The sequence below is a fragment of the Austwickia sp. genome, from assembly GCA_016699675.1.
In the GTDB taxonomy this organism is placed as follows: domain Bacteria; phylum Actinomycetota; class Actinomycetes; order Actinomycetales; family Dermatophilaceae; genus Austwickia.
Genome location: CP064985.1, coordinates 1,726,566 through 1,784,236, shown reverse-complemented (window position 1 = coordinate 1,784,236; position 57,671 = coordinate 1,726,566). Strand labels below are relative to the sequence as shown.

Sequence of the window (57,671 nt, the reverse complement as noted above, 5' to 3'; positions counted from 1 at the left end):
GCGGCGTACTACCCGCCCGTCGAGCCGGGCCGCCTCAGCGTCGACCTGCGGGCCGAGGCGGAGGGCCTTACGGTCCGCCTGCACCGGCTGTTCCCGCACGACCCCGAGACCTCGGCCACGGTCGCGCTCGCCCGCCTCGTCGAGGCCTGGGGCGACCCGGTCAGCCCCACCGCCGCCGACACGCCCCTCGCGGAGGAGGACCGGACCACCTGGGACCGGGGCGCGATCGAGCGCGCCCACGAACTGGTGATGGAGGCGCTCACGGCGGGCGGACGCGGTCGCCAGGTCCTGCGCGCCGCCATCCTGTCGCTGCTGAGCCGGCCCGAGGAGTGGTCGGGCGTGGACTGGGACGAGATCCTGCAGCTCCACGAGGTGCTCGTCTGCGTCGACCCCTCCCCGGGCGCGGCGCTCAGCCGGCTCATCGCGCTGGCGCAGGTCGAGGGCGCCCAGGTCGCCCTGACCGAGCTGGTCCAGATGGAGCGGGTCGGGACGATCCCGCAGTGCCGGCACTTCTACAGCACCAAGGCGGAGCTGCTGCGGCTCGCGGGTCGCGACCACGAGGCCATGTCGCGCCGGCTGCAGGCGGAGCGGTATCCGGCGACGCCGTACGACTGGGACCTCCTCGCGCATCGGATGCTCCCGGCGCCGTAACGCCGGCAACCATCCACGCGCCCACCCACCCGCCCGGGCCCACCCGAAACCCGGGGGCGTGCCCGCGCGCCTGACCCCGCCGGACCCGCCACGTCGCCATACTGGCGACGCCGGTATCTGGCGCTATCGGCCACTGCCACAACCCATTCGGTGAAGTGAAAGGGTCGTTCATGGCCAGCTCCCCAGCACGCGCCCGCACCCTCCTCGTCGGCTCCCTCGGGCTGGCCCTCACGCTCGGCTGCGCCGCACCCGCGGCGAACGCGTCCAGCGCTGCCAGCGCGGCGACCCGCGCCGCCAACCCGCCCGCCGCAGCGGCTCCCGTCGCCTACGGCAACCCCGCCACCATCCAACGGGCCGCCGACAACGCGGCGGCGTACGCCTCGGCCCGCGGCTACCTCTCGGGCGTGGCCGTCGTCGACATGGCCACCCGGCGGGCCTACACCGGCGGCCGGGGCACGGCGTACTTCCCCGCGGAGTCCACGGTCAAGGTCATGCTCGCCGCGAACCTGCTGGCCAACGGCAAGATGACCGGTTCCACCGCGGCCACCGCCCGACGGATGATCGTGGCCAGCAGCGACGCCGCGGCGAACCAGCTCTACTGGTCCGCGGGCGGCGACGGCGTCGTGTCCTGGGCGGCCGCCCGCTACGGAATCTCCGCCCTCGGCACCGGCCCGACGAAGGGGACCGGTTGGTGGGGCAGCTTCATCATCTCGCCGCTGGGCTTCGCCCAGTTCCTCGCCGCCGCCCGCCGCGACCCCGCCGTCGGCCCGTGGCTCGTCGACACGATGGCCGGGATGTGGGCCGAGGCCGCCGACGGTACCAACCAGGTCTTCGGGCTCTACGCAGCCGACCGCACCGCCGTGGTCAAGCAGGGCTGGGGGGGCACCTGGCCGAACGGCGGCATCACCATGACGGGATCGGTGGGCTGGGTGCGCAGCGGCCGGTACGCGGTCGCCCTGTTCGTCGGCCACGTGCCGCCGACGTCCCAGTCAGCCTGCATCGACGTCACCACCGGGGCGGCCAAGGTCCTCCTCGCCGGGCTCGCCTGACCCGCGGCGCTTGCGGATCCCGGCTCCGTCGGGAGCGGCCCGCCCTGTCGGAGCGGCCTGGCCCCTACCGGGGCGTCGGCAGCCAGTCGATGACCTTCGCCAGCATCGCGTCCCAGTAGTCCCAGCTATGCCCGCCGGGGCTGTCGTATGTGGTGGCCGGCACGCCGAGTTCCCGCGCCAACTCGGTGAACTCGACGTTCCACCGGTAGAGGTCGTCCTCGGTCCCGCACGCCAGGTAGAGGTCGGGCAGCGTCGTCCCGGCCGCGGCGGCGGTGCGCAACAGCTCCCGGACGTCGTCCGCCGTGCCCACCCCGCTCGCCGCCGGGCCGAACATCGCCGTCAGCTGCGCCGCGGTGAACCGGTCGCCGTGCTCGATCACCCCGATGTTCAGCACCCCCGAGAGGGAGGCCGCCGCGGCGTACCGCTCGGGCCGCCGCAGGGCGAGCTTCACCGCGCCGTACCCGCCCATCGACAACCCGGCCACGAACGTGTCCGCGCGCCGGCTCGACACCCGGAACGCCGCGCCCACCAACTCGGGCAGCTCGTCGGCGACGTAGCTGAAGTAGGGCAGGCCCCCGGGCGCATCGACGTACATGCTCCGGCCGACCTCCGGCATGACGACCGCGAGGCCGGCCGCGGCGGCGTACCGTTCCACGCTCGTGAAGCGCGTCCAGGCGGACGCGTCGTCGGACAGGCCGTGCAGGAGGTAGAGGACCGGCGGGCCGTCCGGGCCCGGCGAAGGCGCGCCCCAGTCGGCCCGGTCGCTGGCCTGCGGCAACAGCACGATCAGGCTGGTCGTCATCCCGAGCACGGCGGAGTCGACATCGATGGCGAGGCGCAGCACGCCCACAGGCTACGCGGTGGATCCGGCGCCGAAGGGCGTGACTAGCCTGGGGCGGTGCTCGGAGTGCTGCTGGGATTCGCGACCATCTCGCTGGTCATCGCCGTGGGGTGGCTCCTGGCGCACCTGCGGGTGGTCGACCTGCAGGCCCAGCGCGTGCTCTCGCTGGTGGCCTTCTACGTCTGCTCGCCGGCCCTGCTGCTCACCGTCCTGCAGCGCACGCCGCTGTCCCAGGTGCTCTCCCGCAACCTCGTCGGCTCCGCGACGGCGGTGGTCCTGACCATGGCGCTGGCCGTGCTCGTGGCCCGGGTGCGATCTCCCGGCCGCCGGTTGGGGGACCGCCTCATCGGGGCGCTCTGCGCCGCGTACGTCAACGCAGGCAACCTGGGCATCCCCATCGCGCTCTACGTCCTCGGCGACGTCGCCTGGGTGGCACCCACCCTGCTGCTGCAGCTCCTCGTCATCACGCCGCTGGTCATGGTGCTGTTCGACCGGGACGCGGCCGCCCGGCCGCCCTCGCTGCTGCGGGGCATCGCCTCGCTGGGCACCAACCCGATCTCCCTTGGCGCGCTGCTCGGGCTGATCCTCGCGGTCGCGCACGTGACACTGCCGGCCGTCGTCGCCGACCCGGTGCGCATGCTCGGCGACATGGCGGTCCCGGCGATGCTCATGGCGTTCGGGATCTCGCTGCGGCTGGGCCCGAAGCCCGCCGCCGGCGGCTCGCTGGGCGACGTCGCGTGGCTCGTCGGCCTCAAGACCGTCGGCATGCCGGTCGTCGCCGCCCTGGCGGGGATGCTCGCGCTGGGGATGCGCGGCCGCGAGCTGTTCGCGCTCGTCGTCACCGCGGCACTGCCGACGGCGCAGAACATCTTCACGTACGCCGTGCGCTATGACCGCTCGATCCCGCTGGCCAGGGACGTCATCTTCTTCTCGACGTTCGCCTCGCTGCCGGTCATCCTCCTGATCGCGGCGGGTTTCCACGCGCTCGGCGCCGCCTGAGCCTCGCCGTACGGCTCCGATCGGTGCGTTGTCGCCTCAGGGCGCCGCAAAGTCACCGATCGGAGCGGGCCCGCGGGCCGACCGCGACTCGGAGCGGTCAGACCAGCCGGCCCACCGGCGGACCGTCCGGCAGGGCCAGCGCGTCGAGGCAGGCCCGGCCGGCGGCGTACAGCTGCCGGGCAAATGCGGGCAGGCCCATCTCCGACAGGCTCGGGTGGGGCACCTCCACGCTAACGGGCACGTCCGCGGGGAACGCGCCGAGGAAACCGGCGAGATCCGCCGCCCCGTCGCCCGGCAGCAGTCGGTGGGCCCGGGACTCCTCGATGAAGCCGGCAAGGTCCGCCGGCGGCGCAGCCGGGGCGTCGCAGATCTGCAGCATCTCGACGAGGTCGGCCACCGTCGCCGCCTCGGCCGGCGTCGTGCCCCGGCGGTGGTAATGCAGGGTGTCCGGCAGCACGAGGCACCCCGCCTCGCGGGCCAGGACCGCCGCCTGCGGAAGGCTGGCCACGGTCCGGTAGGCCATCGGCTCGAACGCCGGGACGATGCCGACGGCGAGGGCGTCCAGCGTGAAGGCGCACAGGTGGTCGGCGATCCGGTGCCGATCGGTGTCGGAACTGGCGACGGTGAACGTCCGCGCCCCTAACACGGCGCCCGCCTCCAGCGCCGGCCGCCACTGCTCCGGGCCGACCACGCCGTCGAGCACGAGGCACTCCACGTCGATCACGGCGAGTCCGGTTTCGGCCAGCGCCTTGGCGGTGCGCCGGGACTCCGCCGTGCCGGCAGCCACCCCCACGTGCGGTTCACTGTCGACGACGCGGTGCACGCGCAGCCCCACGAACTCGAAACCTGCGGCCGCGGCGGCCTCGACGATGCGGTGCGGCGCCTCCCCGAGCACCGACAACGGCGCCAGGCCGAGCGGGCGCGGCGGCCCGTCCGCGTCCCGACCGATGTGCCCGTGATTGGCCATGCCGTGCCCCCTGAGGTTCGTACGTCGACGCCTTCCCCTTTGGACGTCGATTTCCTACCGTAGAGGCTCTCTTGGGCGAGCGTCCAACAGCGCGCCGGGGTGCGCCGCGGCGGAGGCGGGTGCTCAGAGCCAGGAGACGTGGCCGCGCAGCGCGGCGTACCCGACGAAAGCCACGACGTCGAGCAGGGTGTGCGCCACGATCAGGGGACCGACGCGGGGCCGGCGCGTGTGGAGCCAGCCGAAGAGCAACCCCATGGCGAGATTGCCGAGAAAACCGCCGAAGCCCTGGTAGAGGTGGTAGGTCCCGCGGATGACCGCCGATCCCACCACGGCGGCGACGGCCGAGCAGCCGGCCTGGCGCCAGCGCGTGAGCAGGTACCCGATCATCACCACCTCCTCCAGCACCGCGTTCTGGGCGGCGGCGAGGATCAGCACGGGCACGGCCCACCAGACCGGCGCGAGGTTCGCCGCGGCCACCGTGGTGTTCGCCCCGAGCGCCCGGGCCGCGAGATAGAAGCCGAGCCCGGGGATCCCGACGAGCGCGGCCAGGGCCACACCCCGGACGACGTCCCGGGAGACGTTCCCGGCGGCGCCCTGGGCGGCCTCGCGGGCGACGTCGCCACCCGCGGTGCGCCGGCTCAGCCCGAGGGCGCCGGGCGGTACGCCGTCGCGGGCGAGCAGATGCAGCGCCAGCCCCACCGGCACGAGGGCGAGCCCGATCCCCGCGAGCTGGTAGGCGAGGTCAAGCCAGGGCCGGTCCGGCGTGACCGAGTTGTTCATCGTCGACGTCTGCGCCGACAGCGCGACCCGATCCGTCAGCCGGCGGACGATGCTCAGGATCGACCAGACGGCCGGGGCGCCCAGGCTCACGCCGAGCACCAGGGCCGTCTCGGTCAGCAGGGTGCGGCGGGCCAGGGAGCTCGGCGGCACGACGTACGTCGTCGCTGCGGCGCACCTCATACCGGCACGCTACCCGCCGACCCCGCCTCAGCCCTTGACCTCGGCGATCACCACCTCGCCGGTGCCGAGCACGGTGCCCTCGGAGTTGACCACCCGGAACTCCCCGAAGAGCCTGCGGCCCTCCGCGGGCCGCGCCGCGGCGGTGATCGTGCCGGTCATGGTCGTCTGCTCGCCCTTGCGCAGCGGCACGGTCTTGGGATCGACGCTCAGCGTGCCGAGCCCGGACCCGTAGAAGACGTCCAGGTAGTCGTAGGCGGTCTTCCCGGTCGGGCCCGCGTCGTACCCGTCGACCTCGATCGTGTACGCGTCGGCCTTCGGGTTCGGAATGCTCACCGCCTCCTCGGCGTCCCCGTCCGCGGACATCGCCACGACGTTGCCCGCGGAGTCCTTGAGGTAGAGGTCGAGATCGGCGGACTTGTCGCCGGGGTTGCCGATCTTCACGTCGAGGCGGGCCGTCCCGGCGGGCACGGCGACGACGGTGGTGCGCGTCTCACCCTGGGCGATCGTCGGGCGGTCCGAGCGGGCCGACCCGAGGGGTCCGCCCTTGCCCGTGACCGTGGCGTCGCCGAACCGGTTCTCGACGGTCCACTTCAGGAGCACCGGCGTGCCGATGGTCGCGGACTCCAGCGTCTGGGTGGCGGGCGTGACCACGACCCCCTGGACGGCGGCGGTCACCCGGAAGGGGTTGGCGGTCAGGGGCGTACGGCGGCTCGCGTCCACCTGGATCTCCCACACGCCGGGCAGCGGGTTGAGGTAGGCCCGCGAGTTCGGCGCGCAGATCGCCGCGTCGGCGACGTTGCTGAAGCAGGACTTGGCCCCCGCCCCGGAGTAGGCGTCCATGGGGACGCCGTACGGGTTGATGGCGAGGAAGCGGACCATCGAGCCGGACGCGAGGCCGCCGAGGTTCACCTGCAGCGCCTTGGCCCCCTTGGGCACGGTCACGAACATGCTCCGGGTGCGCACCCGCTCGACGGTTCCGGACATCGACGCCGTGTAGGGCGCCGCCTCGAGGGAATCGGCCACCACGACCGACGCCATCAGCTGCGCGCCGTGCACGATCGCGCCCGGCACGTCGACGTTGAGGATGGCGGAGTGGTCGCCGGTGGACTGCGGGGTGGCGGTGACCTTCACCGTGACCGGGGTCCCGAGCGGAAGGTCGACGGTGCGCGCGGAGCTGAACGTGCCGTCGTTGCCGACCCAGCGCAGCGCGTGGGTGACGTCGTTGGCGGGGCCGGCGGTGCGCGTGATCGTCACGTCGTACGTCTTGGCCTCGCCCACCTGGTGCCCGCCGGCCCCCGCCGGGCAGCGGTTGTAGACGCCCTGCCCCTTGTTCGGGGTCGCGAGCAGGTTGCCGAGCGCCGAGCACACGGGGGCGGCGACGGTGTAGGCGTTGTCCACCTTGGGGGAGCGCTTGAGCACCGGCCAGGCCCGGTCGACCCGCAGCAGCCCGTTGCCCTGGGCGTCGGCCGGCACGTCCGGGATGAAGTCCGCCGTCGCGTAGAGCGAGGCGCGCAGCAGGCGCGGGGTCACCGCGAGGTCGCTCTGCCGGGCCCCGGACAGCAGCAACGCCGCCCCGCCGGTCGCCTGCGGGCTGGCCATCGAGGTGCCGTTGAACATCGCGAAACCGGGCGCCACGGTGTAGCCGGCCTCCGCCAGCTGATCCGCCTTCCAGAACATCGGCACGAAGCTGATCGCGGAGCCGGGCGCCATGAGGTTGGGCTTGAACCCACCGTCCTCCCGCGGGCCGTGCGAGGAGTAGTTCTGCACCCAATAGGCGGCCGTCGCGGCGGCGCCGTAGTTGGCCAGCCAGGTGTCCTTGGAGGCGCCGGCGGCGACGCTGACGACGTCGGTGGCCACCGACGGATCGCCGATCGTGTTGCCGCCGGGCCCGCTGTTGCCCGCGGAGACGAAGAGCTGTACGCCGTATTCGTCGATGAGCCGGTTGTAGAGCGCCGAGCGGGCGTTGTTGCCGTCGTTGAGCGCCGGCAGGCCACCGATGGAGAGGTTCACGACGTCGACGTGCTGGTTCGCGACCAGCTCGATCATGCCCTCGGTCAGCGCGACGACGGTGCAGCCCCCCGCGAAGAGGCAGGCCTTGGCCGAGACGAGCTTGGCGCCCGGGGCCACCCCCTCCATGGCCCACCCCGGGATCTTGCCGCGGCGATCCCGGCCACGTGCGTCCCGTGCGCGCTCGACACGACGCCGATGTTGACGAAGTCGGCGGTCTCACCGGCACGCCCGGCGGGGGTGAGGTCGACGCCCTTGCGGAACTCCACGACGAAGGGGGCGGCCTCGTGCAGCGGGGTGGCCGGGTCGTCCGTGCCGAAGTGCCCCACGTCGTAGCGCTCCCGGTAGGGCCGCATCATCGTGTCGTCGGTGAAGTCGTGGTTGCCGTTGACGTCGACCCAGATGTCACCGGTGGCGTAGTCGTAGAGGATCCCCCACGCCCCGTTCGTCCGGCCGTCGCGGTCGATGTCGCCCTTGAATTCCTCGTTGGCCGCGGCGGTGGACTCGCGGAACATGCTGATCGCGAAGTCGGCGCCGGGCCGGTCGGGCAGGACCCAGTCGTACGTGCCGTACGCCGCGGTCCGGCCCTTGACCCGCGTGATCATGGCGCGCCAGGTGCCGTCGCCCTCCGTGAGCGGATCGGTGACCGTGATCCAGTTGGTGATCTTCCGCTCGCCGGTCGTCGTCTGCTGCAGGCCCGGATGGTCCAGGTCGACGCCCGAGTCGAGGACCCCGATCGTGACGCCCCGGCCGTCGTACGTCGGGTTGTCCCGCTTGAACTGCACCGCCCCCGTGTCGGCCGTGGGGAGGTAGGGGTTGACCGCCGGCGTGGTCGGCGACGGCCCGGTCCACGGGTGCGGGGCGCCGGCGGCCGCGCCCCCGGCGCCCTGCGGGTCGGGGGCGGGGTCGGGGACCTGCAGCATCTCGTCGAGGTCGACGTGCTGCACCTGGTCGATGCGCGTGATCTCGAGGGCCTTGCCGGTGGGCAGCGTCGCGCGGACGTAGCCGGTCCGGTCGTGGGTGTAGCCCACGGTGGCGCCGAGCTGCTTAAGCTGCTCCACCACGGGCGCCGTGCCCCCCTTGGCGGTCAGCACCATCACCGTCACCTTGGCCTTGCCGGCCGACTGCGCCTCGATGAGCAGCTCCTGGCTGTGGCTGCTCATCTTGTCCTTCGCGGCGGGGGTGTCCTTGCCCCCTTCGAACGCCTGCGCCCGGGCCTTGACCGGCGCGGGCAGCGGGGTGGGGTCGTTGTCCACGGCGCTGAGCGCGCCGGCCGGGCCGGAGCCGAGGCCGGCCAGCGCGACGGCGACCCCCGTGGCGAGGGCTGCGGCCAGGCCGGGCTTGCGGAAGTTCGCCATCACGGGACCTCTCTGTCGGAGGAGGGCGCCGCGGTGCCGACGGGCGTGAGCTCGTTGCCAGGCGTCCCTGCCGCGCCCTTCCTAGCGGTTAACCCGCTTGGCCCACACGGCAACTCGCCGAGGCCGCCAGGATTGCGCGGGGGAATTTACCCGCCGCTGAACGCGGCGCGGGTCCGGCCGGCCGGGCGTCGTCCGGCCGGGCGGGGGCCAAGGCCGGGGCGGCCCGCCCCGGAGCGGCTCAGCCCGCCCAGAAACCCCGCCCGCCGTACCAGTCCGAGAGGTGCGCGCCCCCGCCGTACATGCCCGTGCGCGCCCCCAGGTAGCTGCCCACCACCGCCGCGCCGAGGTCGTCCAGCTCCGGCGCGACCACCCGGCCGTCCACGCGCGCCGCCATCTGGTCGACGAACCGGGCCAGGCCGGGATCCTCGCCGAGCCGGAAGAACGTGGCCTGCGCGCCGAGGCGTCGGGCGTTCTCCAGCTCCCGCACCGTCGAGGTGATCGTCAGCGGGTGCGGCGGGTAGGAGAACCACGCCTGCCCGTCGCCGAGCAGGTGCGCGGTCGGCTCGCCGTCGGTCACCACCAGCAGCACCGGCTGCTCCCCCGGGTGCTTGCGGAAGTGTCGGTTCGCCAGGAGCAGGCCGTGGTGCAGGTTGGTGCCCTTGTCCCACATCGCATCGAGCGCGGTCAGTTCCTCGATGTCCATGACCTGGGCGTGCCGGGCGAAGGCGATCAGCTGCAGGTGGTCGCCCCGGAACCGGCTCGAGATCAGCTGGTGCAGGGCGAGCGCGGTGCGCTTCATGGGCACCCAGCGGCCGTCGAGGGCCATCGAGTACGACGTGTCCACGAGCAGCGCCACGCAGCTGCGCGTCCGGGCCTCGGTCTCGGTGACCTCGATGTCGCGCATGTCGATGCGCAGTCCGTCGCGGGGGTCGCGGCCTTCGGCGACCGTACGGCGTACGGCATTGCCCACCGTCCGCGTGACATCCCACGGTTCGGTGTCCCCGAACTGCCATTCCCGGGTGGCACCGCTGCGCTCCCCGGCGGCGCCCGCCAGGCGGGAGTCGCGCTGGCCCTGCCGCGCCGACAGGCGGCCCGCGGCGTCCTTCAACAGCTCCTTGCCGAGCCGCCGCATGGCCTTCGGGGACAGCCGCAGCGAGCCGTCGGAGGCCCGCTTGAGGTAGCCGGACTCGCGCAACTGGCGCTCCAGCTCGCGCAGGGTCCGCGCGTCGACCGCGGCGTCCTCGCCGAGTTGCCGCTCCAGCGCGTCCAGATCCAGGTCCGCGAGCCGGGAGCCGTCGTAGCTCTGCGAGAGCTGCTCTGAGAGCGCGTCGAGGTCGGCGAGATCCTGCAGCACGCCGGTGCCGTCGCCGAGGCCCAGGCCCTGCTCCCCGTCGAAGCGCTGGCTGCCGGTCCAGTCCTCGCCAGGGCGGAGCTGCTGCAGATTGCCGTCGAGGCGCTGCAGCGACTCCATCAGCTCGGGGCTGCCGAACGCCTGCGCCGACAGCTCCATCAGCTCGCGGCGCTGCTCCTCCGTCATCGAGTTGAGCATCCGCTGGGCCGCGGCCGAGCGTTCGGCGAGCTGGTCGACGAGCTCGTCGAGGTTCTGCGGGTTGTCCGGGAAGAAGTCGCCGTGCTTGGCCATGAAGTTCTGGAAATCGGCGTCGGTGTCCTCGCCCCGGTTGCGCTTCTCCAGCAGCTCGTTGAGGACGGCGAGCATGTCCTGGACGCGTTGGCGGTCGGCGTCGGTGGCGTTCTCCAGGGCCTGCTTCATGCCCTTGAACCGGGCGTCGAGCTGCTCGCGGCCGAGCAGGTCCTTGATCTGCTCGAAGCGCTCCCGGGCCTCCTGGCTGGCCCAGTCGTAGTCCGACAGCTCGCGCACCGCCGAGGCCGTCGACGGCGAGAGGTTGTTGATGCGCATCTCGCGGAACGTGCGGTCGTCGTCGTTCATCGTCACGTCGCGGGCGAGCTGGCCGCGCTCGGCGAGCACGGCCTGGTCGAGCAGCTCCTTGATGTCCTGGAGGGTCCCGTCGAGCTTGTTCTCCTTGAGCAGCTCCTTGCGCCGGGCGTTGACGCGCCGGGCCAGGTCGTCCAGGCCCGTGCGGTCCTTGCCGCCGCGGCGCAGGTACTCGCGCATGGCGCCCTCCGGCGAGCGCCCGCCCATGACGTCCTCGCCGATGGCGTCGAGCGCCTCGGACAGGTCCACCGGAGGCGCGAGCGGGTCGGGCCCGCCGTCGTAGCGGCCGTACCGCGCCCAGCCCTCCCCGCGTCGATCGGTCATCGCCAACTCCTCTCCGATCCGTGGGGTTCCGGCGCGGACCGCGTGCGTCCTACCGGTCTCGCGTGATGGCAACTGTCAGGGCAGGTTACGCGCTGTGATCACGACCAATAACCTGCCCTGACAGCTGCCCATTAGATGCCCGGAGGCGGGTGGTGCCAGCGCGCCGGGTCGGCTGGCGGCCGTGCACCAGCGCACCGTGTCGGCTGGCGGCGGTTGCACCAGCACGGCTCCCCGGCGGCATTCCTCACCCGTACACCGTCCTGCCGCCCTCGGTCTCCTTGGCGACCTTTCGGGCGAGGAACAGCGCCTCCAGGACCAGCTCCAGGGCGCTGGCGCGCTCGCCGTCGGTGCGGGCGCCGAGGCGCTCGCAGACCTCGTTGTAGAGCGGGGAGTCCGGCAGGTCGGGCAGCTCGTCGAGGAACGCCGCGGCGGTGATCTGCTCGCCGGTCACCACCATGACGCCGCCGTCGAGCGCCCCGATCAGCGGGGAGAGGTCGATGCCCGCCAGTCGCTCGCGGGCGGTGGCCGCCGTGGCCGTGCGGAGCATGTGGGTGAGGTGGTCCTTCTCCCGGCCCTCCTCGCCGGTCTCGAACTCGACCTTGCCGCCCAGCACCGCGACGGCCGTCTGCAGGTCGACCACGCGGGCCACCGCCTCCGGCTCGTTCTGCGCGGTCGCCCGGTGCAGCGCGGCCGCCGCGATCGTCTCGGCGCCCGCGATCGAGAACCGCGCGGAGACCCCGGAGCGCTGGTCGACCGCGCTGGACTCGCGCAGCGCGCGGGTGAACCGAGCGAGGATCTCGACCAGGTAGTCGGGCACGTCGGCGACGAGCGTCGCCTCCTGCCGGATCACCGCCACCTCGTCGGTGAGCTCCACCGGGTAGTGCGTGCGGATCTCGGCGCCGAAGCGGTCCTTCAGCGGCGTGATGATGCGGCCGCGGTTCGTGTAGTCCTCGGGGTTGGCGCTCGCCACGACCAGCACGTCGAGGGGCAGCCGCAGCACGTACCCGCGGATCTGGATGTCCCGCTCCTCCATGACGTTGAGCATGGCCACCTGAATCCGTTCGGCCAGGTCGGGCAGCTCGTTGATCGCGACGATGCCGCGGTGGCTGCGCGGGATCAGGCCGAAGTGGATGGTCTCCGGGTCGCCGAGGCGGCGCCCCTCCGCCACCCGCATCGGGTCGACGTCGCCGATCAGGTCGCCGACGCTGGTGTCCGGGGTGGCCAGTTTCTCGGCGTACCGCTCGTCCCGGTGCTTCCACGCGACCGGCAGCCGGTCGCCCGACCCCAGCGCGCGACGGCGGGATTCGTGGGTGATCGGGGCGTACGGGTGCTCGCCCAGCTCGGAGCCCTCGATGACCGGGGTCCACTCGTCGAGCAACCCCACGAGGCTCCGCAGCAACCGGGTCTTGCCCTGGCCGCGCTCGCCCAGCAGCACGATGTCGTGCCCGGCGAGCAGGGCCCGCTCGACCTGCGGGATGACCGTGGCCTCGAAGCCGTGCAGGCCCGGCCAGGGATCCCGACCCTCGCGCAGCATGGCCAGCAGGTTGTCGCGGATTTCTTCGCGCAGGTGCTTGTCGCGGTGGCCGCTCGCGCGCAGCTCGCCGACGGTACGGATGCCCGGTGTCTCGCTCACCTTGGTCACGCTAACCCCCCGGGGGATTGCCCGCGAGAGGACCCACCCTTCGACGGGCCGGCCTGGGCCGCAACGGGAGACGCTGGCCGGCGCGGAGGTGCGGCGGGCGCGCCCTGAGCGTGCATCGGCGGCTCCGTCGACGCTTTGTGTCGAGGCCCTGCATCGGCGAGTGCGTGGGCAGGGCCATCGGCGAGGTCACAGGAAGTGCCCGAATTCACAGGCTGCGCCTATGGACGCCAGGGAACGGCGACAGGGCCGGAGCCGACCGTGAAGGAGAGCCAAGAAGTTCGGTTCCCCGGCTCGTGGCTCCACCCGCACCACCCGATTTCTGTACCCATCTCTCGAGGAGTCTCATGTCCACCACCAAGCGCGCCCTCTCGACGGCCGGCGCGGTCGTCGCCGGGTTGACGATCATCGGCGGCGCCGCGGTGGCGCACGCCGCCACGAACACCCCCGCCCCGACGCCGCCCGCGGCGACCGGTTCCGCGACGCCGGGCAACGGTACGGCGAGCGCCGGCACCGGCGACCAGAGCGGCCAGGGCCGGCAGGAGCGGAGGGGACCGGCGCACCAGCACACGGCGGTGACCGGTGACGAGGCCACCAAGGTCGGCGACGCGGTGAAGGCCAAGGATGCCGCCGTCACCGTCACCAAGGTCGAGAAGGACCCCGACGGCAGCTATGACGTCATGGCGACGAAGAACGGCCAGAACACCTGCTTCGAGGTCAGCGCCGACCTGGCGACGATCACCGAGCGTCCGGGGCGCCCGGGCGGACCGGGCGGACCGGGCCGTGACGGCAAGGGCATGGGACAGCACACCGAGGTGACCGGCGATGAGGCCACCAAGGTGACCGCCGCGGTCACCGCGAAGGACGCGGCGCTGTCGGTCCAGCGGGTGATGAAGGATGCCGACGGCAGCTATGACGTGATGGCTTCCAAGGACGGTGCCCGGGTGCACGTCGAGGTCAGCGCCGACCTCGCCACGATCACGCAGTCCCAAGCCCGCATGGGCGGCCCGGGCGGTCCCGGCGGCAGGGGCGGCCACGCGCGCGGCCAACAGGGTCAGACTCAGCCGGGTCAGACTCAGCCGGGACAGACCCAGCCCGCGCAGCCGTCGTCGGGGGCGACCACGCAAGGCTGACGCAGCGGCCGTTCCGCACGAACCGGCCGCGACGCCGGGGGTGAGTTAGCTCGCCCCCGGCTTCGCGGCGTGCCCGACCGGCGGGTGGTTACCGTGGGAGAGCGCAGGTTGAGCTGCAGATTGAGCAGGGGAGGCCATCGTGTCGCAGTCCACCAGCACCGCCGCGGGGGGCGGCCGGGCGCCGGACGCAGAGACCATCAAGGACCGCATCAACAAGGCCCTCATCGACCGGCAGACGGCGGCGTGGATCGACCGCTCCGTCCACGTCGGGCTGGGCAAGCTGTCCGGGGGCGCGTCCCCGTCCGCCGTACCGTTGGCCTATCTGGACTGGCTCACCCACCTCGGCTACGCGCCGGGGCGCCAGGCGATGCTCACCGAGAAGGCCATCCGGGGCGCCGTGAACCTGTGGCTCTATGCCGCCCGCTCGGCCGTCGACCCGAACACCCCGCACGTCATCGAGCCGGATAAGGGCGACTACCGGTTCCGGGCCGAGAGCTGGAACCGGTGGCCGTTCAACGTGCTGGAGCAGCAGCACCTCCTGGTCCGCGACTGGTGGAACACCGCCACCACGGGGGTCCCCGGCGTCACGAAGCAGAACGAGCAGCTCGTCAGCTTCTACGCCCGGCAGACCGTGGACATGTTCTCGCCGACGAACTCCCTGCTCACCAACCCCGAGGTGCAGCGCATCACCCGCGAGGAGCGGGGTGCGAACCTGTGGCGCGGGTGGAAGAACTTCATGCGGGACGTGCGCGATGCGGCCGCCGGGCGCCACGAGGTCGACACCAGCGGCTCCGTGGTCGGGCAGGACGTCGCGATCACGCCCGGGAAGGTGATCTTCCGCAACCACCTGTGCGAGGTCATCCAATACAGCCCGACGACCCCGGACGTGTACGCCGAGCCGGTGCTGTTCGTGCCGGCCTGGATCATGAAGTACTACATCCTCGACCTGTCGCCCGGGAACTCGATGTACAAGTACCTGGTCGACGCGGGCCACACCGTCTTCACGATCTCCTGGGTGAACCCGACCGAGGAGCACCGGGGCGTCGGGATGGAGGAATACCTCTCCGACGGCGTGTTGCAGGCCCTCGACGTCGTCACGTCCGTCCTGCCGGACCGCAAGGTCCACATGGTCGGCTACTGCCTCGGCGGGACGATCCTGTCGATCGCGGCGGCGGCCCTGGCCCGCGACCACGACGACCGGATGGCGTCGATGACCCTGTTCGCCGGCCAGACCGACTTCAGCGAGCCCGGCGAGCTGTCGCTGTTCATCACCGAGGACCAGATCAGCTTCCTCGAGGACCAGATGGCCGACAAGGGCTATCTGACCGGGGACCAGATGCACGGCACCTTCCAGATGCTGCGCAGCAACGACCTGGTCTGGGGGAAGATGATCGACGAATACCTGCTGGGGCGCACCGGCACCCTGAGTGACCTCATGGCGTGGAACGCCGACACCACCCGGATGCCCGCCACCATGCACACGCAATACCTGCGGCTGATCTTCCAGAACAACGAACTCGCCCAGGGGCACTATCACGTGCGCGGGCGCAGCATCGCGCTGCGCGACATCCTCGTGCCGATCTTCACGGTGGGCACCGAGAAGGACCACGTCGCGCCGTGGCGGTCGGTCTACAAGATCAACCTCCTCGCCAACAGCGACGACGTCACGTTCGTGCTCACCAGCGGCGGCCACAACGCGGGCATCCTGAGCGAGCCCGGGCATCCCGGCCGCAGCTATCTGATCGGGACGCACCACGACCAGGACCCGTACGAGGACCCGGACGAGTGGGTCGCCCACCACGAGCGCCGCTCGGGCTCCTGGTGGGAGCCGTGGCAGCGCTGGCTCGCCGACCACTCCGCGCACGATCGGGTCGCCCCGCCGGCGATGGGCAGCGAGGCCTATCCGCCGCTGGAAGACGCCCCGGGCCGGTACATCCTGGCGACGTAGCCGCTCCCGTCGACCGCCGGCCGGCGGGCCCTGAGATCTCGAGGGTCGCGGTTACGACGCGAGCCGGGTGAGGAATTGCTTGACCAGCGGGCCGGCGTCGCTCGCCCCGCCGGTGCCGTCCTCGACGAACGCCGCCACGGCGAGGTCGCCCTGGACGGCGATCATCCACGCGTGCGTGCGCGGCGGGGTCGCGGCGCCGTACTCCGCCGTCCCCGACTTCGCCAACACCTCCCCGCCGGGCGTGGCCTGCAGGAACGTCGAGTTCCCCTGCTGGACGACGGCCCGCATGAGGCCCTGCAGGGCGGCCGCCTCGCCGCCGGTGACCGGGGCCTCAGCCCGCGCCGTCGGCGAGCTCTGTGGCGAGGCGGACTGCTGGACGCTGGGCTGGGGAGAGCCCGCGGTCGGGGACGAGCCCCCGGCGCCCTCCGGCTGGCCCGCCGGGGACGTCACGAGGGTGGGCGCCACGGGGTGCCCGGCCGCGACGGACGCGGCCACGACGGCCATGCCGAGCGGTGAGGAGACGACCTTGCCCTGGCCGATGAGGCTCGCCGCCTTCTCCGTCTCGCCGGCGGGTTCGGGGACGGCCCCGAGAACGGCCGGTACGCCGAGCGCCGGCTCGGCCGTCATCCCCAGCCCGGCGGCGGCCTGCGCGAGCGCCCCGCCCGGCAGGCTCCCGCGCGCCCCCATGAACGCGGTGTTGCAGGACTGCGCGAACGCGGTGACCAAGGGAATGTCGCCGAGGTGCGCCGCCGGGTAGCCGTCGTAGTTCTTGAAGGTGTGCCCGTCGACCGACAGGGTCGCGGGGCAGGACATGGGCGAGTTCGGGGTCAGCCCGGCGCGCAGCAGCGCCAGCGAGGTGACGACCTTCATGGTGGACCCCGGGGCGTACTGGCCCAGGGTCGCCGTGGACATCCCCTGGCTCCCAGGCCCACTGGCGGCGGCCAGCACGTGCCCGTCGGAGGGACGGATCGCGACGAGCGCCGAGGCCGTGGTCGTCAGCGGGGCGAGGACAGCCTCCGCGGCGGTCTGCACGCGGGTGTCGAGGGTGAGCCGCACAGGGGTGCCCGCCGCGGGCGCGGCGGCCGAAAGGAGTCGCGGCGACCCACCCGCGGCGGGTACCGCGTGCAGCGCCTCCCCCGCCCGGCCGGCGAGCACCGGGTCGAGCGACGCCTGCAGCCCGTTGAGCCCGGTCACCTCACCGCCCTTGACGCGTCCGTCGCTCTTCTCGACGAGCTCCTTGGTGGCCTCGCCGACGGTGCCCAGGATGGGCCGGGCGAAGGTCGCGGTGGGCGCGAGCGGGAGCTGGTCCGGCTGCAGCAGCAGGCCGGGCAGGCTCAGCGTCTTCGCCTTGGCCAGCTCGGGGCTGTGATCGCGCACGACGATGGCGACGACGTGCGCCTTCTCGCCGGCGGCCGCCACGGACTCGACGTACGGTGGCACCTCCAGGCCCATCGCCTCGGCGAGGCGGGCCGCGGAGGCCGTCGCGACCTCCTTGGAGACCTGCCCACGGTCGATGCCGACCCGCTGGACGGGTCGCTGGGTGACGATCGGCTGCCCGGCGGCGTCGAGGATGTCCGCGCGGGTGGCCGGCGTGCGCTGGGCGCGCAGCCGCTCGCCGTCCGCCAGCCCCGGGGCCAGCAGGCCGGGCTGCCAGGACGCGTACCAGCGGCCGTCGCGCTCCACGAAGGTGGCGTCCGCCGGGTAGGTGAAGTCGGGATCGCCGCGCCGCAGGGTCCAGGAGTGGCGCAGCTGGGCGGACCCGCGCTCACCGTCCACGCGGGTGCTGACGACGTCGACGCGATGCTGGAGGTCGCTGGCGTCGGTGAGCAGGGCCTTGAGGTCGGGGGCCCCGTCGATGACCGCACCGGGGTTGTCGCCGGTGGTCAGCGTCGTCGCCAGCGTGGCCGCGGCCGCCGCCAACGCGTCGGCGCGGCGCCGATCCTGCACGACCCGATACCCGACCGCGGCGCCTGCGATGAGCAGGAGCGCGACGACGGCCGCCACGACCCGCCCGGTCCGAGATCCCATGAGTCCGTCTCCCCCGCTCCCACCCCGACCGACGACCGCACCATCCTTGCGCACACGGGGGCCAGCGTTGGGCCACGAGTTTCGTTATCGGGGTAAGGAAAGCCGCGTTTGCGCCGATTCTCACGAACGACCCAAGTCTTTAAGCAGAAGCGGACCCCGCCGTGAGCCTGCTGTCCCGCGCCCACCGTCCCAGCGCCGCAGCCACCACCTCCCACGACGACGAATTGCGCGGCTATGTCTCCGCGCTGGCCGACGTCGCCGAGAAGCTGGGCGCCGCGACCAGCACGGACCAGGCGATCTCGGTTGCGCTGGACAGCGTACGCAAGTCGTTCGCCTGCAACTACGCCTCGTGCTGGTGGATCAGCCCCGACACGAACGCCCTGGAGTTCCGCAAGGAGTCCGGCTCGGTGGGCGAGGCCTTCCAGCGAGTGACCCGCGAGGCCTCCTTCCCGCACGGCATCGGCCTCGCCGGCCGGGCCTGGAAGGAGAAGAAGCTGCTCTTCGCCGCTGACCTGTCCGAGGTCACCGACTGCGTCCGCGCCCCCGTCGCCCGCCAGAGCGGAATCCTCTCGGCGGTCGCCTTTCCCCTGTTCGTCGAGGGCAAGGTCGTCGGCACGATGGACTTCTTCACCGACCCCGGTCACACCCCGGGCCCCATCCGCCTGATCGTTCTGGAGACGGTGGGCAAGCTCGTCAGCCAGGCCCTCGACCGGGTGACCGAGGCCGGCCGGCGCGCCGAGGCGCAGAAGGACATGGCGGCGATCAACACGGTCGTGCGCGCCACCGCCGCGGCGCGCGGCGAGGAGGACACCGTCCGCGCGGCGCTCGACACGGCGCGGACCGAGTTCGGCTGGGAGTACGGGTCGTTCTGGGCCGTCGACCCCGCCGAGAAGGTGCTCCGCAACAGCGTGGAGTCCGGCGCCGCCCCCAGCCCCGAATTCGCTCAGGTCACCCGGGACGCGACCTTCGCGTCGGGCGTCGGCCTGGCCGGGCGGACCTGGTCGTCGCGCGCCCTGGTCTTCGAGCCCGACCTGGGCACGGTCACCGACTGCGTCCGGGCCCCCGCCGCCCAGCGCGCCGGCGTGAAGTCCGGCGTCTGCCTTCCGATCATCGTTCACGACGAGGTCATCGGCACGATGGACTTCTTCAACACCCGCACCCTGGTGCTCTCGCAGGACCGCGAGACGGCCCTGAACAACGTCGCGTTCCTGGTCTCGAGCGCCATCGAGCGGCATCGCGCCCAGGACCGGATCACGACGGCCGGCACCGAGCTGCTGAGCTCGATCACCGAGGTCGAGAAGAACGTTATCGAGGCGAGCCGGGTCGCCGGCGACGCGCAGCAGATCGCGTCGAACGCCAGCGCCATCGTCGATCACCTCAACACGAGCAGCATCGAGATCGGCAACGTCGTCAAGGTCATCACCGGCATCGCCGAGCAGACCAACCTCCTCGCGCTCAACGCGACGATCGAGGCCGCGCGCGCCGGCGAGGCGGGCAAGGGCTTCGCGGTCGTGGCCAACGAGGTCAAGGACCTGGCGCGCGAGACGGCGAAGGCGACCGAGGAGGTCGACGGCAAGGTGACGGCGATCCAGTCGGACGCCAGCAGCGTCGTGACCGCCCTGCAGCAGGTCACCGAGACGATCAACCGCATCAACGAGGCCCAGAACATCATCACGGGTGTGCTCACCGAGCAGAACGCGGTCACGCGCTCGGTTCTCGAAGCCTGACCAGCCGCGAGAAGCCGCCGCCGGACGCCCACGCAGGGGCTGTCCGTCGGCGGCTTCACGCGTCGGCGGCTCACGTGTCAGCGGCACGCGGTGCCGCGGTCGGTCCTCCGGGCCGCACCACCCGCCAATTCCGCGGCGCGTGGTGCGGAACCGCCGAGCCCGCGGCGGCCAGCGCGGCACCCACCCGGCGTACCGTCGAGTCTCGCCGACCCGCGGCGGCACGCAACTCCGCCACGGCGCGCCTCCGGTCGGGGTCGTCGGGATCGGGCCGGCGGGGATCGGGCCGGCGAGGATCGGGATCGTTGAACGTACGGCGATGCCGGTGTTCGAGGGCGGCGGCGAGGGCAAGGAGGGTCAGGATGGCGAAGACGATGTCCATGGCGTTAATGGTTCGCTCATCGCGATACTGCCACGAGCGGCACAGATGACATTGTGCGAAAGATTCTCGCCAGCTAGGGTCGGGCCATGTTGCGCACCGTCGCCGCGCTGGCCCTGGAGCCCCTGTCGCTGTTCGAGTTCGCCATCGGCGCAGAGGTCTTCGGCATCGATCGCACCGCAGAAGGGGCTCCCGGGTTCGAATTCCGGGTGTGCGCGGCGGATCCCGGCCGACCGGTACGCACCAAGCACGCGGCGGCGATCGCGCTCCTGCCGTCGCACGGCCTGGAGGGGCTGCGCGGCGCGGACCTGGTGATCATCGGCGCCACTGACCCGGGCGACGTGGCCCCCGACTCCGCCGTGATCCAGGCCCTGCGCACGGCGTACGACGAGGGCGCCATCCTGCTGTCGATGTGCTCCGGGGCGTTCACGCTCGCCGCCACCGGCCTCCTCGACGGGCGGCAATGCGCGACGCACTGGATGTACGGCGCCGAACTGGCCCGCCGGCACCCCGCCGTCACCGTCGACGACAACTCCCTCTTCGTCGACGAGGGGCGGCTCGTCACCAGCGCGGGCACGGCAGCCGGGATCGACGCCTGCCTGCACGTCGTCCGTCGGGAGCTGGGGGCTTCCGTCGCGACATACATCGCGCGCCGCATGGTCGTCCCCCCGCAACGGGAGGGTGGCCAGCGGCAGTACGTCGACCGCCCGGTGCCCCCCTGCGCCGCCGACAGCCTGGCGCCCCTGCTGGACTGGCTCGCCGAGCACCTCGACGGCGAGCACTCGGCGGAGTCGATGGCCGCCCACGCGCACCTGTCGCCGCGGACCTTCGCCCGTCGGTTCGCCGCGGAGACCGGGACGACGCCGCACCAGTGGCTCAGCCACCAGCGCGTGGCGGCGGCGCGGCACCTTCTCGAGGCCTCCGATCTCTCGATCGAGCAGGTCGCTTCCCGCGTCGGGTTCGGTTCGCCAGTCGTGCTGCGGACCCACTTCCGGCGCGTCATCGGCACGTCCCCCACGGCGTACCGCGCCCGCTTCGCGTGCTGACCTGGGTGCCGCCCGGCGCCGTGCTCGCTCCGACGGCGAGGCCGTTCCGCGGACGCGCCGCGCTCGTTACAGTGCCCGCCATGAACCAGACTCGCCGTACGGTCGGCTTCGATCCCCAGCAGCTGCGCACCGACTACGCCGAGGCGGGCCGCGCGCTCGTGGCGACCGCGGGCGCCGTACCACCCGACGCGTGGGACAGCCCCGGCCTCGGCGAATGGACGATCCGGGACCTGGTCGGGCACACGTCACGGTCCTTCGTGACGGTGTCGGAATACCTGGCCAGCGGCGCCGGACGCGCCATCGAGCTGGCGCATGCCTTCGACTACGTCCGAGCGCTGGCGCTCGTCGCGACGGACCCGGCGGCCGTCACCGAGCGCGGCCGGGTCGCCGGGCGGGCCCTGGGGGCGGACCCGGTGGCGGGCCTGCGGAGCCTCTTCGAGACGGCGACGACCGACATCGCCGCGCACGGCGACGACGCGCCATGCGCGACGCTGGCCGGGGTCATGCGGCTGGCCGACTACCTGCCGTCGCGGATCTTCGAGCTCGTCGTGCACACCGATGACCTGCGCCGGGCGCTGAGCCTGCCCGCAGAATCCCCCGTCGGCGCCCGCGTCGTCGCGCTCGCCTTCGCCGCGGGGTTGGCCGGGGAGAGCGACCGGTACGCCGAGGCACTCCGCGGCCTCACGGGCCGGGCTGCGCCGGAGCGGTTTTCGGTCGTCTAGACCCTGAGCAACGAGCGCCCCAGGGCGACTCGCGCGGGTCCTCACCAGCCCAAAGGCCTGCCGCGCTTACCGTGGAACGCGTGCGTACGACGGGCGCGGCGAGACGAGCCGGACGAACCGCGACCCTCCTCGGGACGGTCGCCGCCGCAAGCATGGCGTTGGCCGGCTGCGGGCAACAGGGCGTGGCGCAGGCGTGCCCAGCCGCCGGGGCGGTCAGCGGCGTGGGGATCTCCGCCGTCGACGGCGCCACCGACGCGCAGGGCCGGGCCGACCTGACGGCCACCCTCTGCCTCGCCGAGACCTGCCGCACGACCACCCTGGCCGGCGAGCCGAACCAGCGGTCCGTGCTGGTGGCGGGGTTCGTCGACCTCCCCCTGGCCGGCACCGACGCGACGACGGTGCGGGTCACGCTGCAGCGACCCGGCGCTTCCGCGCCCCCACCGTACGACGTGCAGCTCCACCCCACCGGGGTGGCCAGCGCAGTGGAGGGGTGCCCCACTCGGCGTACGTCGCCTCGGTCGTCAGCGACGCCTTCGGCGTGCACGAGGCCCCGCCGCCCGGCGCCCCGAGGGCTTCCGGCGGCGACCGTACGTCGTAGCGTCGGGCGGCGCCGCCTACCCGACCCGCGGCGCGCTCGGGCCCCGCGGGCGACGCGGCTCGCCTGCGCTCCTACTCCCTGCCCGGCAGGTACCGAGCGAGCCAGCGGAGCGCCCCGGCGGCTCCCAGATGGGCACCCGACAGGTGATCCGGCGCCTCGACCTCGACGGCGGTGACGTCCGCGCCGCGGTCGCGGTAGGACCGCGCCAGGTCACGGCCCAAGTGCGGCGGGACGATGCCGTCCTGGTCCGCGTGGTACAGGTAGACCGGCACCCGCGGCAGCCCCCGGCCGGCCCGTTCGCGCTCGAGCAGGTCGCGCCAGTGCGGATCGTCCCATGGTTGGGCACGGACCGTGAGCGTGGCCAACGGCCGCCGACAGCCCAGGACCAGGCCGATCACGTCGAGATTCTCGGCGCGCCGCGCGGCCCGCAGACCCCGCTCGGTCAGGATCTCCAGGAGTTCGGGACGCTCGTGCGCGCGGGCCAGACCGACGAGCACCGCCAGATTGAGCCCCGCGAAGGGGCCGTCGTCGATCGTGCGGGCCACGACGTACAGGTCGGTGGGGACTCCGCCGGCGGCGAGCGCGACCAGGGGGAGTTCAGGCGCGTACGTCGAAGCCAGCTCGGCACCCCACGTCGCGCACCGGCCCCCCTCGGAGTAGCCCCACAGCGCCAGGGGCGTCGCTCGGTGCAGGCCGGGCGTGGACCGCATCGCCGCGCGCGCGATATCGAGCATGGCGTGCCCGCCCGCCCGACCCGCGCCGTACGTGTGCGGGCCCGGCATGCCCAGCCCCTCGCCGTCGGCGACGGCCACCGCCCAGCCCCGCGCCAGCGCCGCCTCGATCAGCGGCAACTCAACCTCGGTGCCGGCAACCAGCTGGTGGCTCGGTGCGGCGTCCCGGGCCAGCCCGTGCACGCCGACACCGAAGCTCACCAGCGCCGGCGGGCGACCGGGCCACCTCGGCTCCGGCACCAGCACGGTGCCCGACATGGCAGTCGCCCGGCCCAGCGTGTCCGTCGAGGCGTACACGACCTGCTGGGCCAGACACGCCACCCGCGTGGCGATCGTCACCGCACGGACCCGCAGGACCGTCCCGGGGGGTGCGGCGGTGGACACGGGCGCGTAGAAGGGGTCGGCGCTTGGCGGCGGGACCCGCCGTACGGCGTTGTCGACGGCGGTCATGCTGCCGCACCTCCGGCAATGGACCGGCGGAACTCACCCGCTGCGTGCGGGGGCGGCATCCCGGCCCATGCCCCGGCCGCCAGGTCCACCTGCCATTCGCGTCCGCCGTGCTGGGGATCCGCGCCGACCGAGCGGGCCAACCGCCGGGCGGACCTATTGTCTGGGTGGATGGAGCAGCTGAAGCGGGTGATGCCGACCCGGACGGCTGTGCGGGCGGCGTGCTCGACCAAGCCGTGGCCCACCCCGCGCCCCTGCCAGGAGTCGACGACGGCGACGGCGAGGTCGGCCTCCGAGCCGACCATGCGAGTCCACATGACGTGCCCGATGGGCGCCTCGCCGGCCCAGGCCAGGGCGACGTCCGCCGCCCCGGGTCGAACCCGTCCCAGCGTGCGCCACCACGTGCTGGGATACCGGGGCACCGGCGCGTGGAAGCGCATCAGGCGGGAGGGGCCGGACAGCGCGGCGAACACCTGCCGTACGGCGGGCTCGTCGCCGTCCGTCAGCGGTCGGATGCACCAGGGGCGAGCGAGCTGGTGCGGGCCGTCGGTGCGGGCCTGTGGGGCGGGGAACATCTGACCTCCAAGGGTTTGCCGCGGTGCCTGTTCACCGCCTGCCCCTTCGGCGTGACGCGACCGTGCCGTGCCGTGCCATCGCCGTGTCGCCTCGGCACGTCCCCGTCGTACGGGCACGTCCCGGCGCGTCCCGGGTCGTCTCGGGTCGGCCAAGTCGGCCGTCGCGGGGCCGGATGGGATGCCTGGTCCGCCCGAGACCGAGTTCGTCGCAGGGAGTCAGTCTCACTCGGGGTCGTAGAGACATCGGACGCCCGTGCTGACACGCCGCCGCAGGACGCCCCCGATCTCCGGGTCCGCCCGGTCGATCGCGGCCAATGCGCGATGAATCGCTCGATGCACCGCAACGCGGGCCCGTTCGTTGGCGTCGGCGAACGCCCGCGGTTCACCACGCAGCCCGGTGGCCCGGGCCAACTCCCCCATGATGGCGTCCAGTTCCGTTTCGGCCCGGGTCCCGGCTACCACGTCCCCCGTCGCGTCGGCGTCCTCGATCGCCCCACGCAGCTGGCTGATCCTGGCCCGGTAGGCCCGAATCGCCTGATCATCGAGGACGTTCTCGGCGCGGGCCTGTCCCACGGCGTACCGGCTGACCAGTTCTGCCGCGGGGATCTCCACCCCGGGGTTGGCGACCAACTCGGCGAGGTAGCCCATCCCGACCGTGGTGGGCAGCTCGGCATGGCGGGCACCCAGGGACAGGTCCCAGGTCCGGCCCCTTCGCCGCAGCGTCACGGCCCGGGGCGCCAGCCGCTCTCGCCAGGCCACGGCCCGGCCGGTCAACCCCCAGGCCTCCGCCTGCTCCACCGCCAGCCGTCGCAACCGAGCGGCCTCCTCGACGTCCCCCGGCGCGCCGCGGCCCTCCATCGCGTCCGCGAGGCTCCACTGCGTGTGCGGGACGGCCACCACGGTGCCGGTGGCCAGGTCGTCCCGCAGCGCCTGGGACAAATGGGCGACGGCATCCTCCCAGCGCCCGATGGTGGCCGCTGCCAGGCCCAGCGGACGGTGGGTGGACCCGAACGTGACGACGCCCCGGCTGACGATGGCGGGCCGGCCCGCGTAGGGCGTCAGCGTCCGGATCAGCTCGATCGCGGCATCGGTGTCGCCAAGGGCGACGACCATCTCGCCAATGCCGAACTGCGCGGCGAGCCAACTGGTCGAGACGGGCAGGGCACCGGGGCCTGCCCGCAGTCGGGCCAGACAGGCCCGGGCAACGTCGTCTCGGTCACATTCGACGGCGGCCACTCCGCCCGCCGCCACGAACGCCGCCGCGGCCGGCTCGGCCACGTCCACCGCGTCGATGAAGGCCTCGCAGATCGCGAGCATCTCGGCGCCGCGGCCCTCAAACCATCGAATCGCGAGAAGTTGGGCCGCGTGCCAGGTGTCGGCGTCGGCATCGCCGACCGCGACCCCCCGCTCGTGGGCGGCATGCGCGAGCGATTCGGCCTCGCCGAGCCGACCCGAGCCGACGGCGCGCAACACCTCGACGGTGTCGAGGACGTAGCGCAGGGCGGCATGGTCGTCGGCGGCGAGGCCGGCGCGCAGCTCGGCGATCGCGCGACCAGAGCGGCCGTCGCCGAGCTCGAGCAGGCAGAGCGCTCGGTGCGCCAAGCCCAGCAGCCCATCGTTGGGGCGACCCGTGATGGGCGACAGTGCGATCAGCTCCTCCGCCAGGTCCAGTCGCCGCGAAGCGTGCTGTGGTCCCAGGAGGCACTGCCCGGCGAGGTGCAGCGCGTCGGCCAGTAACGTGGGCTCGTCGGCAGCGCGTGCCTCCACCAGCAGTGCGTCGATCGCGGCGTCGTCGCCGCCGCCGTAGCGGCGTTCGGCCTCCCACCTGAGCCGCAACCGTCGAGCCAGCGGATCCGCCGCGGCCAACCCGGCCAACGCGCGCTCCTGGCAGGCCGCCACCTCGGCCCGGTCCAGCTGGGATCGGTAGTCGTGCACCCATAGCCCACTGCGTCCCAGGGCGGCTCGGGCAAAGGCGGGTGCGTCGCCGGCCGCCTCGGCCACCGCGGCCTCCTCGGCGAACGCGGCCCGGGCGGCGCCGAGGTCCCCGCGCCGCAGCAGCTCCTCGCCGGCGTCCGCGCCCATGGTCGTCCACCCTCCGATCCGGGACTGTCCCGAACCGGAGTTTCGCAAAGTCCCGGACACGTGTCCAATATGACTGTGTTGGAGCGGCCCTCGCCCTAGGCTGACGCGCACCCGGCCGGCAACGCCGGGGCCGACAATGACGTCGAGGGAGATCGCGCATGACTCTGGCCCGCCCCCGCCCCGCTCGCCAATCCGCCGCTCGCCATTTCCGCCGCCCGCCGGGCATCACCGTCGCGAGCGTCGCCGCCCTCGCGCTTGCGCTAGGCAGCACCGCGGCCCAGGCCGAGCCCAGCCACACCCGCGACAAGCCCGGTCGGTCGGGCACTGTCACCATCGTTCGCAACGACTACGGCATTCCCCATGTCTACGCCGCCACGACGTACGACCTGTTCCGCGGCTTCGGCTACGCCGTCGCCCAGGACCGGCTCTTCCAGATGGAGATGTCCCGGCGGGCCACCCAGGGCACGGTCGCCGAGGTGCTCGGCGCTGAGTACCTGGCCCTCGACAAGGACACCCGCACCGGCGCCAGCCCGGACTCCATCAAGGAGCAGATCGCCGCGCTGCCCCAGGAGGACCGGGACGTCTTCGACGGCTACGCCGCGGGGATGAACGAGTGGCTCGACGCCGTCGCCGCCAACCCGGGCCAGCTCCTGCCGAAGCAGTTCACCGACTATGGGTTCACGCCGAGTCGGTGGTCCGCGTACGACGTCGCCATGGTCTGGGTCGGGACGATGGCGAACCGCTACAGCGACTCGACGGCCGAGATCCCCAACGCCCAGGTGCTGGCACAGCTGACCACGGCGTACGGTCCGGAGAAGGGACGCGCCCTCTTCGACCAGCTGGTCTGGCCCGAGGACGCGCTCGCGCCGACGACGGTCCCCCGCCCGGGCACCCCCGCCGCTCCTGCCACCCCCGCCGCTCCCGGAAAGGCCGGCACCGGGCAGGCGGGCGTCTCGCCGGAGCTGCGCGACGCGGGCGTGGAGATGTCGACTCGGGCCGGCGGCGACCGCTGGCCCGACGTCGGCCCGAAGGCATCCAACATCTGGATCACCGGCAAGGCCAAGACCGCCGACGCGAACTCCGTGCTGATCAACGGCCCGCAGTTCCAGTGGTTCAACCCCGGCTATGTCTTCGGCATCGGGTTGCACGGCGCGGGCTACGACATGGCCGGCAACACCCCGTTCGCCTACCCAGCCGTCATCTTCGGCACCAACCGGGACATCTCCTGGGGCGCGACCGCGGGCCCGATGAACGTCGTCGACATGTACGCCGAGAAGCTCGACCCCGCCAACCCGCGCCGCTACCTGTTCAACGGCGACTACCGCGACATGACGGTGCGCACCGAGACCATCAAGGTGAAGGGCGCCGCGGACGTGGCGCACGACGTGGTCCGCACCGTCCACGGGCCGGTGACCTCGGTCGACGCGGCCAAGGGCGTCGCCTACAGCAAGAAGCGGTCCTGGGAGGGCTACGAGGTCGGCTCCCTGCTCGCCTGGGTCAAGCTCGCCAAGGCCCGCAACTTCGCCGAATTCAAGGAGCTGGCCGGCCAGTTCGCGATCTCGATCAACTGGTACTACGCCGACAAGGACGGCAACATCGGCTACGTCAGCCCGGGTCGCCTCCCCGTCCGGCCGGACAACCAGGACGTCCGCCTGCCCGCCGTCGGCGACGGGTCCATGGAGTGGAAGGGCATCAACCCGCCGAGCGCCAACCCGTGGACGTTCAACCCCGCCCAGGGCTACATCGCCAACTGGAACAACCAGGCCGCCCCCGGGTTCAACAACGACTACGGCAACTGGTCCGTGGTCGACCGCGTCACCGAGATCAACGCGGCGCTGTCCTCCCAGCGGACCTTCACCGCCCAGCAGCTGTGGGACCTCAACCAGAAGTTCTCCTTCGCGGACCTCAACCTGCGCTACCTGGCCCCGACGCTGACGGCCGCCGTCGCCGGCCTGCCGAAGAACGACCCGGTCCGCAAGGACGTCGAGCTGGTCACGACGTGGTCGGGCGAGACGCGGGACCGCAACGGCGACGGCGTGTACGACGGGCCGCAGCCCGCCATCATGCGGACCTGGCTGCCCATCCTGGTCAAGAAGGTGCTGGCGGACGACCTCCCGGCGGACGTCTTCGCGGCGTACTCCGGCGCCGGCTACGCCCGGCCCGTCGAGCAGCTGTCGGTGCGGCCGGCGGCCGGGCTGAAGCTCGTCTACAACGGCATCCTCGGCGCCAAGGCGGGGGTGCCGCAGAAGACGGACTTCTTCAACGGCACCAACCCCCAGGACGTGCTGCTGGCCACCTACCAGGAGGCGATGGCGAGCCTGCGGGCCAGCAAGGGCACCAACCTCGCCACCTGGACGGTGCCGATCTCCCGGATCGGCTACAGCTACAAGAACTTCCTCGGCGTGCCGCAGGCCGGCGCGGACGAGGCGCTGGTGGGGCCGGAGTATGCCGACCGCGGCACCGAGAACAACATGGCCGTCCTGCGCTCCGACCGCAGCCAGGCGCGGCTCTGCATCGCGGCTCCGCCCGGTCAGTCGGGCTTCATCGCGCCGGACGGCACGAAGTCCCGGCACTACGCCGACCAGCTGGACCTGTACGCCAGCTTCGGGTGCCGCAACGAGGACCTGACGTGGGTGCAGGCCACGACGGCACGCAAGGAGACCACCCAGCTGCGGTGAGGCGTTTGCCGTGACGATCAATACCTCCGGTGGTGGCCTCCGACGAGGCGATCACCGAGGTATTGATCGCGCGGCGTGACGCCAACCCCGGACCAGGCCCGGAGCTGACGCGGTCAGAGGCGCTCCACGATCGTCGCGTTGGCCATCCCGCCGCCCTCGCACATGGTCTGCAGCCCGTACCGACCGCCGGTCGCCTCCAGGTGGTTGACCATCGTCGCGAGCAGCCGGGTGCCCGAGGCGCCCAGCGGGTGGCCCAGCGCGATCGCGCCGCCGCGCGGGTTCACCCGCTCCGGGTCGGCGCCGAGCTCCTTGGCCCAGGCGAGTGGGATCGGCGCGAACGCCTCGTTGACCTCGTACGTCGTCATGTCGTCCAGGCTCAGCCCGGACCGATCCAGGATCTTCGCGGTCGCCGGGATGGGCCCGGTCAGCATGTACTCCGGGTCGGATCCCACCGCGGCCAGCGCCGCGATCCGCGCGCGCGGCGTCAGCCCCCACCGCGCCGCGGCCGCCTCGCTGACGATCAACGCCGCCGAGGCCCCGTCGGTGTACGGCGAGGAGTTGCCCGGCGTGATGACCCACTCGATCTGCGGGTAGCGGGCGGCGACCTTCTCGGAATGGAAGGCCGGCGCGAGCCCCGCGAGGCTCTCCGGCGTCGTCGCGGCCCGGATCGTCTCGTCGGTGTCAACCACCGTGCCGTCCGGCAGGCTCACCGGCACGATCTCCCGCGCGAAGGCCCCGTCGGCCGCGCACGACGCGGCGAGCCGGTGGCTGCGCGCGGCGTACGCATCACAGTCCGCGCGCGACAGGCCCCAGCGGGCCGCGATGAGCTCGGCGGAGATGCCCTGGTGGGGCAGGCTCGGGAAGCGCGCGGCCAGCGGCGCGAACGGCGCGGCGTCCATCGCCGGGGTCGGCATCGGGATCCCGCTCATCTGCTCGACGCCGCACGCGATCGCCACGTCGTACGAGCCCGCCAGCACCCCCTGCGCGGCGAAGTGCACGGCCTGCTGGCTCGACCCGCACTGGCGGTCGATGGTCACCCCCGGGACGGTCTCGGGGTAGCCCGCGACGAGCAGGCCCGTGCGGGCGATGTTGAACGCCTGGCCGCGCACCGGGAGCACGCAGCCGCAGATCACGTCGTCGACGGCGCCGGGGTCGATGCCGGTGCGCGCCACCAGGGCGCGCAGCACCGTCGCGAGGAGCTCGGCCGGATGGATACCGGACAACGCGGCGCCGGGCTTGCCCCGGCCGGAGGGGGTGCGGACGACATCGACGATCAGCGCCTCGGCCATGCGCGCCAGACTACTCGCCGGTATCCCCCGGCGCCGGGGCTACGCCTCGTTCGGGTTGGTCTCGACCTCGCCGACGGAACGCTCCGAGCGCACGATCTGGTCGGCGAAGCTGTCGATCTCCGGCTCGCTCATCTGGACCCCGATGCCCCCGAGGTGCTGCCGCAGCCGGTCTGCGACCTCGCTGATCGGCGCGCCGTCGTGCTCCTCGACCATGCGGTTCAGCAGGTCGACGAGCGCCTGCGCCTTCTGCGGCCCGACGACCTCGACGAACTTCTCGTTCAGGTGGAAGTCGGTGCCGATGCGGTTGCTGGGTTGGCGGGTGCCTGCCTCGGTGTTCGCAACATCCGGCTGGTCGGGCATGGGAACTCCTGGGCTCGAACGACGTACGCGGTCCCTCGCAAATCTAGTCGCCGCCGGCGACGACGACCCGCCTTAGACAGCCGGGCGTTGCCGACAAACCGGCGCATGCCGCCCAAAGCCCAGCGGCGGGGAGCTACCCCGCCAGGCTGGCCAGCAGCCCGGCCACCTCGTCCGGGGTGGGGGCGTACGCCCCCCGGTGGCTCACCGTGATGGTCGAGGTCGCGATGGCCTGCCGCAGGGCCGGCCGCAGCTCGTCCCAGGTCGCCGACCGCAGCCGGGCCGCGGCCTGGTCGCCGCCGAGGTAACCCAGCTCGCACAGCTTCGCCACCAGCCCGGCCATGAAGGAGTCGCCGGCGCCGACGGTGTCGCCGACATCGACGGCGGCGGTGGGCTCGTCGTACGTCTCGCCACTTCCGAGATACACGGAGGCGCCGTCGGGCCCACGCGTCACGACCACGAGCCCGGCGCCGAGCTCCAGCCAACGACGGGCCGCATCCGCAATCGGCCGCCCCGGGTACAGCCACGCCACGTCCTCGTCGCTCGCCTTGACGAGGTCGCTCGCCGCGACGATGTCCTCGACGCGCTGCAGCACGGCCTCCGGGCTTCCCATCAGCGCGGGCCGCACGTTGGGGTCGTAGGAGACGGTCCCCGCCGTACGCCGTACGACGTCGAGCACCTTGGCGCCACCCGGCTCCAGCGTCGCCGCGATGCTGCCGGTGTGCACGTGGCCGTACGTGCCCACGTCCAGGTCGGGCACGTCCCAGGTGAGGTCGAAGGTGTACGTCGCGCGCCCGGCCGCGTCGATCTTCGCGTACGCCACGGGCGTCTGGTCCGCGGCATCGCTACCCGGGGCGAACGCCGCCCCGGACGACTCGGCCCACTGGCGCAGTCGGTCCCCGCGCTCGTCGCGGCCGATCCATGCGGCGATGGTCGCGTCGAGGCCGAGCCGGGCCAGGCCACAAGCGACGTTGAGCAGGCTCCCGCCCACGTGTTCGGTAACCTCGCCGCCGGTGTCCACGACGTCCACCAGGGCCTCTCCCAGGGCGAGGATCTTCATGCCCGGCTCCCCGGGTGAGCCGCGGCGGCGGGGTCGTGGACGAGCCCGAGCTTGCGTTCCATCTCCTCCAACGGGACGCCCTTGGTCTCGGGCATCACCTTCAGCACCCAGAGGAGCTGGCCGACCATGAACACGGCGAAGATCGAGAAAGCGACGCCGCCGCCCAGGGCCCCGACGATCGGTGGGAAGGCCCAGGAGGTGACCGCCGCGAAGACCCAGTGCGTCAGCGAGCCGAGGCTCTGGCCGCGCCCGCGGATCCGGTTCGGGAAGATCTCCGAGATAAACACCCAGATCACCGAGCCCTGGCCGAAGGCGTGGCTGGCGATGAAGGCGAGCAGGCCCACCAGGACGAGGATCGAGGACGTGCTGTCGTAGTGCCCGTCGTAGGCGAACATGACGCCGGCGAGGAAGCCCAGCGACAGGATGTAGCCGATCGAGCCGACGAGCATGAGGGAGCGGCGCCCGATGCGGTCGATGACGGTCAGGGCGGCCATGGTCGCGATGAGGTTCATGAAGCCGACGGCGACGCTCATGAGGAACGCCGAGTCCGTCGAGGCGCCGGCCTTCTCCATGACGACGGGGGCGTAGTAGAGGATCGCGTTGATGCCCGACATCTGGTTGAACATCGCGATCATGAAGGCGAGCATGATGACCTTCGCGTGCGGCTTGGTGAAGAACGCCACCGACTCTTGGTCCTTCTGCGCCTCCAGCGACTCGTGGATCTCGCTGATCTGCTGGCGGCTCTCCTCCTCCGTGCTGCACAGCCGGCGGGAGATGGCCTCGGCCTGCTCGCGACGGCCCACGGACATCAGCCAGCGCGGCGTCTCGGGCACCCCGAACAGCAGCCCCAGGAAGATGACGGCCGGGACGGCCATCACGCCGAACATCCAGCGCCACGCGTCGTCGCCGCCGATGGCCTGGCGGATGATCGTGTTCGACAGGTAGGCCAGCAGGATGCCGAGGACGATGTTGAACTGCACGAGCCCGACCAGGCGACCGCGTACGGCGGGTGGGGCGACCTCCGCGGTGTAGATCGGCGCGCAGACCGATGCGGCGCCGACACCGACCCCGCCGAGGAATCGGGCGATCATGAAGAGGACGTGGCTGCCCGTCAGGGCCGAGCCGAGGGCGCCGATGACATACAGGACGCCGATGACGAAGAGCATCGTGCGGCGGCCGTAGCGGTCGGCCGGCTTGCCCGCGGTGAGCGCCCCGACGATGGTGCCGAGGAGCGCGGTCGTCACCGTGAAGCCGAGTCCGCCGTCGTCGAGTTCGAACACGCGCTTGAGGGAATCGGTGGTGCCGGAGATCACGGCCGTGTCGAATCCGAAGATCAGACCGCCGAGCGACGCGACGAGCGCGCTGCGAATGACGAGGGGCTTCATGCGTCATACCTTCGTGGAGCACGTCCCGAGCCGTGTTACTGCCGAGCGTCATGCTTTCCACAAGGTTTTCTCTGGAACGTCAAGATCCGGGAAATGAACCGGGGACAAATTCATGGAGTAATTCCGATGTGGTCCGGTTCGTTCCGACGGCGCCCGTTCGGAGTCGACGGGCGCGGGTCGTCAGCCCATCGGGAGTCGGGCCACCGCCGGCAGCAGCGCGGTCGCCCGGCCGTACTGGCTCTCCACCACCTCGGACAGCCAGCCCACGCCGAGCGCCACGTCCTCCGAGCGCAGGGCCCGCACCGCGTCGAGATAGGCAACGCCGCGCTCGGCCTCGGCGGCCAGCGCCGCCACCAGGCCCCGATCGGGCGCCGGCGACGCCGTACCGAAGATCGCCGCCACAGCGTCCGCCTGCGCGACGAAGGTGCGCTGCGCGTCGTTGACCTGCGGCAACCGGCCGGCAAGCTTGCGGAGCCGGGCCACCCGCTCCGCGCGCGCGAGCGCGAGCATCTCCAGGGCACCCTCGTAGACCAGCTCGCCCAGCGGCTGGGCGGCGAAGAAGGGCCGGCGCACGTGGCGGTACCACTGCTCCAGCGCGTCGAGGTTGGCCAGATAGCGCAGGTTCTTGGCCAGCAGCGTCGTGAGATTGCGGTAGCTGTCCGGCTCGAACGCCTGCGACAGGGACTGCATCCCGCCGACGACGGTCAGGGTGTCCTCGGTGCGCACGTCGCTGCGCAGGATCGATCCCGCGGCCACCACGGAGCCGTACGCCGTGCGCACCGGCCCCACCGCGCCGCCCTGCCCGCCGAGGAAGATCGGCCGCTCCCGCATCATGACCCCGCGCGGCACGTCCCCGAACAGCGACGGCGTCGTCTTGTCGCCGCTGGGCGTGAAGTTGAAGTGGATGTAGCTGGAGCCGACCTCGCTGTGGTCGCTGCGGCTCGTGCCGCCGGCCATCAGGGCGTCGCAGAAGTTGATGAGGCTACCCAGCGTCACGAAGGGCAGCAGGATCGTCTGCTTCAGTCCGACGCAGTGGGCCCCGTTGGCCTCCTCCTCCAGCAGGCAGCCCTCCCGGACGTGGTGGCCCAGGCCCATGGAGGCGCCCTGCAGGAAGACGGCGTTGGCGGCGTACCCGCCCTTGAGCTGCACCTTCGGACCCAGCCGGCAGTTCTCGACCGTGACCGGTCCCTCGCGGCCGAGCACCACGCCCGCCGAGACGACCGTCTTGGCGCCGTGGATGCGGCAGCCGGGGTGGACGACCACGCCGTCGCCGCTGATCCGGTCGACGTCCACGTCGTCGCCGATGTCGAGGCTCAGCGGGTTCGGGATGGTGACGCCCTTGGCGATGAGGGACCGCACCGTGGCTAGGCCCCGCGGAGCCAGATCGTCGGGCAGGCTGGAATCCGGCATGGGGGAAGGGTATGCCCCGGCATCCCCGGCCGCAGTCCACCACGGAACGGAGCGATCGATGCCGAGCTGGTCCGCACGAGCCGCGGCCGGATTGCTGCGGGCGCTGAACGCCCGGCGGGTCTGGGCCGACCCGGCCGAGGCCGAGAATCACCTGCGCACGCTGGCCACTCGCCCGCTGCGCTACGCCCCGCCGAAGCGCCTGCTGCGCTCGGACGTCACGGTGGAGGCGGGCCGGTTCGCCGGCTGGCCGGTGTACACGCTGCGTCCCAAGTCGGCCCCGCCCACGGGCGTGCTGGTCTACGCCCACGGCGGCGGCTGGGTGCACGAGATCCATGCGCTGCACTGGCGATTCGTGGCCCAGGTGGTCACCCAGGCGCAGGTCGCTGCCGTGGTGCCCATCTATCCGCTCGCGCCGTTCGGCACGGCGGGCCAGGTCGTCCCCGTCGTCGCCGACCTCGCCGAACAGGCCAGCGCCGAGTACGGGCCGCTGGTCCTCGCGGGGGACTCCGCCGGCGGGCAGATCGCCTTGTCCACGGCGCTGCGGCGCCGCGACGCGGGACGGGCCCCGGCGGCCCTGACCGTCCTCATCGCCCCCGCCGTCGACGCGCGGCTCGACAACCCCGAGATCGCCGAGGTCGCCCGCCTCGATCCGTGGCTGGCGGTGGAGGGCACCCGGGTCTTCGCGGAGGCGTGGCGCGGCGACCTGAGTCTGAGCGATCCGATGGTCAGCCCCATCGAGGGGGACATGACCGGCCTGGGCCCGGTGGTGATCACCTGCGGCACCCTCGACATCGTGGTCCCCGACGTGCGGCTGCTGGTCGCGAAGCTCCGCGCGGCCGACGTCCCGGTCACCTACCGCGAGGCCCCCGACCTCGTGCACGCCTACCCGCTGTTGCCGATCACGGAGGGCCGCCTGGCCCGTGAGGTGATCGCCGGGCAGATCCACGCCGCCCTACGCCGTGCGAGCGCCGCTTCCCCCTGACCCAGCGTCGACGCACCACCGCCCCCGGCTGCCCCCCACTCGCGCCTCGGCGACCCCGCTCACCCCGAGCTCAACCCGTGGCAGCACCCCGTGCCGTCGCACGGGGTGGTGGCATTCACATCGCGGAGGACCACCCCGCTCGGTGCAGCCGGTCGATGCCGTCCAGCAGGACGTCGAGGGCGAAGCCGAATTCGAAGTCCTCGTCGCAGCCGACCGCATCGGGGCGCCGCGCTCGGGCGTCGGCGGCGATCGCGACGATGGCCGGGTAGTGCGCCGGGTCGGGAGCGACAGCGGTACGGCGACGGGCGACGCGGCCCTGGTCAGCCGCGCCACCGGCGGCGTCCGCGCCCGGTCCGGCCGCAGCGGATGACGAGGCCGCGGGCGCGCCCGGGAAAAGCTCGGGGCTGAACCCCCAGATCCGGTTGCCCAGCAGGTGCATGACGTGGTGGGTCAAGTCCGGAGAGAACCCGGCGCCCAGAAACAGCGCACTGATCCGCTCCATGTGACCCAGCACGGCCGGGGTTCGCGCCGTCCTGGTCTCGATGGCCCGCCGCGCCCACGGGTGCCGCCGCAACTCCGCGCGCGCCGCGAGCAGACTTTCCCGGACGGCGTCGGCGTATCGCTCGGCCGGCTGGGCCGGTGCCGGTGGGATCGCCTCGATGAGGGTGTCCACCAGGCCGTCGATCAGGTCCTCCTTGTCGGCCACGTGCTTGTACAGCGCCATCGGCACCACCCCCAGCCGGTCGGCCAGCTGCCGCATGGTGACCGCGTCCAGCCCCTCGGCGTCGGCGAGCTCGATCCCTGCCCGCAGGACCTTCGCGCGGGACAGCCGCTCCCGCCGCTCCCGCGGCGGCCGCTGGGAGGCGGCCGCGAGGGCGGCATCGGGAGCCGCAGGAGAAGGGGCTTCGGGAGCGGAGGTGAGGCCCTGCGGGGTGCCTTTCCGCATGGTCCGGCGCGCGGGCGGCATCGCTCTCCTGGGTGACGGCTCGATCGGTTGACGAGGTGTACATCGTACGCCTACGCTTCTCAGCGTCAAGGTATACGACGTACACCTTCCCGATCGAAAGGATCCCACCATGACCACCTCTGAACGGCGCCTGGCGCTCGGCGCGGCCGGGCTCTACCTCCTCACCTGGGTGACCTCGGTCGCCGCGGTCCCCCTGTACGGCGGATCGTCGTTCGACCCCGGGGCGCACTTGGCCGGACGCGAATCCGTGCTGCTCGCGGCCGTGCTGGAGGTGGTACTGGCGGTCGCGGTGGTGGGCACCGCACTGGCGCTCTACCCGTTGCTGCGGCGTCACGGCCGGGGCGCAGCCTTGGGTTATGTCGCCCTACGGACCCTGGAGGCCACCGTCATCCTGGTGGGGGTGCTCGCGATCCTGCCGGCCGTGGCCCGGCCGGCCAGCACCGCCGCCCCCGGGCTCGAGCCCGCCGTGGTGAGCGGCTTCCACCTGCTGCACGACTGGACCTTCCTGGTCGGCCCGGGCCTGATCAACCCGGTCAACGCCGCCGTGTTGGCCACGCTCCTTCTGCGCCGCCGGCTGGTCGCGCCGTTCATCCCGGTGCTCGGCCTGGTCGGTGCCTCGCTCGTGGCGGGCATGAATCTCGTCGTCCTGTTCGGGCTCGGGAGCCCGCAGCCGGCCCTCGCGATTCCGCTGTTCGCCTGGGAGATCTGCCTGGCCACCTACCTGGCGCTGCGCGGGCTCCGATCACCGGCCGACGAGCGCCTGCCGCACGACCGAGCGATGCTAGCTCCCGCTAGCACCCGGCCAGCGGTACGGACGCACTGACCTGGCCTCGCCCTGCACCAGCTCAGCTGGTGCGCCGCTCGATGCGGGTCCATCCGCTCCAGCCGCGCTCGGCGATCAGCCCCCGCAGGTGCGCCACAACCGGGTGCGCGTCGTCGGCGAAGGAGTCCATGAGCTGGGTGTAGCTCGCGTCGAAAGGCTGCTCCCGGTCGAGCCGACCGGCCGCCTCGGCCTCCTGGAGGAGCTCGTGCAGGAGGTCGGCCTCCTCGATCAGCAGGTCCGCGACCTCGACAGACAGTGCCTGGTCGTCCCACTGGGCGGCGATGCGACGGAACAGCTCGTACATGCGGGTGACCCGGGGATCGTCCAGCTGGGCGGTCTTGGCGGCCATCATCGCGGCGATGCGCTCCGGCCAGCGGGCCGCCATCAGAATCCAGGCGTCGCGCTCGGGGGCGATCATCTCCTCCGTCGCCCCGAGGGCGCGGAGCTGGTCCAGGTAGTCCACCACCGCCGGGGGCAGCACGAGGCTGTCCCCGGCGGCGAGCTGAGCGATCCGCTGCCGATGGCGCTGCCGGTCGCGGATCTCGGCCCGCAGGCGGCGATCGATCTGCGCGACCGCCGCCGCGAACTCCGCCTCGTCCGCCGCCAGCAGCTCGCGCACCCGCGCCAGCGGGACGCCGGCCTCGGCGAGGGTGCGGATCTTGATGAGCTCGACCACGGCCGCGGCGTCGTAGTTGCGGTAGCCCGAGTGGTCCCGCTCCGGCTCTGCCAGCAATCCCCGGGCGTGGTAATGGCGGACGGCGCGGACCGTGACTCCCGCGTACGCCGCCAGCTGGCTGATCGTCAGCATGGCTCTAGTCTGCGGGCCCGGCGGGGCTGACGTCGGGCGCCTGCCCGGCCGCGCCGCCGGCCGAACGACGGTCGATGAGGACGGCCAGCGCCACGGCGACGACGAGGAGGGCGACGCACCAGACGACCGCAACTGCCCCATCCGTGCCGACCGGCCGGTCGGCCATCAGGTTCCGCAGCGTGTCGACGATCGGCGTGACCGGCTGACGCTCGGCGAACCACCGGACCGCCGCCGGCATCCCGTCCGTCGGCACGAAGGCCGAGCTGACGAACGGCAGGAAGATCAGCGGGTAGGAGAATCCGGACACCCCGTCCACGGAGCCGGCGGTGAGCCCCGGGATCACGGCCAGCCAGCTCAGGGCCAGGGTCACCAGGATCAGCAGGCCGGTGACGGCCAGCCAGGCCAGCGGCCCGGCCCCGGAGCGGAAGCCCATCACCAGCGCGAGGCCGACGATCAGCAGCAGTGAGACCGCGTTGGCCAGCACCGACGTGAGCACGTGCGCCCACAGGATGGCCGAGCGCGCGATCGGCATCGAACGGAACCGCTCGACGATGCCGCCGGTGCGGTCCGTGAACAGGCGAAAGGCCGTGTACGCCGTACCGGAGGCCACCGTGATCACGTGGATGCCGGGAAGCAGGTAGTCGACGTATCGCGCCCCGTCCTGCGCGGCCCCGGGGATCGCGCCGCCGGCCTGGATCGCGCCGCCGAAGACGTAGACGAACAGCAGCAGCATCGCGATGGGGGTCACGACGGTGGTGAGGATGGTGTCCGGGCTGCGCAGGATGTGCCGCACCGATCGGCCCGTCAGGATTCCGGTCTCGCGGACGACGTACGGCGTCATCGCGCACCTCCCCGGGCGCCCGCGGGCGAGCCGTGGCCGATGACCGCCAGGAAGATCTCCTCCAGGCTCGGCTGCCGCTCGACGTACTTCCGCTGGGCGGGCGGGAAGAGGCTGCGCAGCTCGGCCAGCGTCCCGTGGGCGATGATCCGGCCGTCGTGCAGGATGGCGATCCGGTCGGCCAGGGCCTCGGCCTCGTCGAGATATTGGGTGGTGAGCAGCACCGTGGTCCCGGCGCCGGCGAGTTGTTTGACCATCCGCCACACCTCCTGGCGCGACTGCGGGTCCAGGCCCGTGGTCGGTTCGTCCAGGAAGAGCACCGACGGGTCCCCGATGAGGCTCATCGCGATGTCGAGCCGGCGGCGCATGCCGCCGGAGTAGGTGCTCACCGGCCGGTCGGCGGCGTCCTGCAGGTCGAACCGGTCCAGCAGCCCGACCGCGACCTGCCCCGGGTCGGGGACGCGCCGCAGCCGGGCGATGAGGACCAGGTTCTCGCGGCCGGTCAGGACCTCGTCGACCGCCGCGAACTGCCCCGTGAGGCGGATCGCGGCGCGGACGTCGCCGGGCCGCTTCGCCACGTCGTGGCCGTCGACCGCGGCGGATCCGCCGTCGGCGGGGATGAGGGTGGACAGGATGCGGACGAGCGTGGTCTTGCCCGCCCCGTTGGAGCCGAGCAGGGCCAGGATCTGGCCCGGCGGCGCCGTCAGGTCGATGCCGGTGAGCACCGTCTTGTCGCCGAACGACTTGGTGAGTGAGCGGATCTCCACTGCTGCTGGTGGTGTCATGCCAGCAGCGTCCAACCCTGACCCAAGGTCAAGGTCAAGCGGTCAGCGGAAGTCACCCCGCGAGAACGACTCCTCCAGCTCCTCCAGCGAGCGGCCGCTGGTGTTGGGCAGCAGCTTCCACAGGAAGACGATGGCGATGACGCCCACGACGAAGAACAGCAGGAAGATGCCCTGCAGCCCGGCCGCCGCGACGATCGAGGGGAACGCGAAGGTCAGGGCCGCGTTCATCAGCCACATGCACAGGATGCTGGTGCCCATCGCGAAGCCACGCAGGCGCAGCGGGAACATCTCGGACAGGCACACCCACACCGGCACGTTCAGCGCCAGCTGCATGAAGAAGACGAAGGTCACGCAGAGCACGAGGATGACGTAGGCCCGCGCGGTGCCCTGCGGCATCAGGGTCGCGGCGATGACGATCAGGCCGTGCACCGCGGTCGTGGCGAGGAAGCCGCGCAGGATCAGGTCGCGGCGCCGCATCCGGTCGATGACGAAGAACAGGCAGATGGCGGACCCGACGACGGCCAGGACGCCGTTCGCGATGTTGGCGAGGATCGCCGCGCTGGCCGAGAACCCGGCCTCCTTCAGCAGCTCCGTGCCGTAGTACATGATCGAGTTGATGCCGGTCAGCTGCTGCGCCATGGCCAGGCCACAGCCGGTGATGACGATGCGGCGGACCCAGGGCAGGGCCATGTCGGCCCAGCCGCCCTGCTGCGCCTCGGCCTCCTCCTCCGCGAGGTGCTCGACCTCCGCCATCTCGGCCCGGGCCCGGTCTTCGGGCCGGACCTGCATGAGGACCTCGAGGGCGTCCTGGTGGCGGCCCTTGGCGATCAGCCAGCGGGGCGACTCGGGCATCTTCAGCATCCCGACGAACAGCGCGATGGCCGGCAGCGCCGCCACGGCGAGCATGTAGCGCCAGACGCCCTCGTGATGACCCCAGACGTTGGCGATGATCGCGTTGATGATGAACGCCAGCATCTGACCGACGACGATGGCGAGCTCGTTGCGCCCGGACAGGGTGCCGCGTCGCTCGGTCGGCGCGAGTTCGGCCAGGTAGACCGGCACGGTGACGGAGGCGGCGCCCACGGCGAAGCCGAGGACGAAGCGCGACGGCAGCATGATCGTGAGGTTGGGCGCGAAGACCCCGCCGAGCGTCCCGACGAAGAAGATCACCGCGACGATGGTGAGGGCCTTCTTGCGGCCGAGGTTGTCGTTGACCCGGCCGCCGATGAGCGCGCCGACCGCGGCGCCGACCAGCAGGGTCGCCGTCACCGCGCCCTCGGTCACGGTGGTCAGGCCGAGGTCGGCCTTCATGGGCTCCAGGGCGCCGTTGATCACGCCGGTGTCGTAGCCGAACAGCAGGCCGCCGAAGGTCGCGACGACCGCGATCTGGTCGAGGCGCCGCTGATGGGGCCCGGCGATCAGCGGCGGCAGGGCCACCCCCGCCGAGGCATTCGTGGGTGCTCCGTGGGACATGCCGTACCTCCTGGGCCGCCAGTCGACGACGGCGTTGCCGCCTCGGGGAGCGGGGCCTCCGCCGAGTAGTCACCCAGGCTGGCACCGGTCCCGATGCGGCTCAAGAGTTCTCCGCGGTAATGTAAGAACATTTTACCTTTGCTACTTTCGTCCGCTTCGGGACGGCCTCGTCGGTAGGGTGGCCGCGTCACGTCCACCAGGCGCAGGAGGCCCGTCGATGCCGCACTATCGGCAGATCGGTTCGATCCCCCGCCACCGGCACACGGTGCACACCGGCCCCGCGGGCGAGTTCCGTTACGAGGAGCTCATGGGCGAGGAGGGGTTCTCCTCCAACTCGGCCCTCCTCTACCACCGCCACGTGCCCTCCGCCCTGGTCGGGAGCCGGACCTGGGAGCTGCCCGACCAGACGCTCACGGCCCACCAGCCGCTCCTGCCGCGGCACCTGCGTCCGCACGCCCTCTTCGCCGCCGAGCAGGCGGGCACGGCGGACGCCGTACGGCATCGTCGCCTCCTCCTCGGCAACGGGGACGTGCGGATCTCGTACGTCGTCGCCGGTGCCGACTCCCCGCTGTACAAGAACGCGATCGGGGACGAGCTCGTGTACGTCGAGCGCGGCGAGGCCCGCGTCGAGACCCAGCTGGGCGCGTTCGACGTGGGGCAGGGCGACTACGTGCTCATCCCGCGCGCCGTCATCCACCGCTGGGTGGCCGGCGCCGAGCCGGCCCGCCTGTACGTCGTGGAGGCCAGCGGCCACATCCACCCGCCGAAGCGCTACCTGAGCAAATACGGCCAGTTCCTGGAGCACGCGCCGTACTGCGAGCGGGACCTGCGCATGCCCACCGAGCCCCTCCTCGTGGACGAGGCGGGCGACGAGGAAGGCCACGTGGAGGTCTTCATCAAGCACCGCGGGCGGGGGCCGGGCGGCGTCGCCGGGACGGTCCACCTCGTGCCGCACCACCCGTTCGACGTCGTCGGCTGGGACGGCTGCCTCTATCCCTATGTGTTCAACATCCGCGACTACATGCCGCTGACGGGCAAGGTGCACCAGCCTCCGCCCGCGCACCAGGTCTTCGAGGGGCCCGGCTTCGTGGTCTGCAACTTCGTGCCCCGCAAGGTCGATTACCACGAGCGCGCTATCCCCGTCCCCTACTACCACTCCAACGTCGACTCCGACGAGGTCATGTTCTACGTCGAGGGGGACTACGAGGCCCGCAAGGGGTCCGGCATCGGGCAGGGCTCGATCAGCCTGCACCCCGGCGGCCACGCGCACGGCCCGCAGCCGGGCGCCATGGAGGCCTCGGTGGGCAAGGACTACTTCGACGAGACCGCGGTGATGGTCGACACCTTCCGCCCGCTGGACCTCGGCGAGGGCGGCCTGGCCTGCGACGACGTCGCGTACGCCGCGTCCTGGTCCGGCGGCCGCTGGGTCAGCGAGTCCCCCGAGGTGCGCCGGTGAGCCTCTCGGCGACCCTCGCGCGCCTGGTCGACGACGCGGCGATCTTCCCGCCGGGTTCCGCGCCGCTGCCGGAAGCGGTGGCGGCGCACCTGCGGCACCGGCGCGCGCCGTACGCCGAGCTGGTCGGCCCGCTGGTGCTCAGCTCCGCCGCGCTCGAGGCCCTGCCGGACGTCTGGGCCGAGCTGCGCACCCACGAGCCCGACCACTCCAGTACCACCGACGCCGCCGCCGAGTCTGCCGGGGCCGCCACCCTGGACCTCTCGGTGACCGTGCCGTCGCCCGCCGTGCTTTCCGGGGTGATGGCGCGGGTGGCCACCCTGCCCGGCGTACGGCTCGTCGCGCTCGAGATCGCTGTCCCCGCCGACCTGGCCGCGCGGGACGTCGTCCCGTCCGTCGACGCGGCGCTCGCCACCCACGCGGGGCTCGCCCGCGGACCCGCAGACGTGCAGGCGTACGTCGAGGTGCCCCGGGACGACCGCCGTCCCGAGCTCCTGCAGGCGCTGGCGGACAGCGGGCACCGCGCGAAGTTCCGCACCGGCGGCGTCGAGGCGCACCTCTATCCGGACGAGGCCGAGCTCGCCCGCGCCATCGCCCTTGCGGCCGAGTTGGGGCTGCCGTTCAAGGCGACCGCCGGGCTCCACCACGCGATCCGCAACACCGACCCGAGCACGGGCTTCGTGCAGCACGGCTTCCTCAACGTCCTGCGGGCGACCGAGGCCGCCCTGCGCGGCGCGGCCGCCGACGACCTGGCCCGCATCCTGGCGGACCGCGACGGCCCCAGCGTCGCCGCCGCGATCGCCGCGTGGCCCCCGGAGGTCGCCGTGGTGACCCGGGGAGCGTTCGTGTCCTTCGGGAGCTGCTCGGTGACCGACCCCCTGACCGAGCTCGTCGGCCTCGGTCTCGTACCGGCCGACCTGCGGGTCTCGCCCGACGACCAAGGAGCATCCCGATGACGACGATCTCGATCCCCGCCGGCTCCGGCTTCGGGCTCGCCAACCTGCCGTACGGCGTGTACTCGGCCGGCGGCCCCGACGCGCCCCACGCCCCCCGGCGCTGCGCCACGCGCGTCGGCGACACGGTCGTCGACCTCGCGACCGCCCTGGCCGGGACGCTGCCGCAGGCGGAGGAGTGGTTCGCGCGGCCCGACCTGAATGCCTTCATGGCGGCCGGATACGACGCCTGGGTCCAGGTCCGCGCCCTGCTCACCGAGGCGGTGCAGGGCGACCTGCTCGACGCCGCGCTGCACCCGGTGGCCGACGTCGCCCTGCACCTGCCGTGCCAATTCGCGGACTACGTGGACTTCTACGCCAGCGAGCACCACGCGAGCAACCTCGGCCGCCTGTTCCGGCCGGAGGTCGCCGACCCGCTGCTGCCGAACTGGAAGCACCTGCCGGTCGGCTACCACGGGCGGTCCACCACCATCGTCGTCTCCGGCGTCGACGTGGTCCGGCCGTGCGGCCAGCGCAAGGGCCCGAACGACCCCGCGCCGGTGTTCGGCCCCAGCACGCGGCTGGACATCGAGGCCGAGATGGGGTTCATCGTCGGGGTCGGCAACCCGATGGGCACCCCCATCGGGGTCGAGGAGGCCGAGCGGCACCTGTTCGGCGCGGTCATCTTCAACGACTGGTCCGCCCGGGACATCCAGGCGTGGGAGTACCAGCCCCTCGGCCCGAACCTCGGCAAGAGCTTCGCCAGCTCGATCTCGCCGTGGATCGTGCCGATGCTCGCGTTGGCCCCGGCCAAGTGCCCCGTGCCGGGTCAGGACCCGACCCCGCTGGAGTACCTGCGGATGGCCGAGCCCTGGACCCTCGACATCGCGCTGGAGGTGGACTGGAACGGCACGACGGTGAGCCGGCCGCCGTTCGCGCAGATGTACTGGTCGCCGGCCCAGATGCTGGCCCACACGACGGTCAACGGTGCCGCGACCCGCACCGGCGACATCTTCGCCTCGGGCACGATTTCCGGGCCGGGGAAGGATCAGCGCGGCGCCTTCATCGAGCTGACCTGGGGCGGGGCCGAGCCGGTCCTAGTGGGCGGCGAGGAGCGAGCCTTCCTGGTGGACGGCGACACCGTGACGATCCGGGCCAGCGCGCCGGCGCGGGGAGCCGGTTCCGGCGGCCCGGGTGCCCAGGGCGAACGCATCGACTTCGGCGAGGTGACCGCGACGATCCTGCCGGCGCGCTGCTGACCCGCCACGATGTTGGGCGCGCGGCCCAAGCCACACCGCCGAGCGCCCCACCAGGCGCTTCCGTCTGCGAACCTGACGGGTATGGCGCACGACGTCGAGGTTCACGGGCTGCAGCGGCCGGGGTGCCGCATCCACTATCTGCACCGGCCAAGCGAGACGGGGCAGTGGGTGGTGTTCCTGCACGGCGCCGGCGCGGACGCCCAGTCCTTCGCCCCGCAGCTCAAGGTGGTGCCCGAGGGCGTCGGCATCCTGGCCTGGGACGCCCGGGGGCATGGCCGCTCCCAGCTGGAGCCGGGCCGGCCGTTCCGCTACGAGGACATGGTCGAGGACCTCTACGCCCTGCTGGACACTTACGGGGTCGAGGTCGCCGACTTCATCGGCCAGTCCATGGGCGGCAACCTCGCCCAAACCGTCACCCGCCGCACCCCCGAGCGGGTCGGCAAGCTCGTCCTCATCGACTGCACGGACAACTACCGGCGGCTCTGGCCATCGGAGAAGATCGGCCTCGCGCTGTCGAAGCTGACGCTGCGGGTGTGGCCGTGGTGGGGCATCGTCGCGGCGACCGCCGCCGCCTGCGGGATCAACCCGAAGACCCAGGTCTACACGGCGAAGACGATGGTCAGCCTCGGCAAGCCGCACTTCCTCGAGGTCATCAACTACTGGAGCGACGCCCACGTCGACGACAGCCACCCGCTGGGCCGGCCGACCCTGCTGGTGCTCGGCACGCTGGACATGACCGGCAACATCGCGTATGCCATGACGACCTGGCCCCTGAAGGACCCCATGGCCAAGCTCGTCATCGTCCCTTGGGCCGCGCACATGTCGAACCGCGACCAGCCGTGGCTGGTCAACCGGTCCATCCGCAAGTTCCTGGGCTGGGGTGCCACGGCCGAGCCTGCCGACCCGTCCCAGCCGGCCCAGCCGGAGGCTCCCGCGCGCTCCGATCAGCCCCGCCAGGCCGGGTGAGGACGTGCGCTCAGCGGGCCCGGGAGCGTTGCGCGCGGCGCTGGTCGACCTGCGCATCGAGCTGTTCGCGCACACGCACGCGGTCGCCCAGGCCGTCGACCTGAACTACTGCGACCTGTCCTGTCTCGACATCATCCATCGCGCCGGCCAGATCAGTCCCAGCGAGCTCGCTCGCCGTACGGCGACGCACGCCGCCACCGTCACCGGCATCATCCGCCGCCTGGAGGAGCGCGGCTGGATCGAGCGGACCGCCCACCCGGAGGATCGCCGGGCGGTGCTCCTGCGCCTCCCGGCCGACCGGGCCGAGCGACTGGCCGCGCTCTACCGCGACGCGGATCGGCGCCTTGACGCCGTGGGTCGGTGCCGCACCGGGGCGGAGCAGGCGGTCGTGGTGGGCTACCTGCGCGATGTCAGCGGCGCCCTGCGGGACGCGTTCGAAGCCCGCGAGGACCGCGGGGGCGGCTGACCGCCCCGCGCCCTCGGGGCCGTGGCGTCACGCCTTCGGGCATGGCCGTTCGATCTCGATCTGGCCCGGAGCCTTCTTCGGCGGCTCCTTCGTGAGCTTGTCCGCCGTGGCCAGCGGCTGCCAGGTCATGCCGATGAGCAGGTCGACCGCCGTCGTACCGTTCGACGGGTCCAGCACGAGGCGGGCCGCGGGAACGGCCTCCTTCACCAGCTTGGCCCCCGCCAGGCCGTCGGCGCCGTGCCGGATCACCGCGGTGTCCTGCACCCAGGCATTCTGCGGGTCGAGGCCGACCGCGCCGCGCTTGTAGCCCAGGGCCACGAGCCCGTCGGAGGTCGTCTTGCCCAGGCCCTCGTAGTACGTCGTGTTGTAGACGTTCACCACGACGTCGGCCCGCCGAACCAGCGGCCCGTCCGGCGCCTTGAGCGCGGTGAACTTGGGCCCGAGCACGAGGTCGACGCTGGTGTCCGGTCGGTAGTCGCGCACCATGCGGACATCCGAGAGCAGGAGCATCTGAACCAGCAGGGCCTGGTCGGCGCCGTCCGGCCCGAACCGGAGCTCCCCGACCCCCTGCACCACCCGCGTCTCCACCGTGACATTGCCGACCACGCCGGGCTTGAAGTCACGCAACGGGAGTTCCTTGGCCACCGCGCGGGCGGCGCCCTGGGGACCTTCCGCGTTGAGCACGTTCACCGTGAACGAGTTCGGGAGGGGCGCCTTCACCGTCACCGGCGAGCAGGCCTTCACTTCGCGGGGACCGATGACCCGGTTGAGCGCGTTGGAGGCCGACAGCAACCCACCGCCGAGGAAGACGGCCGGGGTGAGCACGAAAACCAACAGGCCCACCCGTCGGCGGGCCCACGGGTCCTGGTTCTTGCCGAGCACGTTGTTGCACCCCTCCGATGGCACGGACGCGCCCGCAAGGCTCGCGGTGACGCGCGAATTCCCTTCTCTCATCGACAGTCTCAGGCGGACGGGCACAAAAAAAGGGCACCGACGCACTCGATACCCGATCGTTGCCGCCTAGTGACCGGCCCGTGAGGCTGGGGAGGGGCGGGCGGCGGTCAGAACGCGGTACGGCGGGTGCCTGCGAGCACCCGCCGTACCGATGTGGTCGCCGCGCCGCGGCGAGCCCAGACCCAGCGTTCTTACGGCTGGTAGGCCTCGATCGGGATGCCCTCGGTCTGGTAGTTGCTGTATTCCTTGCCCTTGGCGTCCGCCGTCTCCCGGATCTTGAACAGGATCCGCGGGGCGATGTCGGCGCGCCAGTGGCCACCGGCGAAGACGCCGTAGTGGCCGGCGTGCTCCTGCTCGTAGAAGGTGATGTCCTCGCAGCCGGTGAACTTCTTGAGGTATTCCTTCGTCTGCCCCGGCGCGGAGATGTCGTCCATCGCACCCTCGACCGCAATGATCGGGCAGGTGATGGCCTCGGGCCGCACCGGTTTGCCGTTGTACGTCATCGTGCCCTTGGCGAGTTCCTTGTCGATGAACACGCGCTTGACGGTGTCCGCGTAGAACTCGGCGGTGAGGTCGGCCACGGCGAAGTATTCGGCGTAGAACCGCTCGATCCGCTCCCGGTCGGGGTGCGTGTCGTCGGTCACGTAGTGGTTGTAGAGATCGCGGTGGCTGCTGAAGTGGTTCTTCGGGTTCATGGCGATGAAGCTCATGAGCTGCACGTAGCCCGGGTAGACCTTGCGGCCGTTCGGCGCCTGCGCGATGAGCGAGAGCAGATAGCTGGGCAGGTGCATCTTGTCCGCGAGCTTGGTGACGTCGGTCGGGGCCGCGCCGGGGTCGAGCGGGCCGGCCATGACCGTGAACGTCATGGGCTGCTTCTCGGGGGTCTCCTCGGCCACCCGCGCCACCGCCATCACCGACGGCACCGTGGACTGGCAGATGGCCAGGACGTTGGTGTCCGGGCCCAGGAAGTCCATGAACTCCACGACGTAGTCCGCGTAGGTGTCGAGGTTGAACTCGCCGGCCGACAGGGGCACCTCGCGGGCGTTGAGCCAGTCGGTGATGTAGACCTCGGCCTCGGGCAGCAGCCGCTCGACCGTGGGACGCAGCAGCGTTGCGTAGTGCCCGGACTGGGCGGCGACGATGAGGACGATGGGGTCATTGCGCTCGGTGTCGCGCTTGAAGTGGATGAGGTTGCAGAACGGCTTGGCGACCACCACCTCCTCGACGACCTCAACCTTGTGCCCGTCGATCGTCGTGAAGTTCAGGCCGAACTCGGGCTTCTCGTAGTCCCGGGCCAGCTTCTCCATGAGGGTGACGTTGGCCGCCGCGACCTTCTCCAGGTATTCCTGGAGGCGCTGCACGATCTTGGGCTCGCCGTAGGTCTTGCCCACCTCGCGGTAGATGTGCAGCGTGTCCCGCTGCATCGCCGTGGTGAGGGCCAGCAGCTTGACGTAGTTGGCCCCGATCCGGTGGAAGTGGTCCAACCAGGGGTTGTAGGGCCCGTCGTAGGCCCCGTCGTTGTCGGACGTCATCAGCGTCAACAGGTTCGGAGCCTTGGCCAGCAACTTCGGGGGCTTGAGTGCCGCCAGGTTCGGAGTTTTCAGTGCCATCTCGATCTCCTCAACGTCCCGACGCCACTGTGCGTCGCTTGAAGCCGCGGGTGCTCGTGGTGCCGAGCGATCTAGCCGGATTTCTAAAGCTAAGGTCTGTTAGACATACCTACCACTCAGTGGACGAGCGCCGAGTCGGTCGGGCCTGTGATTCCCCCGACCCACGCCGGGCCGCTTGCGGCGGCGGCTGGTTCGTCCGCGGAGGGGAACAGGGTCTCACTCAGGTTGGCGTCGTCTCAAGGGTGCGGTCATCCCGTGGACCACCGTGCGCGGCAACATCACGGGCCCTTGCGCCCCGTGCGGGCCAGCCGAAGGGCCGTTGCCGCGGTCGCGAACGCGCCCAGCAGCACGAGCATCGCGATGTTGCGCCACCAGGTCCGGGCGTCGTGGTCCCAGAGATGGTCCACGTCGGTGGCCGGCGCCTCCGCCACCACGGGCGCAGGGACTGGGGTGGGGGCGACGGAGGGAGTGGAGGCGGAGGGAGTGGAGGCGGACGGAGCGGGGGCGGGAGCTCGGGCCGGCTGGGGTCGGGTCTTGCCATGGACGTCGACGGTGGACGCCGCCGCGGCGTACCCCCATCGGCTCGGCGAGACCCACGCGACCTGCTCGAGGCCCGCCCGCCCGGACACCGGGATCAGGCCGCCGCACAGGACGAGCTGCGCCATCAGCGTGACGATGAGCAGGGGCATCACCTGCTCGGTCGTCGCGACCAGCGCCGAGATCAGCAGCCCGACGATGGCCGACGCGAAGGTGGTCAGGGCGACCGCCAGGTAGATCTCCAGCACCCCGTGGCCGAGCGCGCTCGCCCCGTCCGGGGGCGTCTTGACGAGCATGACGAGGCCGACGAGGACCGCCGACTGGAGTGCGGCGAGCCCCCCGAAGACGGCGAGCTTCGCCCACAGGTACGCCGAGGGGGCGAGCCCCACGGCCCGTTCTCTCAGGAAGATCGGACGCTCCCCGACCAGGTCTCGGGCGCTGGCCGCCAACCCCATGAAGGCCGCCCCCACGATCAGCACGACGAGCAGCTGGGTGGCCTCCCCGGTGGGCGGACGGCTGGGCGGACCGAAGCCGGCCGCGCCGGGGACCGTCATCACCAGCGCCGCCATCACGAACGGCAGCAGGGCCGTGAAGAGGGCATAGGAGCGGTCCGCGACGAGGACCCGCACCTGGCGTCGCCCGAGGATCGCCGCCTGCCGGACGCGCGGCTGCTGGCGCCGCGGCTCGGCCGCCGGCCCCGCACCCCGCTCGTGCTCCTGACCCTGCCCAGGCCCCTGGCCGTGGTGCGCGGCGTGGCCTGGGCCCCCATCGTTCGCGAAGCGCGGCGTGGGGCTCACCGGCCCCGGCAGCGTTGCGCGGAACCGCTCCGCCGTTCCCTTGGGGTCGGCGGCGACGGACTGGAAGACGTCGGCGAAGTTCTCCTGCCCGAAGAACGGCAGCAGGCCCTCGGGCCGCCCGAAGTAGGCGACCTCGCCGCCGGGGGCCAGCAGGAGCACCCGGTCGCACAGGCCGAGGTTGGCCACGCTGTGCGTGACGACGACGACGGTCCGGCCGCCGTCGGCGAGGCTGCGCAGCGTCTGCATGACCGACTTGTCGAGGCCCGGGTCGAGACCCGAGGTGGGCTCGTCGAGGAACAGCAGGGACGGGCGGGTGAGCAGCTCCATCGCCACCGACGTGCGCTTGCGTTGGCCGCCGGACAGCCGGTCGATCCGGGTGTCCTGGTGTGCGTCGAGGCCTAGCTCCGCGAGGACCTCGGCGATGCGGGCGGCCCGGGCCGACCGCTCCAGGTCGGCGGGGAAGCGCAACTGGACCGCGTAGTTCAGGGCCTGGCGCACCGTGAGTTGGCGGTGGACGACGTCCTCCTGCGGCACCACGCCGATCCGGTGGCGCAGCTCCGCGTAGTTGTCGTAGAGGTCCCGCCCGTCGAAGAGCACGTCTCCGGAGGTGGCCTTGCGACCCCCCGTCAGCGCCCCCAGCAGGGTGCTCTTCCCCGCCCCGGAGGGACCGATGACGCCGAGCAGGCTGGCCTCGGGCAGGGCGAAGCTGACATCGTCCAGGAGCTGCTTGCCGACCGGGAGCCGCACCCGCAGGTTCTTGGCCTCGAACGAGACCCGGGTGCGGGTCGGCGTCATCTTCAGCGCGCCGCCCTCGATCCGGAACTCCAGGTGGCCCACCGTCAGGCGGTCGCCCGGCCGCAGCGTGCAGGAGGTGATGGGGGTGCCGTTGACGTACGACCCGTTCCGGCTGCCCAGGTCCTCGATCCGGAAGCCCTCCCGCACGGGGGTGGCCCGCAGGTGGTGGCGGGAGACGAGCAGATCGTCGACGACCACGCTGTTGTCCGGGGCCCGCCCGATCGTCACCGGCGCCGCGCCGGCACCGGGGCTCTCGCCAGCGAGGACACCCCCCACGACGAGCGGGGCTCCCGCCGTGACCTGGGTGGGGGGTCGGTGCGTGGGCAGGGTCGCGTCGGTACGCCGATGCACGCGCAGGCTCGGCGCGTGCGGCGACGGGCTGAGAGTGACCACGGTGGGGCCCTCCAGCGGGGCATCCGAGACGCGCCGGCCCGCGACGTACAGGCCGTTCAGCGACCGCCCGTCCCGGATCGTCCAACCGCCGGCGGGATCGAGGAAGACCTCCGCGTGGACCCGGGACACCTCGTCGTGCGGGATGCAGATCTCGCACGAGGGGTCTCGGCCCACCCGATAGGACCGGCCGGCCTCGAGCTGCCACGACCGGCCCGCGCCCACCAGCTGCGCCACCTCCATGAACTGCCCCTCCCCCTCGACGTCACCCGCGGGTCAGACGGGTTGCTCCGACACGGCGGCGATGCGGCTGCGCCCGTCGGCGCCGCGGACCACCGTGTAGCTGACCTTGACCGTCCCGGAGTCGCCGGGCTTGTGGTAGCTGACCAGGTACGAGATCCGCGCCGCCGGCTCACCCTGGTAGGTGAGCGGACCGACGTACGTCGTGTAGCGCGGGGCGTCGTACGTCTGCCGGTGCTTGACCAGGTCGATGGAGGCCAGCCGGTCGTACAGCCCGGACCGGCTGGTGGTGACCTGGTACCACTCGACGGACTCCGTGAACAGCGCCGGCATGTCCCCGCGGGTGAGATTCCCGCTGACGAAGCGGTTCGAGTACGCCATCACCGTGGCGTCGGCCTCGCGCGCGTCGGGGGCCGGCAGATCGGCGGTCTGCGTGGTGGGCGTCGGCGTCGGCCTGGTGGACGTCGTCGTGGACGGGGTGGCGGTGGTCGAGGTGGGGCCCTGCGACGTCGCCGAGGTCGTCGGGGTGGCGCTGGTGCCGGCCACGGCCGCCACCACCGCGGGGGTGCTCGCGCCCCCGCCCCCCGAACCGGAGGAGGCCAACTTCATCCCGCCCACGGCGGCCGCGCCGACGAGCAGCAGGCCGCCGACGATCCCCGCGACCAGCCGGCCTCGCCCCCCGGCCGGTGGTAGTTGCGACGCCGGCGCCGGGGGCCTGGCCGGGGCGACGCTGGCGCCCGCGAAGCCCAGCGGCGCCACCGGAGAGGTCCGCGGATCGGCACCGAGCGTCGGGGTCGCGTGGGCGGCCCCGGGGCCGACGGTAGCGGCGGTGTCGGCGGGCCAACCGAGCACGGTCGCCTGCGGGTCGGCCGGCGTACCGGCCCCACCGGCGACACCGGTCGCACCGGCGACACCGGTCGCACCGACGGCACCCGCACCGGACGCCACGGGCTCCCCGCTGGCCGCCGCCGGCGCGCCGGGGACGGGCACCGTCGGTGGCGGAGCGGCTCGGCGGGGGGCGGCCGGTACGCGGCGGCAGTCGGGTTCGAGCGCCCGCAGCGCGTCGGCGACCGCGGCGGCGGTGGGCCGCTCGGCCGGGTCCTTGGCGACCATTCGGGTCAGGAACGCCCACAGCCGGTCGGGGACGCCGTCCGGCCGGCCGGGATTCTCTCGGGTGTGAGCGTGCAGCAGCGCCGCCTGGGACGGCTTGTCGAAAGCGGGGACGCCGCAGAGGAGCTCGTACAGGGTCAGGCCGAGCGAGTAGACGTCGGCCGCCCCGGTCGGCGCCGCGCCGGCGATGAGCTCGGGGGCCAGGTAGAGCGGCGTCCCCAGCAGCATGGTCTGGTGCTGCGCGGTGTCGACGATCTTGGCGACGCCGAAGTCGGTGAGCCGGGCCTGCCCGGTGGCGGTCTCGACGAGGACATTGGCGGGCTTGACGTCGCGGTGGACGACGCCTCGGCTGTGCGCGGCGTGCAGGGCGGCGGCGACCTGACGGCCGAGTTCCGCGACCTCCAGCGGCGCCAGGGTGCCGCGCTCGGCGAGCACCGTGGCGAGGTCGGGGCCGTCGACGTAGTCCATGACGATGGCCAGGGTGCCGCCCTCGACGACGAGGTCGTGGACCTGGACGACGTTCGGGTGGTGGATCGACTCCAGCAGGCTGCGTTCCTGGACGAAGCGCTGCACGACCGCGGCGTCGTGGGCCAGCTCGTGGCGGAGCAGCTTGACCGCCCGGGGCCGCCTGGCCCGGTCGCTGCCGAGCCAGACCTGCCCGCTGGCCCCCTCGCCCACCTGGTGGTCGAGAAGGTAGCCGCTGCCCAGTCGTCGTTCCTCCATGACTCACTCCTGAGTTGCGGGTGCGGGGGTCGTGGCCAGGGCGGGGGTCGTCGCGGGCGTCGTCGTGGGCGCGGGGGTCATCGAAGCGCCGCCAGCGTCAGGCCCTTCGCGCGGATGCCTTCGATCACGCGGGGCAGGGCCTCCGCCGTGTGGGCGCCGGTCATGTGGAACAGCACGATGCCCCCCGCCGCGACCGGCGGCGTCTTCGCGTCGCCCACCAGCACGCGCGAGGTGATGACGTCGGCCGTGGGGCCGGCCCAGTCCCGCGGATCGACGGTCCAGAAGCACAGCCCCAATCCGAGTTCGGCGGCCGCGTCGCGGACCCGGTTGGTGAAGACCCCACCGCCGTACCCCGGTCGCAACAGCCGCGGCTCGTCCGCCGCGGGGCCGTTGGCGATCTCCGTGCGCAGGGCCGCGTCCCCCAGCGTGTTGAGCCATTGGTGGCTGCCGCTGTGGTTCTCCACGAGGTGGCCCTGGCGCCGAATCTCCGCCACCAGCGCGGGATTCGAGCGGGCCCACGTGCCCACGGCGAAGAACCGGCCGCGCACGCCGGCCGCGGTCAGCCGGTCCACTACCGCGTGCAGTGCCGCCGCGGACTCGAACCCGTCGTCGAAGGTCAGCCAGACCTCGTCCGTCGTGTTGCCGCACCGACGGGTCCGGTCGCGCTCCTCGCGGGAGGGTGCGATGGCGGGCGGTCCCGTGGCCGCGACGCCGTACGTGCCGCCCGCCGCCTGCGCGACCCAGCCGGGCCCGCTCAGCCTCGCCGTCGCGGTGACCTGCGTCTTTCCGGGGGCCGCGGGGAGGGTGACCCAGCATTTCTGGGAGAGGCCGTCGGCGTGCCGCCACTTCGGGCCCTCGCACGTGCCTGCCTGGCCGGCCACTGCGACCGCGAACTCCACGCCCTCCTGCTCGGTCGTCCCGTGTGCCGTGACCACCATCGGCAGCAACGCCCCGGGCGCGTCGACGTCGGGGCCGTAGACGGTCACCGTCGCCTGGGTGGGGCGGGTCACCGCGGGGGTCGTCGGCGTGGGGCCGGCGTCGGCAGCCCGGCTCGCTCCCGAGCCGGACGCGCCGGTCCCGCCCGCCGCGTCGGCAGCGCCGGACGACGGGTCGGAGGAGCCGGAAGAAGGTTCGCCGGCGCAGCCGGCCAGGCCGGCCACGCACAGGGCCAGCGTCAGCGACAGGACCAGGCCGAGGCGCCCGCCCCGGCGGCGCGGCGGCCGAGCGGCGGTCCCGCTTCGGTCGTCGCGGCCAGCGGTACGGCGTCGGTCGGCGCGACGAGACGTACGGCGCGACGTCACGAGCGCGGTCTGCGGCGGCACGGGCGCGGTCTTACGGGCATGGCCTGGCGAGTACGGCGGTCACAGCGGGTCCCCGAGAAGCTGGCGGCAGCCCGCGCACTGGGCGGCGCGAGCCGACAAACGGTCGATCTGTCCTGAAATGGTAACGGTGACAGGCGATCTCGAGCTGGAACAGGGCGACATGACCGCCCCCTCGGCCGGGCGCGGAGCGCCGTCCAGAGCGCATTTTCGCCGTCAGACTCCGAAGCGTGGCATCACGGGATGCGACCGTTCGTGACCTGCGCAAAGGGTGCCATGGCACCAAAAGGGCAGGTCGTGAACGGTCGTGCTGTGGATAACTCGTCGAGCCAGCCCTGCGCGACGCCTCCCGCCCGGCCGGGCGGCCCTCTCTGGCCGAACCGCCCACGCCCGTCGCGTGTCTAAGGTTGCCCGTCCTGCTCGGGTCGCCACCTGCGGCTCCGTCGGCAACCAGGACGACGGCCGTCTCACCCGGGCGCCCGTCCCCCGGCCGTGTTTGACTCCCCACACCCGTACCGCCGAACGCGAGGAGTCCTCATGACCGACCAGCCCACCCCCACCAGGACCGACCGCGAGGCCGTGGAGCACGTCGTCGAGCTGATCAAGGGTCAGCGGACCGCCATGGTGACCACGAGGAACGAGGACGGCCTGCTGGTGTCCCGCCCGCTGGCCTGCCAGGAGAGCGAGTTCGACGGCACGGTGTGGTTCTTCTGCCGGGCGATTGGGCCCCTGGCGGCGCAGGTCCGCGCGGATGCGGTGTGCAACGTCGCGTACACCGAGGAGGGCCGGTGGGTCTCGCTCGCGGGCCGCGGCGAGATCGTCCACGACGTCGCCAAGAACAAGGAGATGTGGTCGCCGTTCGCGAAGGCCTACTTCGGGCTGGAGCACGACGACCCGGACGTCGCCCTGCTCAAGGTGACCACGGAGACGGCGCACTACTGGGACAGCCCCGGCAAGGTGGTCCAGGTCATCGGCCTGGTCAAGGCGTTAGCGACCGGAGGGACCGCGCCGGAGGGCGACCACGCCGTCGTCGACATGAGCTGACGCCCCGCTCGGCCGGGCGTCTGGTCTGACGCCCGGCCGCCCCGGTCTCAGGGCCCACCGCCCGGTCGGCCCGGCGTTCAGTTCGGGGTCGAGCCGGCGGGCGCACCGGTGCGCGCGGTCGCGACCGCGTCGGCGGCGCGCTGCCCGGACACCAGGGCCCCCTGGATGGACGCCGTGTCGCGGTGGTCACCGCACACGAACACCCCGGGACTGATCGCCAGCTCCAAGCGCGGCCGCAGCGGCGGCGGCATCGCCGGCAGCGCGTCGCGGATCTCGTGGCGCGCCACGACCTCCCAGCCCGCGGTGTCGCGGCCGTAGATCTCGGCCAGATGGCGCCGCACGTCCGCCTCGCCCGCCGGTACGTCGGGCCGGTCGAGCAGCGTCGTCGCCTGGACCAGGTGCCGGCCGGCGGGGGCGTACGTCGGGGCGGCCGCGGTCACGTCCGCGGCGTTCCATACCGGCCCGGGCAGCAGCCGGCCGGGCCCGCGGCGGCCGTCCACGGCGAGCATGGCCAGCCGGTGCGGCGGCTCGTCGGTGGCGAACCACCAGGTCACCAGCCCGTGCATGGGCCGCAGGTCGCCGAGACCGCTTGCGCCAGCGGGGCGGCCCGCCGGCGACCCCTCCAGCCCGGCGAGCAGCGGCGGCAGCGCCGCGGGGGCGGTCGCCAGCACGACGGCGGCGGCCTCGTAGCTCGCACTCGGCGTACGAACCACCACCCCCGCACCCGCGCGGCTGACCTGTTCGACGGGCTCGCCGGTGCGCACCGGCGTCGGCAGCGCCGCCGCCATGAGCCGCGGCAGCGTGTCGATCCCGCGGGAGGGCAGACCCGGCGAGCCCAGCACGAACATCCGCACCAACAGTCGAGTGAACGTCGCCGACGTCGTGCCGTGCGAGTCCACCAGAACCCCCGCGAGGAAGGTGTCGAGGACCTCGTGCCGCAGGCGTCCGGTCAGGCCGGCTGCGTCGAACGACTCCGCCAGCGGCTGGTCCGGGCCCCCCAGGAGGCGCCGCACCGGTCCGAGCACCGGCGCCGCCCAGCGCGCCAGGGCGGACAGTTCCCGCGGGTCCAGGTAGCCGCTGCGCAGCGTGGCCGGCAGGAGCCCGGGCTCGCGGCGCGGATCCGCGAGCACGGCCAGGTCCGCGGCGGCGTCCGTGCGCACCAGCAGCCCGGCCCGGAACGGTTGCAGGTCCAGGGCCGTGACGTCGACCCAGCGGCGCAGCGCCGGGTAGGCGGGGTTGATCACCGCGAAGCCGTGATCGCACAGGTAGCCGTCGATGCGATCAGTGCGCAGTCGCCCGCCGACCTCGTCAGCCGCCTCCAACACCACGGGGTCGTGGCCCAGCTCGGCCAGCCGCGCGGCGCAGCGCAACCCGGCCAGGCCCGCCCCGACGACGACCACGGTGCTCATCGCGACTTCCCCCGCCAGAACGCGCCGGCCCGGGACACGAGTCTGGGCACCGATCGGGGCAAGGCTCGGGACCCGGGTCGCAAGGGCGGATTGAGGCGCGCCACCTCGGCGGTGAGGGCGGTCGCGAAGGCGCACCAGGCGGCGTACGCCCCGAACCCTGCCGCCTTCCCTGCCCCGGTGGGCGCGGCGCGGCGGGCCAGGTCCGCCGAGCTCGCGGCGAGCAGGCCGGCCCCGACCGCGGCCGTGCGCAGCGTGTGAGCCCGGAAGAACAGCCCGCTCCAGGCGGTGTTGAGGGCGAGGTTGACGGCCAGGGCGCGGCCCAGCCGGGGCGCCGCCTCCGGCCCCTGCCCCGGCGCGTCGGACTCGGCCAGCTCGCAGATCGCGCTGCTGCCGGCGGCCCAGACGGTGCCATAGAGGGCGGTCCACACGATCGGGAACGCCGCCGCGGGCGGCTGCCACGCGGGCTTGCGCAGCGCGCGGTACCACGGCGAATCGGGCGTCGTCAGCACCGAGCCCGCGACCGCGCAGGCCAGCACGCCCGCGCCGACGCGCGTCGCGGTGCGTCCCCAGCGCTTCGGGTCGTACGTCGTGGCCGCCGCGCGCACGGCGTCGTCGTACGACGTGAGCCCGCCCTCCGGCACCCCCAGGAC

44 protein-coding genes and 1 pseudogene (2 of these 45 cut by a window edge) are annotated in these 57,671 nt (G+C 72.7%); 17 read left to right on the top strand and 28 right to left on the bottom strand.

Going from position 1 to position 57,671, the window contains the following annotated elements; genetic code table 11:
• A protein-coding gene (locus tag IPK37_08170; GenBank protein QQS02283.1) for an RNA polymerase sigma factor crosses the window boundary here: on the top strand, positions 1-651 show its 3' portion. 549 nt of this gene lie to the left of the window's left edge; 651 of the gene's 1,200 nt are visible here — the last part of the coding sequence; its start codon lies off the left edge, out of view; the stop codon is at positions 649-651.
• Between the two features lie 170 nt (positions 652-821).
• Positions 822-1,700, top strand: coding sequence for a hypothetical protein (locus IPK37_08165; GenBank protein ID QQS02282.1), 879 nt, complete (start codon positions 822-824; stop codon positions 1,698-1,700).
• 64 nt (positions 1,701-1,764) lie between these two features.
• On the opposite strand, the gene IPK37_08160 is transcribed toward IPK37_08165, so the two are convergent.
• Positions 1,765-2,541: an esterase family protein gene (locus tag IPK37_08160; protein ID QQS02753.1), complete on the bottom strand. Its 777-nt coding sequence runs from the start codon at positions 2,539-2,541 to the stop codon at positions 1,765-1,767.
• Between the two features lie 57 nt (positions 2,542-2,598).
• Between IPK37_08160 and IPK37_08155 the strand changes: the two genes are divergently transcribed.
• The gene (locus tag IPK37_08155) at positions 2,599-3,540 is read left to right on the top strand and encodes an AEC family transporter (protein QQS02281.1); all 942 of its coding nucleotides are present in this window, start codon (positions 2,599-2,601) and stop codon (positions 3,538-3,540) included.
• A gap of 97 nt (positions 3,541-3,637) precedes the next feature.
• Here the strand turns inward: IPK37_08155 and IPK37_08150 are convergent, their stop codons facing one another.
• The 5 genes and pseudogenes from IPK37_08150 to IPK37_08130 form a co-directional block, all read right to left on the bottom strand.
• A complete protein-coding gene (locus IPK37_08150) occupies positions 3,638-4,507 on the bottom strand; it encodes a sugar phosphate isomerase/epimerase (GenBank protein ID QQS02280.1) in 870 nt (289 codons plus the stop codon).
• 123 nt (positions 4,508-4,630) lie between these two features.
• Complete coding sequence (locus IPK37_08145; GenBank protein ID QQS02279.1) at positions 4,631-5,467, bottom strand: CPBP family intramembrane metalloprotease; 837 nt, start codon at positions 5,465-5,467, stop codon at positions 4,631-4,633.
• A 27-nt stretch (positions 5,468-5,494) separates the two neighbouring features.
• A pseudogene (locus tag IPK37_08140) lies at positions 5,495-8,832 on the bottom strand (S8 family serine peptidase).
• A 238-nt stretch (positions 8,833-9,070) separates the two neighbouring features.
• Positions 9,071-11,110, bottom strand: a complete 2,040-nt coding sequence (locus tag IPK37_08135; GenBank protein QQS02278.1) for a VWA domain-containing protein — start codon at positions 11,108-11,110, stop codon at positions 9,071-9,073.
• Between the two features lie 244 nt (positions 11,111-11,354).
• The gene (locus tag IPK37_08130) at positions 11,355-12,743 is read right to left on the bottom strand and encodes a magnesium chelatase (protein ID QQS02277.1); all 1,389 of its coding nucleotides are present in this window, start codon (positions 12,741-12,743) and stop codon (positions 11,355-11,357) included.
• 353 nt (positions 12,744-13,096) lie between these two features.
• On the opposite strand from IPK37_08130, the gene IPK37_08125 reads away from it, so the two are divergent.
• Both IPK37_08125 and IPK37_08120 read left to right on the top strand, forming a co-directional pair.
• Complete coding sequence (locus IPK37_08125; GenBank protein ID QQS02276.1) at positions 13,097-13,882, top strand: hypothetical protein; 786 nt, start codon at positions 13,097-13,099, stop codon at positions 13,880-13,882.
• 247 nt (positions 13,883-14,129) lie between these two features.
• The gene (locus IPK37_08120) at positions 14,130-15,830 is read left to right on the top strand and encodes a polyhydroxyalkanoic acid synthase (GenBank protein QQS02752.1); all 1,701 of its coding nucleotides are present in this window, start codon (positions 14,130-14,132) and stop codon (positions 15,828-15,830) included.
• A 51-nt stretch (positions 15,831-15,881) separates the two neighbouring features.
• On the opposite strand, the gene IPK37_08115 is transcribed toward IPK37_08120, so the two are convergent.
• Positions 15,882-17,858, bottom strand: coding sequence for a penicillin-binding protein (locus IPK37_08115; GenBank protein ID QQS02275.1), 1,977 nt, complete (start codon positions 17,856-17,858; stop codon positions 15,882-15,884).
• 167 nt (positions 17,859-18,025) lie between these two features.
• Here IPK37_08115 and IPK37_08110 point away from each other — a divergent pair, with 167 nt between their 5' ends.
• On the top strand, positions 18,026-19,585 hold the full coding sequence (locus tag IPK37_08110) for a GAF domain-containing protein (GenBank protein QQS02751.1): 1,560 nt from the start codon (positions 18,026-18,028) through the stop codon (positions 19,583-19,585).
• A gap of 70 nt (positions 19,586-19,655) precedes the next feature.
• Here IPK37_08110 and IPK37_08105 read toward each other — a convergent pair whose 3' ends face one another.
• A complete protein-coding gene (locus IPK37_08105; GenBank protein QQS02274.1) occupies positions 19,656-19,964 on the bottom strand; it encodes a hypothetical protein in 309 nt (102 codons plus the stop codon).
• Positions 19,965-20,050: 86 nt separating this feature from the next.
• Here IPK37_08105 and IPK37_08100 point away from each other — a divergent pair, with 86 nt between their 5' ends.
• Both IPK37_08100 and IPK37_08095 read left to right on the top strand, forming a co-directional pair.
• Positions 20,051-21,007 (top strand): helix-turn-helix domain-containing protein, encoded by a 957-nt coding sequence (locus tag IPK37_08100; GenBank protein ID QQS02273.1) that lies wholly within the window; start codon positions 20,051-20,053, stop codon positions 21,005-21,007.
• An 80-nt stretch (positions 21,008-21,087) separates the two neighbouring features.
• Positions 21,088-21,729: a maleylpyruvate isomerase N-terminal domain-containing protein gene (locus IPK37_08095; GenBank protein ID QQS02272.1), complete on the top strand. Its 642-nt coding sequence runs from the start codon at positions 21,088-21,090 to the stop codon at positions 21,727-21,729.
• 669 nt (positions 21,730-22,398) lie between these two features.
• Here IPK37_08095 and IPK37_08090 read toward each other — a convergent pair.
• The 3 genes from IPK37_08090 to IPK37_08080 form a co-directional block, all read right to left on the bottom strand.
• On the bottom strand, positions 22,399-23,508 hold the full coding sequence (locus tag IPK37_08090) for a lipase (protein ID QQS02271.1): 1,110 nt from the start codon (positions 23,506-23,508) through the stop codon (positions 22,399-22,401).
• Positions 23,505-24,080, bottom strand: a complete 576-nt coding sequence (locus tag IPK37_08085; GenBank protein ID QQS02270.1) for a GNAT family N-acetyltransferase — start codon at positions 24,078-24,080, stop codon at positions 23,505-23,507. The genes IPK37_08090 and IPK37_08085 overlap by 4 nt, the downstream gene beginning before the upstream one ends.
• Positions 24,081-24,302: 222 nt before the next feature.
• Positions 24,303-26,162 carry a hypothetical protein gene (locus IPK37_08080; GenBank protein QQS02269.1) on the bottom strand — a complete coding sequence of 620 codons (1,860 nt, stop codon included), beginning with the start codon at positions 26,160-26,162 and terminating at the stop codon, positions 24,303-24,305.
• A gap of 158 nt (positions 26,163-26,320) precedes the next feature.
• Between IPK37_08080 and IPK37_08075 the strand changes: the two genes are divergently transcribed.
• On the top strand, positions 26,321-28,840 hold the full coding sequence (locus IPK37_08075) for a penicillin acylase family protein (protein ID QQS02268.1): 2,520 nt from the start codon (positions 26,321-26,323) through the stop codon (positions 28,838-28,840).
• Positions 28,841-28,953: 113 nt separating this feature from the next.
• Here the strand turns inward: IPK37_08075 and IPK37_08070 are convergent, their stop codons facing one another.
• The 5 genes from IPK37_08070 to IPK37_08050 all read right to left on the bottom strand — a co-directional run bounded on the left by IPK37_08070 (position 28,954) and on the right by IPK37_08050 (position 34,341).
• The gene (locus IPK37_08070; GenBank protein QQS02267.1) at positions 28,954-30,129 is read right to left on the bottom strand and encodes an acetyl-CoA C-acyltransferase; all 1,176 of its coding nucleotides are present in this window, start codon (positions 30,127-30,129) and stop codon (positions 28,954-28,956) included.
• A gap of 39 nt (positions 30,130-30,168) precedes the next feature.
• Complete coding sequence (locus IPK37_08065) at positions 30,169-30,489, bottom strand: hypothetical protein (protein QQS02266.1); 321 nt, start codon at positions 30,487-30,489, stop codon at positions 30,169-30,171.
• Between the two features lie 133 nt (positions 30,490-30,622).
• Complete coding sequence (locus IPK37_08060) at positions 30,623-31,546, bottom strand: carbohydrate kinase (GenBank protein QQS02265.1); 924 nt, start codon at positions 31,544-31,546, stop codon at positions 30,623-30,625.
• Positions 31,543-32,931 (bottom strand): sugar porter family MFS transporter, encoded by a 1,389-nt coding sequence (locus IPK37_08055; GenBank protein ID QQS02264.1) that lies wholly within the window; start codon positions 32,929-32,931, stop codon positions 31,543-31,545. The genes IPK37_08060 and IPK37_08055 overlap by 4 nt, the downstream gene beginning before the upstream one ends.
• Before the next feature lie 180 nt (positions 32,932-33,111).
• Positions 33,112-34,341 (bottom strand): UDP-N-acetylglucosamine pyrophosphorylase, encoded by a 1,230-nt coding sequence (locus IPK37_08050; GenBank protein QQS02263.1) that lies wholly within the window; start codon positions 34,339-34,341, stop codon positions 33,112-33,114.
• 58 nt (positions 34,342-34,399) lie between these two features.
• Here IPK37_08050 and IPK37_08045 point away from each other — a divergent pair, with 58 nt between their 5' ends.
• Entirely contained in the window at positions 34,400-35,323 is a 924-nt protein-coding gene (locus IPK37_08045) for an alpha/beta hydrolase fold domain-containing protein (protein ID QQS02262.1), read from the top strand.
• A 115-nt stretch (positions 35,324-35,438) separates the two neighbouring features.
• Here the strand turns inward: IPK37_08045 and IPK37_08040 are convergent, their stop codons facing one another.
• On the bottom strand, positions 35,439-36,269 hold the full coding sequence (locus tag IPK37_08040; protein ID QQS02750.1) for a TetR/AcrR family transcriptional regulator: 831 nt from the start codon (positions 36,267-36,269) through the stop codon (positions 35,439-35,441).
• Positions 36,270-36,399: 130 nt separating this feature from the next.
• Here IPK37_08040 and IPK37_08035 point away from each other — a divergent pair, with 130 nt between their 5' ends.
• Complete coding sequence (locus IPK37_08035; protein QQS02261.1) at positions 36,400-37,113, top strand: DUF4386 domain-containing protein; 714 nt, start codon at positions 36,400-36,402, stop codon at positions 37,111-37,113.
• 22 nt (positions 37,114-37,135) lie between these two features.
• Here the strand turns inward: IPK37_08035 and IPK37_08030 are convergent, their stop codons facing one another.
• The 4 genes from IPK37_08030 to IPK37_08015 are packed head-to-tail and all read right to left on the bottom strand — an operon-like array spanning position 37,136 to position 41,017.
• Positions 37,136-37,921, bottom strand: coding sequence for a MerR family transcriptional regulator (locus IPK37_08030; protein QQS02260.1), 786 nt, complete (start codon positions 37,919-37,921; stop codon positions 37,136-37,138).
• Between the two features lie 4 nt (positions 37,922-37,925).
• Positions 37,926-38,762, bottom strand: coding sequence for an ABC transporter permease (locus IPK37_08025; GenBank protein ID QQS02259.1), 837 nt, complete (start codon positions 38,760-38,762; stop codon positions 37,926-37,928).
• Positions 38,759-39,544: an ABC transporter ATP-binding protein gene (locus IPK37_08020; protein QQS02258.1), complete on the bottom strand. Its 786-nt coding sequence runs from the start codon at positions 39,542-39,544 to the stop codon at positions 38,759-38,761. The genes IPK37_08025 and IPK37_08020 overlap by 4 nt, the downstream gene beginning before the upstream one ends.
• A gap of 42 nt (positions 39,545-39,586) precedes the next feature.
• Positions 39,587-41,017 (bottom strand): sugar porter family MFS transporter, encoded by a 1,431-nt coding sequence (locus IPK37_08015; GenBank protein QQS02257.1) that lies wholly within the window; start codon positions 41,015-41,017, stop codon positions 39,587-39,589.
• A gap of 217 nt (positions 41,018-41,234) precedes the next feature.
• On the opposite strand from IPK37_08015, the gene IPK37_08010 reads away from it, so the two are divergent.
• From IPK37_08010 to IPK37_07990, 5 genes are all read left to right on the top strand, one after another.
• Positions 41,235-42,473, top strand: a complete 1,239-nt coding sequence (locus IPK37_08010; protein ID QQS02256.1) for a homogentisate 1,2-dioxygenase — start codon at positions 41,235-41,237, stop codon at positions 42,471-42,473.
• Entirely contained in the window at positions 42,470-43,426 is a 957-nt protein-coding gene (locus IPK37_08005) for a hypothetical protein (protein QQS02255.1), read from the top strand. The genes IPK37_08010 and IPK37_08005 overlap by 4 nt, the downstream gene beginning before the upstream one ends.
• Positions 43,423-44,661, top strand: a complete 1,239-nt coding sequence (gene fahA, locus IPK37_08000) for a fumarylacetoacetase (protein ID QQS02254.1) — start codon at positions 43,423-43,425, stop codon at positions 44,659-44,661. Before IPK37_08005 ends, fahA begins: the two co-directional genes overlap by 4 nt.
• 81 nt (positions 44,662-44,742) lie before the next feature.
• The gene (locus IPK37_07995; protein QQS02253.1) at positions 44,743-45,627 is read left to right on the top strand and encodes an alpha/beta hydrolase; all 885 of its coding nucleotides are present in this window, start codon (positions 44,743-44,745) and stop codon (positions 45,625-45,627) included.
• A 4-nt stretch (positions 45,628-45,631) separates the two neighbouring features.
• Positions 45,632-46,093 (top strand): MarR family transcriptional regulator, encoded by a 462-nt coding sequence (locus IPK37_07990; protein ID QQS02252.1) that lies wholly within the window; start codon positions 45,632-45,634, stop codon positions 46,091-46,093.
• Between the two features lie 27 nt (positions 46,094-46,120).
• Here the strand turns inward: IPK37_07990 and IPK37_07985 are convergent, their stop codons facing one another.
• The 5 genes from IPK37_07985 to IPK37_07965 all read right to left on the bottom strand — a co-directional run bounded on the left by IPK37_07985 (position 46,121) and on the right by IPK37_07965 (position 54,571).
• Positions 46,121-46,999, bottom strand: coding sequence for a LytR C-terminal domain-containing protein (locus IPK37_07985; GenBank protein QQS02251.1), 879 nt, complete (start codon positions 46,997-46,999; stop codon positions 46,121-46,123).
• A gap of 239 nt (positions 47,000-47,238) precedes the next feature.
• Positions 47,239-48,657, bottom strand: a complete 1,419-nt coding sequence (gene phaZ, locus IPK37_07980; GenBank protein QQS02250.1) for a polyhydroxyalkanoate depolymerase — start codon at positions 48,655-48,657, stop codon at positions 47,239-47,241.
• Positions 48,658-48,935: 278 nt separating this feature from the next.
• Entirely contained in the window at positions 48,936-51,419 is a 2,484-nt protein-coding gene (locus IPK37_07975; protein ID QQS02249.1) for an ATP-binding cassette domain-containing protein, read from the bottom strand.
• A 33-nt stretch (positions 51,420-51,452) separates the two neighbouring features.
• Positions 51,453-53,249, bottom strand: coding sequence for a serine/threonine protein kinase (locus IPK37_07970; protein ID QQS02248.1), 1,797 nt, complete (start codon positions 53,247-53,249; stop codon positions 51,453-51,455).
• A gap of 77 nt (positions 53,250-53,326) precedes the next feature.
• Complete coding sequence (locus IPK37_07965) at positions 53,327-54,571, bottom strand: polysaccharide deacetylase family protein (GenBank protein ID QQS02247.1); 1,245 nt, start codon at positions 54,569-54,571, stop codon at positions 53,327-53,329.
• Between the two features lie 534 nt (positions 54,572-55,105).
• On the opposite strand from IPK37_07965, the gene IPK37_07960 reads away from it, so the two are divergent.
• Positions 55,106-55,612 carry a pyridoxamine 5'-phosphate oxidase family protein gene (locus IPK37_07960; GenBank protein QQS02246.1) on the top strand — a complete coding sequence of 169 codons (507 nt, stop codon included), beginning with the start codon at positions 55,106-55,108 and terminating at the stop codon, positions 55,610-55,612.
• A gap of 77 nt (positions 55,613-55,689) precedes the next feature.
• Here IPK37_07960 and IPK37_07955 read toward each other — a convergent pair whose 3' ends face one another.
• Positions 55,690-57,021 (bottom strand): FAD-dependent oxidoreductase, encoded by a 1,332-nt coding sequence (locus tag IPK37_07955; GenBank protein QQS02245.1) that lies wholly within the window; start codon positions 57,019-57,021, stop codon positions 55,690-55,692.
• A protein-coding gene (locus tag IPK37_07950) for a tryptophan-rich sensory protein (protein ID QQS02244.1) crosses the window boundary here: on the bottom strand, positions 57,018-57,671 show its 3' portion. 837 nt of this gene lie beyond the right edge of the window; only the last 654 of its 1,491 coding nucleotides appear in the window; the start codon falls outside the window, past its right edge; its stop codon occupies positions 57,018-57,020. Before IPK37_07950 ends, IPK37_07955 begins: the two co-directional genes overlap by 4 nt.

Bases quoted from the DNA above. Each gene is read 5' to 3' on its own strand.
- IPK37_08165 (QQS02282.1), top strand. From the start codon at position 822: ATGGCCAGCTCCCCAGCACGCGCCCGCACCCTCCTCGTCGGCTCCCTC.
- IPK37_08150 (QQS02280.1), bottom strand. From the start codon at position 4,507: ATGGCCAATCACGGGCACATCGGTCGGGACGCGGACGGGCCGCCGCGC.
- IPK37_08145 (QQS02279.1), bottom strand. From the start codon at position 5,467: ATGAGGTGCGCCGCAGCGACGACGTACGTCGTGCCGCCGAGCTCCCTG.
- IPK37_08135 (QQS02278.1), bottom strand. From the start codon at position 11,110: ATGACCGATCGACGCGGGGAGGGCTGGGCGCGGTACGGCCGCTACGAC.
- IPK37_08125 (QQS02276.1), top strand. From the start codon at position 13,097: ATGTCCACCACCAAGCGCGCCCTCTCGACGGCCGGCGCGGTCGTCGCC.
- IPK37_08115 (QQS02275.1), bottom strand. From the start codon at position 17,858: ATGGGATCTCGGACCGGGCGGGTCGTGGCGGCCGTCGTCGCGCTCCTG.
- IPK37_08105 (QQS02274.1), bottom strand. From the start codon at position 19,964: ATGGACATCGTCTTCGCCATCCTGACCCTCCTTGCCCTCGCCGCCGCC.
- IPK37_08100 (QQS02273.1), top strand. From the start codon at position 20,051: ATGTTGCGCACCGTCGCCGCGCTGGCCCTGGAGCCCCTGTCGCTGTTC.
- IPK37_08095 (QQS02272.1), top strand. From the start codon at position 21,088: ATGAACCAGACTCGCCGTACGGTCGGCTTCGATCCCCAGCAGCTGCGC.
- IPK37_08090 (QQS02271.1), bottom strand. From the start codon at position 23,508: ATGACCGCCGTCGACAACGCCGTACGGCGGGTCCCGCCGCCAAGCGCC.
- IPK37_08085 (QQS02270.1), bottom strand. From the start codon at position 24,080: ATGTTCCCCGCCCCACAGGCCCGCACCGACGGCCCGCACCAGCTCGCT.
- IPK37_08080 (QQS02269.1), bottom strand. From the start codon at position 26,162: ATGGGCGCGGACGCCGGCGAGGAGCTGCTGCGGCGCGGGGACCTCGGC.
- IPK37_08075 (QQS02268.1), top strand. From the start codon at position 26,321: ATGACTCTGGCCCGCCCCCGCCCCGCTCGCCAATCCGCCGCTCGCCAT.
- IPK37_08070 (QQS02267.1), bottom strand. From the start codon at position 30,129: ATGGCCGAGGCGCTGATCGTCGATGTCGTCCGCACCCCCTCCGGCCGG.
- IPK37_08065 (QQS02266.1), bottom strand. From the start codon at position 30,489: ATGCCCGACCAGCCGGATGTTGCGAACACCGAGGCAGGCACCCGCCAA.
- IPK37_08060 (QQS02265.1), bottom strand. From the start codon at position 31,546: ATGAAGATCCTCGCCCTGGGAGAGGCCCTGGTGGACGTCGTGGACACC.
- IPK37_08055 (QQS02264.1), bottom strand. From the start codon at position 32,931: ATGAAGCCCCTCGTCATTCGCAGCGCGCTCGTCGCGTCGCTCGGCGGT.
- IPK37_08050 (QQS02263.1), bottom strand. From the start codon at position 34,341: ATGCCGGATTCCAGCCTGCCCGACGATCTGGCTCCGCGGGGCCTAGCC.
- IPK37_08045 (QQS02262.1), top strand. From the start codon at position 34,400: ATGCCGAGCTGGTCCGCACGAGCCGCGGCCGGATTGCTGCGGGCGCTG.
- IPK37_08040 (QQS02750.1), bottom strand. From the start codon at position 36,269: ATGCGGAAAGGCACCCCGCAGGGCCTCACCTCCGCTCCCGAAGCCCCT.
- IPK37_08035 (QQS02261.1), top strand. From the start codon at position 36,400: ATGACCACCTCTGAACGGCGCCTGGCGCTCGGCGCGGCCGGGCTCTAC.
- IPK37_08030 (QQS02260.1), bottom strand. From the start codon at position 37,921: ATGCTGACGATCAGCCAGCTGGCGGCGTACGCGGGAGTCACGGTCCGC.
- IPK37_08025 (QQS02259.1), bottom strand. From the start codon at position 38,762: ATGACGCCGTACGTCGTCCGCGAGACCGGAATCCTGACGGGCCGATCG.
- IPK37_08020 (QQS02258.1), bottom strand. From the start codon at position 39,544: ATGACACCACCAGCAGCAGTGGAGATCCGCTCACTCACCAAGTCGTTC.
- IPK37_08015 (QQS02257.1), bottom strand. From the start codon at position 41,017: ATGTCCCACGGAGCACCCACGAATGCCTCGGCGGGGGTGGCCCTGCCG.
- IPK37_08010 (QQS02256.1), top strand. From the start codon at position 41,235: ATGCCGCACTATCGGCAGATCGGTTCGATCCCCCGCCACCGGCACACG.
- fahA (QQS02254.1), top strand. From the start codon at position 43,423: ATGACGACGATCTCGATCCCCGCCGGCTCCGGCTTCGGGCTCGCCAAC.
- IPK37_07995 (QQS02253.1), top strand. From the start codon at position 44,743: ATGGCGCACGACGTCGAGGTTCACGGGCTGCAGCGGCCGGGGTGCCGC.
- phaZ (QQS02250.1), bottom strand. From the start codon at position 48,657: ATGGCACTGAAAACTCCGAACCTGGCGGCACTCAAGCCCCCGAAGTTG.
- IPK37_07975 (QQS02249.1), bottom strand. From the start codon at position 51,419: ATGGAGGTGGCGCAGCTGGTGGGCGCGGGCCGGTCGTGGCAGCTCGAG.
- IPK37_07970 (QQS02248.1), bottom strand. From the start codon at position 53,249: ATGGAGGAACGACGACTGGGCAGCGGCTACCTTCTCGACCACCAGGTG.
- IPK37_07960 (QQS02246.1), top strand. From the start codon at position 55,106: ATGACCGACCAGCCCACCCCCACCAGGACCGACCGCGAGGCCGTGGAG.
- IPK37_07955 (QQS02245.1), bottom strand. From the start codon at position 57,021: ATGAGCACCGTGGTCGTCGTCGGGGCGGGCCTGGCCGGGTTGCGCTGC.